Annotated in this window: 28 protein-coding genes; 13 read left to right on the top strand and 15 right to left on the bottom strand. The window is 37.4% G+C overall.

Annotation, left to right across the window (positions count from 1 at the left end; all coding sequences use genetic code 11):
* The first annotated feature begins 239 nt into the window (after window positions 1–239).
* Both Q0Q99_RS00740 and bioB read left to right on the top strand, forming a co-directional pair.
* Complete coding sequence (locus Q0Q99_RS00740; protein WP_293889938.1) at window positions 240–680, top strand: hypothetical protein; 441 nt, start codon at window positions 240–242, stop codon at window positions 678–680.
* A gap of 81 nt (window positions 681–761) precedes the next feature.
* A complete protein-coding gene (gene bioB, locus Q0Q99_RS00735; RefSeq protein ID WP_293889936.1) occupies window positions 762–1847 on the top strand; it encodes a biotin synthase BioB in 1086 nt (361 codons plus the stop codon).
* An 89-nt stretch (window positions 1848–1936) separates the two neighbouring features.
* Here bioB and Q0Q99_RS00730 read toward each other — a convergent pair whose 3' ends face one another.
* The 3 genes from Q0Q99_RS00730 to Q0Q99_RS00720 form a co-directional block, all read right to left on the bottom strand.
* Window positions 1937–7612, bottom strand: coding sequence for a T9SS sorting signal type C domain-containing protein (locus Q0Q99_RS00730; RefSeq protein WP_293889934.1), 5676 nt, complete (start codon window positions 7610–7612; stop codon window positions 1937–1939).
* Between the two features lie 212 nt (window positions 7613–7824).
* Complete coding sequence (locus tag Q0Q99_RS00725) at window positions 7825–14550, bottom strand: T9SS sorting signal type C domain-containing protein (RefSeq protein ID WP_293889932.1); 6726 nt, start codon at window positions 14548–14550, stop codon at window positions 7825–7827.
* A 243-nt stretch (window positions 14551–14793) separates the two neighbouring features.
* Window positions 14794–17964 (bottom strand): lamin tail domain-containing protein, encoded by a 3171-nt coding sequence (locus Q0Q99_RS00720; RefSeq protein WP_293889930.1) that lies wholly within the window; start codon window positions 17962–17964, stop codon window positions 14794–14796.
* Window positions 17965–18281: 317 nt separating this feature from the next.
* Here Q0Q99_RS00720 and Q0Q99_RS00715 point away from each other — a divergent pair, with 317 nt between their 5' ends.
* Window positions 18282–18749, top strand: a complete 468-nt coding sequence (locus Q0Q99_RS00715; RefSeq protein WP_293889928.1) for a regulatory protein RecX — start codon at window positions 18282–18284, stop codon at window positions 18747–18749.
* Between the two features lie 198 nt (window positions 18750–18947).
* Here Q0Q99_RS00715 and Q0Q99_RS00710 read toward each other — a convergent pair whose 3' ends face one another.
* The 5 genes from Q0Q99_RS00710 to Q0Q99_RS00690 all read right to left on the bottom strand — a co-directional run bounded on the left by Q0Q99_RS00710 (window position 18948) and on the right by Q0Q99_RS00690 (window position 23734).
* Window positions 18948–20138: a beta-ketoacyl synthase N-terminal-like domain-containing protein gene (locus Q0Q99_RS00710; protein WP_293889926.1), complete on the bottom strand. Its 1191-nt coding sequence runs from the start codon at window positions 20136–20138 to the stop codon at window positions 18948–18950.
* Between the two features lie 33 nt (window positions 20139–20171).
* On the bottom strand, window positions 20172–21443 hold the full coding sequence (gene bioA, locus Q0Q99_RS00705; RefSeq protein WP_293889924.1) for an adenosylmethionine--8-amino-7-oxononanoate transaminase: 1272 nt from the start codon (window positions 21441–21443) through the stop codon (window positions 20172–20174).
* A 108-nt stretch (window positions 21444–21551) separates the two neighbouring features.
* Window positions 21552–22169 (bottom strand): dethiobiotin synthase, encoded by a 618-nt coding sequence (gene bioD / locus Q0Q99_RS00700; RefSeq protein ID WP_293889922.1) that lies wholly within the window; start codon window positions 22167–22169, stop codon window positions 21552–21554.
* Window positions 22169–22573, bottom strand: coding sequence for a DUF2007 domain-containing protein (locus tag Q0Q99_RS00695; protein ID WP_293889920.1), 405 nt, complete (start codon window positions 22571–22573; stop codon window positions 22169–22171). The genes bioD and Q0Q99_RS00695 overlap by 1 nt, the downstream gene beginning before the upstream one ends.
* 3 nt (window positions 22574–22576) lie before the next feature.
* A complete protein-coding gene (locus Q0Q99_RS00690; protein WP_293889919.1) occupies window positions 22577–23734 on the bottom strand; it encodes a pyridoxal phosphate-dependent aminotransferase family protein in 1158 nt (385 codons plus the stop codon).
* A 119-nt stretch (window positions 23735–23853) separates the two neighbouring features.
* Between Q0Q99_RS00690 and Q0Q99_RS00685 the strand changes: the two genes are divergently transcribed.
* Genes Q0Q99_RS00685 through Q0Q99_RS00675 form a run of 3 tightly spaced genes read left to right on the top strand, consistent with a single transcriptional unit; the run spans window position 23854 to window position 24763 of the window.
* Complete coding sequence (locus tag Q0Q99_RS00685) at window positions 23854–24366, top strand: DUF2975 domain-containing protein (protein ID WP_293889917.1); 513 nt, start codon at window positions 23854–23856, stop codon at window positions 24364–24366.
* A gap of 2 nt (window positions 24367–24368) precedes the next feature.
* A complete protein-coding gene (locus tag Q0Q99_RS00680) occupies window positions 24369–24584 on the top strand; it encodes a helix-turn-helix transcriptional regulator (RefSeq protein ID WP_293889915.1) in 216 nt (71 codons plus the stop codon).
* Between the two features lie 8 nt (window positions 24585–24592).
* Window positions 24593–24763 (top strand): hypothetical protein, encoded by a 171-nt coding sequence (locus Q0Q99_RS00675; RefSeq protein WP_293889913.1) that lies wholly within the window; start codon window positions 24593–24595, stop codon window positions 24761–24763.
* Between the two features lie 127 nt (window positions 24764–24890).
* On the opposite strand, the gene Q0Q99_RS00670 is transcribed toward Q0Q99_RS00675, so the two are convergent.
* The 7 genes from Q0Q99_RS00670 to Q0Q99_RS00640 all read right to left on the bottom strand — a co-directional run bounded on the left by Q0Q99_RS00670 (window position 24891) and on the right by Q0Q99_RS00640 (window position 36183).
* Window positions 24891–25172, bottom strand: a complete 282-nt coding sequence (locus Q0Q99_RS00670; protein ID WP_293889911.1) for a F0F1 ATP synthase subunit epsilon — start codon at window positions 25170–25172, stop codon at window positions 24891–24893.
* A gap of 75 nt (window positions 25173–25247) precedes the next feature.
* Window positions 25248–26759, bottom strand: a complete 1512-nt coding sequence (gene atpD, locus Q0Q99_RS00665; RefSeq protein ID WP_293889909.1) for a F0F1 ATP synthase subunit beta — start codon at window positions 26757–26759, stop codon at window positions 25248–25250.
* Window positions 26760–26945: 186 nt separating this feature from the next.
* On the bottom strand, window positions 26946–28502 hold the full coding sequence (locus tag Q0Q99_RS00660; RefSeq protein WP_293889907.1) for a G-D-S-L family lipolytic protein: 1557 nt from the start codon (window positions 28500–28502) through the stop codon (window positions 26946–26948).
* A 28-nt stretch (window positions 28503–28530) separates the two neighbouring features.
* Window positions 28531–31359: a TonB-dependent receptor gene (locus tag Q0Q99_RS00655; protein ID WP_293889905.1), complete on the bottom strand. Its 2829-nt coding sequence runs from the start codon at window positions 31357–31359 to the stop codon at window positions 28531–28533.
* Between the two features lie 276 nt (window positions 31360–31635).
* Window positions 31636–33486 (bottom strand): glutamine--fructose-6-phosphate transaminase (isomerizing), encoded by a 1851-nt coding sequence (gene glmS / locus Q0Q99_RS00650; RefSeq protein WP_293889903.1) that lies wholly within the window; start codon window positions 33484–33486, stop codon window positions 31636–31638.
* 12 nt (window positions 33487–33498) lie between these two features.
* Window positions 33499–35361, bottom strand: coding sequence for a DUF4270 domain-containing protein (locus Q0Q99_RS00645; protein ID WP_293889901.1), 1863 nt, complete (start codon window positions 35359–35361; stop codon window positions 33499–33501).
* Window positions 35362–35376: 15 nt separating this feature from the next.
* Entirely contained in the window at window positions 35377–36183 is an 807-nt protein-coding gene (locus Q0Q99_RS00640; protein WP_293889899.1) for a glycogen/starch synthase, read from the bottom strand.
* A gap of 106 nt (window positions 36184–36289) precedes the next feature.
* Here Q0Q99_RS00640 and panC point away from each other — a divergent pair, with 106 nt between their 5' ends.
* From panC to Q0Q99_RS00605, 7 genes are all read left to right on the top strand, one after another.
* Window positions 36290–37138 (top strand): pantoate--beta-alanine ligase, encoded by an 849-nt coding sequence (gene panC, locus Q0Q99_RS00635; protein ID WP_293889897.1) that lies wholly within the window; start codon window positions 36290–36292, stop codon window positions 37136–37138.
* 14 nt (window positions 37139–37152) lie between these two features.
* On the top strand, window positions 37153–37503 hold the full coding sequence (panD, locus tag Q0Q99_RS00630) for an aspartate 1-decarboxylase (protein WP_293889895.1): 351 nt from the start codon (window positions 37153–37155) through the stop codon (window positions 37501–37503).
* 6 nt (window positions 37504–37509) lie between these two features.
* Window positions 37510–38475, top strand: a complete 966-nt coding sequence (locus Q0Q99_RS00625) for a lysylphosphatidylglycerol synthase transmembrane domain-containing protein (RefSeq protein WP_293889893.1) — start codon at window positions 37510–37512, stop codon at window positions 38473–38475.
* 55 nt (window positions 38476–38530) lie between these two features.
* Window positions 38531–39790: an alpha/beta hydrolase-fold protein gene (locus tag Q0Q99_RS00620; protein ID WP_293889891.1), complete on the top strand. Its 1260-nt coding sequence runs from the start codon at window positions 38531–38533 to the stop codon at window positions 39788–39790.
* Window positions 39790–41151, top strand: coding sequence for a DNA repair protein RadA (radA, locus tag Q0Q99_RS00615; protein WP_293889889.1), 1362 nt, complete (start codon window positions 39790–39792; stop codon window positions 41149–41151). The genes Q0Q99_RS00620 and radA overlap by 1 nt, the downstream gene beginning before the upstream one ends.
* A 58-nt stretch (window positions 41152–41209) precedes the next feature.
* Window positions 41210–41701, top strand: coding sequence for a hypothetical protein (locus Q0Q99_RS00610; RefSeq protein WP_293889887.1), 492 nt, complete (start codon window positions 41210–41212; stop codon window positions 41699–41701).
* A partial coding sequence (locus tag Q0Q99_RS00605; RefSeq protein WP_293889885.1) for a transglycosylase domain-containing protein occupies window positions 41698–43641 on the top strand: 1944 nt, incomplete at its 3' end. The genes Q0Q99_RS00610 and Q0Q99_RS00605, both read left to right, overlap by 4 nt.

Below are 43641 nucleotides of genomic sequence, written 5' to 3'. Positions count from 1 at the left end.
GATAAGTCTGAAATAAAACAACTGTCATTTTTTTGATGCCTTGTTTTGAGAAACGAGAGATTTTAAAAATTAAATAACTGAATAACAATTAGATAAAAAATAAAAATAGTCTTTTTTATTTTTTATCGGACATTAATGATTGAAGAATTGTTTTCATCCTTTTAGTTAAATAATTGACTTTTCCAAGATATTTTCTTAAATTTGATAATGTGCATATTATTCACTTAAACCTTATCGATATGAAACTGCCAAAAGAAATTATTAATGCCATCATAATATTTGTCGGCATCTCAGCCTACTTTTTAATCATCGATCTTTTTAATTTATCAGATATCTTATGGCTAAGAATGTTTAATGTTCTTTTTGTTTGGTATGGAGTTACGCGAACCCTTAGCTACAACGTAGAGCATGGAAAAAAAGACTATGCCTATAATTTATTTTCAGCAGGAACAACCGCTTTTCTCGGTGTTTTTCTGTCCATAATTGGTTTGGTATCCTATATTCATTTAAGAGGCGGCGATGAATATGTTAATAATCTTTCACAAGATTTGTTATTTGGTGGAAAACCAACCGCCAATCAGTATTGTATCGGTATTTTGTTCGAAGGTGTAGCTTCAGCACTAATCGTGGTTTTTGTTTCGGTGCAATATTGGAGAAGCAAAATGGCAGCCCAAGACTAAAAGACCAACTTCTTATTTATATTTCACAAAATTGTAACTTCCATACAATTTAACTACTTTTGGTGCACGAAAAATTCATTTATGAGCGTTACCAAACACAATTGGACTAAGGAAGAGATCATTGCTATTTATAACAAACCCATGATGGATTTGCTTTACGAAGCAGCGACAATCCACAGAGAACAACACGACCCAAACGTTGTTCAGGTTTCCACATTATTATCTATAAAAACAGGAGGTTGCCCCGAAGATTGCGGTTATTGTCCACAAGCTGCCCGATATCATACCGATATTAAAGGTAATGATTTAATGACAGTAAGTCAGGTAAAAGCCCAAGCTTTGCGTGCTAAATCAAATGGTTCCTCGAGAGTTTGTATGGGTGCGGCATGGCGAAATGTAAAAGACGGTGCAGAATTTGACCAGGTTTTGGAAATGGTGCGAACTATCAATAAACTTGATATGGAAGTGTGCTGTACTTTGGGCATGATTACCGAAAATCAGGCACAACGTCTGGCAGAAGCGGGTTTATACGCTTACAATCACAACTTAGACACATCAGAAGATTATTATAAAGAAATAATTTCTACCCGAGGCTTTGAAGACCGGTTGGAAACCATCGAAAATGTCCGTAAAACCAATGTAACTGTGTGTAGCGGTGGAATTATCGGAATGGGAGAAAGTATACAAGACAGAGCCGGAATGCTGGTCGCACTTTCTACTTTAAATCCCCAACCTGAATCGGTGCCAATTAATGCGTTAGTGGCTGTTGAGGGAACTCCGATGGAAAATGAGAAACCAGTAGCCATTTGGGAAATGATCCGAATGGTAGCTACTACCCGCATTGTAATGCCCGAAACCCAGGTTCGCCTTTCGGCCGGAAGAATGGAAATGTCCCGCGAAGGACAAGCTATGTGTTTCTTTGCCGGCGCAAACTCTATTTTTGCAGGTGATAAATTATTAACTACACCAAATCCTGATGTGAACGAAGACATGAAAATGTTTGAAACGTTGGGTTTGACAGCTCAAAAGCCTTTCATTAAAGTAATGCAGCGTACAACAGTGGAAGCTGAAGATTCTCAATATAAAACTATGGGAGAAAAGCCAAAGTGGTCGCGACCTGGTCATTCTATTGAAAGAAATTTAGAAGCCTCAACAAAAGGGAAGTAATAAGTCGTTCAGAAAATAAAATACACTAAAAAAAGCGGTCTTGTTATTAATAACAAGACCGCTTTTTCTATTTTCTTTTCTCTTCTTACTTAAAGAATAACTTTTTTAGAAATCGTTACGCCGTTTTCCAACTTAATCTTAACAATTAATGTTTGTTGGCTCAACGAAATATTAGAACCCAAAAAGTTGTTATTATTTATGTTCTTAGTTTTGAACAACTCTCTACCAAGCATATCATAAACGGTAACTTCTTGAATGTTTTCAATAGAAGATTTTATAGCTAATTCGCTATGATTGGTGGCAACAAAAACACTATTCTCAATACTAAAATCTGGGTTCCCTAGGGCGGCGTTAGTATATCGCAATACCAATCTATCGTCAAAACGTCCAGCACTAGCGTTAAAGCTATATGGTGCCGTTCTCAAATCGTGAATGATATTTAATTCTTTGTCTTCTAAAAATATAGGTTGACCTTCTGCAAATAATCCATCAACATGGTCAATATTTATGATGTAATCGCCAGTTGTCGTCGTTCTAAAACCCAACGGCACCATATCAGTATTTAAAAATGGCAATGCACGAGCTTGTACAGAAAAATTTTGGTTGTCTACGATTGAATATAAATCAATTTGATTGTTTGTAAAGCTATATCCGTCATAAACATTGTCAAAGCTATTTGTAGCGCCATCAGCATAACCAATTAGCATCTGTCTAAAAGCCGGACTAATGTTGCTTATTGCGCTAGAGTAATTTAACCAAATACGATGTTTTTCTACAGTGGCTATTGCATCGGTTGTCGAATTTGCGTTTCTGAAGAAATTTGTATTGTTGCCCGCTACACGCATACTGTTGTTAAAAGTTATTTGTCCGCTTGCAAAAATCTGTGCAAAGAAACCTTGACCTGCAGCAATTTTACCACTTGCATTCAAACCACCCACTGCGGTACCTGGAACACCATTGGCAGTTCCAAGTTTTGTATACGTACAGTAATCGGCAAAGTTGTAGCTTCCTGTGCCTGAATATGCAGTACCGGAGGTCCAAAAATACAATGCTCCGCCTATCGTTTGGTTGATTGTTCCAGTTATGGTCGCGGGACCGGGAGAACCCGGTTTTATGTTAGCGGCAATAAAAGCATCGGCATCAATAGCCGATGGATACGGATTGCCAAGTAAAATCGTATTTCCGCTAACTAAGGAAGAAGTGTCATAATTTGTTGCGGTTATATTTACTACACCATTGTTGGGCGTACCAACAAACGAATAATTTATAGCCGAAGGCGTCGGTGTATAAAGCGGGTCGTTTTTTACACGTGTAATATAACCCTGACCAGCTATATTATCTGTAGTCAAAGGTGTATAAGTTCCATTCATACCGCCCGTTGTAACAAACTTATAATAACGGTCAAAGGCACTTGGAATTTGATAAAACGATCCTGTTTTAGTTATGGGAGAGCCCCAATAAACATAATCATAAGTTCTCATAGCCCTCGTAGTACGTATGTATGTTATGTCGCCAGAGTTGGAATTTGTAGTTGCATTATCCACATCTGTGACTTGAACAAGACCAGAGTTATTATTAATTAATAAAGAGCCTGCTGGTAGAGTATTAGCAACTATTACTGAATCTGTAACAGTGAGTGTATTACCTAAACCAACAGTATTACCAGAATTTACAGTTAAAGAAGCTCCATTTTCAACAGTAAGGTTTAGTGCTAATGCACTGTAATTATCTCCTGAAATCACAGCCGCATTAAGTGTTCCTGCTGAAATGAAAACACAATCCGTAGCGGATGGCACTCCTTTTGGTGTCCAGTTTTTAATTGTATTCCAGTTCGCGTCAATTGTTCCGTTCCATCGCTTACCGTGACTGTCAAACTCCCATGCCCCTATATCTGGTGTGGTGGCATCACGGATTGCGCTATTATAATCATCTGTAATACTTCCTATAGAAGCTCCGGCATTATTTGCCGATGAAACATTACACAGGGATTTTGGTTTTAGATAAAGAGAATTCGAACCGATGATGGACTCGAAATAAGTGGTAGCATCAAAAAAAGACTCTGTTAACGAGTCCGCATCTCTTGTTGCTCCAACTCTTGTTTGAAAATCAGTTAGTGTTTGGTCTGAGTTTGTTCCATCATAGAAAATTAATTTAGTCGCTCCTGGAGTTCCCGCATAAAACAAATTATTATTTGAAGTACTTGAATAATAGGTTGGATCGTATACTAGCGAAGTTTGGAAAGCAGCAGCACGACCTAAACCTTTTGGAGTAGATGTGTTAATTAAAATATTATTTCTTACATCAAATACCGTATTGGTATTTTCAGCATATAAAGCAGTCGTTCCAAAATCAGTCCCTGAACTAGTTCCTGATAAATAGACTGTATTATTATATATATTACATGTTATTCCTTTAAACACAAAAATGCCCGCTACTGCAGGAGGTCCCGGATAAATAGCGCTTGAAGCACTAGCTGATAAATCTCCTATAATGTTATTATAAATTGTTTCTTTTGAACCGGCTCCATCTGCATATATACCAGCGATGATAGTAGCAGATCCTATTCCCGATAAACCATTAATGTTGTTTTTATATATCCTAACATTGTCTGCGCCTGCAGAAAAAACCCCTATAATATAGTTACCAGTTGTAGAAGTTAATCCTTTGAGTTGACTAATCGAATTATTAAAAACATCTACATAATTTGCTGCTGAACCTATGTAAACACCATAAACAAAAGCCGGTCCTTGTGTAGATATATTATTCAAAATATTATTTGAAACTATATTGGGCGTTCCAGCAGTTCCTGCGAATCCGTCACCAATAATTGCGTAAACACCACCACTCCCATTAGTCCAATTGCTCATCGTGTTACCTGTAATATTTAAAACGGGATTACTTGACAAAAAATCTTCAGTGTCAATTCCTTCTAATACTCCACTACTTAATGGATCTATTGTTATATTTGAAAAATTGTTATTAGTTATTGTATGCGTAACAGAACTTGGTGAACTTCCACGATCATAATATCCATAAAAACCATTTGTTCCACCTGATGTTCTAGCAAAACTGCCAACTATTGCATTACCCGAAATAGTCTTACTTCCATTTGCCGGAGCTGTATAAGTATTATAAATCAAATGTATTTTACCAGTAGTTTTAATAGCTAAATTATTAAAATTGTTGTTGCTGATTGTACATGATAGAGGGGTTCCACCATGAAATATTACAGTAGTATCACCACTTCCTCCAGTAGTTCCTGTATAGGTTAAACCATTAAAATTATTATTTGAAATACTTGTTGCACATGTTGATAATCCACCAAAACAATGAATTCCTCTCAATGTAGCAATCGTGCTATTAGCCGAAAGAATAGCCGTTAAAGTATTATTATTTATGTTTAAAGTATTGCTTATTGTTCCTGCTCCTGAAATGGCTATAATATAATTAAGTCCAGACGTTGCTGCAGAGTTTAGAGAAATAGTATTATTGTTTATATTTAAGTTCGCCATTGATGTAGCATTATTATATAAAGCATACGTAGGACCACTACTAGCTGTAGAATAGTTGGTAACAATTGTATTGTAATTAATGGAAACTGTATTAGAAAGTGGTGTTGCACCGATACTATTTTCTATTCCGCTTAATTGACTTGTGGTTGCCCCTGAACTAACAGTAATGATATTGTAATTGATGGTTGCATTGGCACTAGTACCTGCTTGAGCAAAAATTCCCCTTAAAGTAGTTGTATGATTTATTCCGGAGCCGTTGTTATTGTTTACTGTATTGTTGGATATATTAACACCCCATTGATTATTGACGCGGACACCGGCGGTAGAATTAGTACTGCTGCCTCCATAATTTAAAATCGAATTACCCATGGTAGCGCCTGCAGCCGGAGTGCCTCCAATATCATTATTTAAATCCCCAAGAAAGGTTGCTGCGGTTGGAGCTGGTCCAACCCCTACTGTGGCTAAAAATCCACTTAATCCGATGCCTCCATACCCTCCATTGGTGGTATTACTATAAAACTTATTACCCGAATTGGTACCATTAGTTGCTAATGTTCCACCATTGGTCGGAGTTAGATTAGTGGTAGCAGCCGCAGGTGTTGAATTCAAAACCTCAATCGCCCAAGATCCAGCAAACATTGGTCCGGAGCCAGATACACCATTAACCCGTTGCATATTAAACGTGCAGTTTTTAACGGTATTGTTATTACAGCCGTCTCCTGCATTTAATTTAAAAAAGGCAACGCCAAATTCCATAGTGGCAGGATTTGTCGTATTCCCGTCTGTAAAAGTCAATCCATCTAGTGTAACATTATCAGCGCCGTTTAAATATAAGATTCCGTCTGGCGAAGCACTGGCGGGCGTACCCGTTCCAACACCTGCGTTTAGGGTTACTGTCCCACCGACTTTTTGAAAAGTAATTGTGTTTGATGAACTTAACGTAGGGTTTAGCGTCGCGCTGCCAAGACCAATTCCTTTACTAGGTGCCGTCTCACTATGCCCCGCAGCTATGTTAAAAACTACAGGACCGGCAATACCATTTGTGTTAAGATAGGATGCGGCGCTTGCCACAGTAAGGAAGCATGAAGAGGGTATAGCGTAAGTACCTGCTGCTAAAATGCCAGTTAAGGCACACACATAAAGTGTAGCAGAAGCAGAGGTTACAGGATTACAAGGAGAAGTACCGCTTACAACAACACGATATAGATTACCGTTATCACTTATAACTGTGGCTGGCGTAGTATAACTCGCCGAATTGGCTCCTACAGAAATCCAACTGCTACCTCCGTTAGTAGAAAATTGCCATTGATAGGACAGCGCTGTTCCTGTAGCGGCAACTGTAAAGGTAACCGAACCACCTATTGTAGCGGATTGATTACTGGGTTGCGTTGTAATGGTTACCGGTGCGTTTATAGTAACCGGATAAGAAGTTGTATTTGAATTTGTAGACCAACAAGAGGTAGAAGAGTTATAAGTTCTAATCCAATAGGTGTTAGTAGATGCCACCAGTAAAGGAGTGGCGGCATCATTAGCCGTGTTAGTTCCTGTGGCGCTCGTTTGCCAGTAGTAAAAAAGTGGAGATGAAACGGTTGCCGAGCTACTCAAAGTGGTGTTAGTGCAAGCTGGTGTTGTTCCTGATATAATAGCGCCAGTGGGCGGATCTGCGGGTGGCGTGCAACCTGTTGGAGCGGTTGCTAATGTTATCGAAGAGTTATTTTCAACTCGACTAGTCGTTGTTGAAGCACTTAACGTATTAGGTATTATAAAAATATTTAAAACTTGACTAGCTCCAACTGAAATGGCAGTTGCCGGAGTAAATGTATAAGTCGTTGCTGACGTAGTTGGTGTAAAAGAGCCGATAACTGTCATTGGCCCTGCACCAATACTATATTGAACCGATACATTTGGGCTACCTGTAGCGGTACTTATACGAGAAATTATAACGAGACTTGATACAGAAAACGTTACTGTTGCATCACTTGTTACACTATATGTATACCATTTACTTGCACCAATATTTGTTGCTAAATTTCCATTGAAACCAGTACCTGTAATTGCTCCTGCCACGGAAGCACAAGTAACACCAAATCCTCTTGTTATGTTAGAAAGTGTTAATCCAGTCGGAGGCGTTGTCCATGTTGATGTTGGTGTGAATGGACAAGTTCCAGTACTTAATCCACTTACCGTTACCGTAGTCTGCCCCCAGGAAAATGCACTTATTAAAAGCGCAATAAAAAGTATCTTAATTTTCATTAAAAATGAGTTATATATCTCATTGATTCCACAACCAACAGCCAATTCTTGGCGCACAAAGAATGTCAAGCAGAAATTCGTAGAAAAGGGGATAACAAATCTACACCTTATTTATCGGAAATTTAACACCGTTATCTTAAGAGCTTATTAAGTTAACTATCATTCATTTTAACTTTTTAAAAACTCCTGCTTTTATATTTTTTAAACCGAATCTATAAAATAATTTTTCTTGAAACCATTACGCCATTTTCCAATTTGATTTTCACAATCAATGTTTGTTGGCTGGCTGAAATATTAGAAGTCACAAAGTTAGTACTACTTATTCCTTTTGCAAAGAACAATTGTCGGCCTAGTACATCATATACAGTTACTTCCTCTATATTCTCAACAAACGATTTAATAGTTAGTTCACTATGATTGGTGGTCAACACTACATTTCCTAAAGTTTCGAAATCAGGATTACCTAACGCAGAATTGGTGTATCGCAATACAAATCTATCATTAAATGTCCCGGCAACAGCCGAAAAATTGTATGGGTTTTGTCTTAAATCATAAATTATATGCAATTCCTTATCTTCTAAAAAAATTGGTTGGTCATGTTCAAACAATCCATCAACAGCAGCAATCGCAATTTTATAGTTCCCGGCTGCCGTAATATGAACTCCGATTGGAACTTGATCATTCTGATCAAAAGGCGTTGGTCTTCCCTGGATTATCAGTGTTTCATTTTCTGCAAGGGAATAAATATTTCTACCATTGGCAGTATTTTTATACGCATCGTATAATCTGTCTAGACCAGTCGTGGCTTCGGGAACATAGCCAATTACTGTTCTAACTGGCTCGTTATTGGAGTCAATTAAATCTAGCCAAATCCTATGTTTATCTTCATTTCCAATTTGTGTTGTTTTGTAAAACTGACTATTATCATAAGTTTTACTTCTCATGCTATTTTTAAAATTGACAACTTGCGTTCCTGTTGCACCATCATTCATTAACACAAAAAACCCTTGCCCGCTGGCTATATATCCATTAAATCCAGATGGGCCGCTTGTTGTTGCTGTACCATTATATGTGATATAATCGTTAGATGTGTAATTGTAAGCAAAAGAGTTATAGAATGAATTAGTTGTAGATACTGGTGCTGTTCCGTGTGTCCACAAATAAACAAAACCTAAAATATTGTTGTTATAAGTTAAAAAGTCTAATGCCTTAATAGCAGATGGATACGGGTTTCCTATTAAATTCCAATTATCATCAAATTTAGTAACGGTTACAGAATTTGCGCCAGAATAATTTACTCCTTGATAAGAACCTCGGGTAATTGAAGATGGGACAACCCCGCTGCTAACAGCCCCGGTAAAAATACTTGGAATACTTGACGCTGCCATTCCATAAGAGCTGGAACCTCTCACAATATAGCCACTAGCGGGAAGCATAATGCCAGATGTGAGTTGCCAATTTCCGGTACTCGTAGGACTATTAATATTGGTTGCTAAAGGATTCCATTTGTATTTAAATCCTGGCGACGGACTTGAGTACAAATTGTCTATTGACTGCCCGATAACTGGTGAAGACCAATAAACATAATCGAACCCTCGTACTCCTGAAGCTGTCCTATAGACTTGAGTATTTCCATTATTTGTAACAACTCCACTATCATTAACCATGACCAATGAACCATTATTTTGAACCAATAAATTCCCTCCGGCATTAACAGTCAAATCATTAATTATTGAAACATAAGTATTACTCTTAATATCTAACGTAAAGCCATTGTTAACGGTAACACTACATACTTCAAAACTTCCACTAACTGAAGTGTCATAATTATTATTTATGATAGCTACTTTACTAGTAGTTGGCAAGCCATTAGACCATGTGTTTCCAGCTTGCCATGTTGTACTTGACACCGCGGTAATCATTACCGCATTTGAGCCCGAATAACATGTGGCGGTATTTTCTCTTATTTGACAATAATATTGATAGCCGATTAAACTAGAAACATCTGAAATGTTTAATGTAGCACTTGTTGATCCGGTATAAACGCCTGTATCTGTTAATGCCGTCCAAGAAGTTGTGTTTGGCGCAACAACATACCACTGATAGGTAAGTGCGTTACCGCCTGCATAACCTTCAGTACCCGCAACAGACATTGAAGTAGCTATGCAAGTTGGTGTATAACTTGGATTAACAGTTACAGTTGGTGGGGTTCCTGATAAGAAACTATAAACCCCTATATCAGAATAGTCATTTGTTGAACAAGAGGATGAACCCGTTCCCAGCCAGTCCGTTACATTCCAATCCGCGTTTGTGTAGGCATACTTAGGCACAGTAGCCGTATTTTTTCTTTTAAAATCGGCTCCTCTATCACCTATTCCTAGACTACTTGCCCATGTTGCATTATTGTAAACACCAAAAGAGTCAATCATGGAAGAAATACTGATCTTATATAATCCTATATAATCATGTCCTCCAGAAGTGAAATTTATACCCGAAATACTTGTCTGCAAATTAGCAAATGTACCATCGCCACCAGAAACTGAGCAAGAAGAACCGCTTAAAGAAGTGCTAACAGTATAAGTTGATAAATTTGCCACAGTCCCTGAAAGTGTCTGTGTGCTATATGATGTAGCGCTTCCATTTGCAAAAAACTGTAAGCTATAATTGGATAAATTAACTGGTGCGCCTGTTCCATTATAAATTTCAATGTAGCTTAACCCTCCATAGGTAGCATCCGTAACCTCGCTTATAAATAAATCCGAAACTGTTAGTGTTCCTTGACATGAAGTAGCAACGTTATTAATAACTGTAAATGCATTTGATGCCTGACAACCTGACGCATTAGTTGTAACTAAAGTTCCTGATACAGCACCAGTAGGAACAACAGCGCTTATTTGAGACGAAGATATTGAAGTAACAGTCGCAGCGACTCCATTAAAAGCTGCTGTAGCCCCAGTTAGATTATAAGGGGAAACGGCCTTAATTGTTACTACGGTGCCAACCGGTCCCGAGGTTGGAGTTATTGTATTTGAGGTAGGTGCACAAGTCCCATTACCTTGAATTGAAAATGTATATGGATTTTCTCCGCCAGTATAATCATTGCTAACAATAGAAACCGTAGACGTTAATGTCCCAAGCATAGTTGGGTTAAATGAAATTGTAAAATCAACAAAACTAGCACCGCTTATAGTGTAAGGAGTACTTGCTGTAACTGTAAAATCTGTGCTATTAGATAATGTTATGCTTGAAATACTAAGAGATAATACTCCTAAATTTTCAATTCTAAATGTTTTGGTTTGTATATTCCCCACATTAGTAGCAGCAAACAATGTATTGTCTAAACCTGAAGGTGTAATAGTTCCCGATGCAATACTTGGATTAGTCCCTATAACTCCTTTTATATTTATTTCCGGATAAGCGGAACCTGCTGAGAAATCATTAGTTGCAGAAGGAAAAGTTGTTCCTGTTACTGTACAAGTAGTTGAGCCAATAGCGGATCCTCCTACATCAACCCAATTTGTACCATCATGACGCGCAGGAAAACAACTTGCTTCAGTTCCTGTAACATCACTTACTCCCGAGATATAAGTGCCAGCAAAAGTATAACTGGCAGGTGCAACGCCCGATGCGGAAACTTGCCAAAATCTTGATAAATAACTTGTTGCTCCAGTGTTGCTAGGATGAATAGCATCAACCACTCTAACGCCTACCGTTCCTGCATAAGTTCCTCCCGAAAAAGTTAAGGTAGCTGGCGAATAGTCTATGCCGGAAGTATTGTCTCCAATCGGATAAGTGAACGCTCCGGCAGCACTAAATGTTTTAATTAATTGTCCTCCGGTAGTTGAATAAGCTAAAACATAACTATTTGAACCACCACCACTAATACCGGCACTTGCCCCTAATGTTAAATTATAATTGTTTGGACTTAAGCCTAAATCTATCAGACCATTTGTTAATACTAAACTATTATTAACCGTTAAAGCTGATCCCATCACGCAACCTATAGTTGCCGCCTGACGGTTCATCGTAAACGTTCCGAGATTAAAATCGGAGGCGAAAGTTACAGTACCTATACTTCCTGTACCCAATAGCGTCAGGGTTGAATCTGTTATCGTAGTTGGAATGATACTTCCTTTAAAAGTTCCCGTTCCCGTTATAGTTCCGCCATTACCGGTCGATCCTATCGTTAAGTTTTTCCCGTTAATATCAATCACACTGCCTGCACCAAACGTAATAACATTCACTCCTCCTGTTGACGAGGACGATATTACAACATCACACAATAACTGAACAACCGTACCTGCTGAAGTTACCACAAAAGGAATGGTTAAAGCCGTTACAGAATTAACAGTTTGGCTTGTACCTGTAAACCAGATAGCCCTGCTGTTACCATTAAAAACTCCGGCGCCTGTATTGGTATAATTTCCTCCTACTTTTAAATCATCTCCTATTACAGCTCCCAAAGTTATGGTTCCGGCATTCGTAACATTCCCCGGTACCGTCAACGCGCCGCCTGTTGTTGTAGCTCCAAAATTCAAAGCTGAACCGGCGTTGATATCCAATTTACCATTTATGGCTTTTGCCCCTGTATAAGTAAGATTATAATAATTCAATGTTGTCGCAATTAATGTTGTCGGACTATTAGTAATCAAAACATTATTAGGTAACCCTGGTGTTCCTATAGGTCCGCTTGTTGCACTAAATTCAATCGCCCTGGTGTAGGAACCCCCTGTAGCATACGATAAGGTAGAAGCACTTCCATAAATAGGTGCGTTAGTTAATACAAAACCGTTAGCTTCAATTTGTAGTGTACCAAAAACCGTTAATAAAGAAGCTCCCGGTATAATGGCACCTTGCTGTAATCTTATAGTCGTGTTAGCATCTGTAACCAAAGTTCCCGAACCTGCTGCTGAAATGGTAATGGCACTTGTTGTAGTTTTTAGAACTCCACCTGCCACCAAACTCGTAATGTTTTTTACACCACTGCCGCCGCATCCTAAAGTACCTCCTCCTGAAACTGTTAGCGTTTGTCCGTTCAAGTCTATAACAGAGGTAGCATTTGTAGAGTTTAAAGTCAAACCGGCTGACCCGGAAACGGTGATATTAGTTCCTGTAGCAATTTTTAAAGTACCGGTAAATTGAATTTCTATTGTATTAAATGTTTCTGTTCCTCCTCCTGAAACAGTAACAATGTGTATTGTATTAGCAATACCGGAACTAAAAAAAACTTTACCTGTACTTGGTGTAAAGACTGCTGTTGAAACTCTGTTCCAATTGCCTGCTATATACAAATTGTTACTGGCGTTTATAGTAAAATTACCGCTATTAATATTTAAATCACCTGCCATGCTTCGGGCAGTTGCCGGAGTGGTAAGCGCAGTTGTATTTTGTATTGTAACGTTTTGAGGTGTCCCAAGCCCTGCCGCGGGCGTTGGACTATTTCCAGTCCACTCATTAGTCACGCTACCCGAACCTCCTTGGTTGTATACCAAAGTCGAACTACTTCCATAAGTAGGCGCAGATGTAGCAAAAGAACCTCCTGAATTAATCTGACAAGTACCATTCAATGTCAAAGTAGTAGTAGTCAATGTTACCGAAGCGGATGTTTGAAAAACGCCATTTACCGTCCTGTTAGCGGAATTCATTGTTAAACCACCCGATAAAACGGTGACATTATACGGACCACTAGTTGGCCAATATTGATCTGTGTTTACAACCGTTACCGCAGTGTTTAACGCCAAAGTACTAGGTGAACCACCATAAACAAAGTCGTTACCCGTGACTGAACCTCCGGTATCTAATTGGAATGTCCCGTTAACGGTTGTAGTGCCGTTATTATTATAAGCAAAAGCGCCTGAGACTAACGTACCGCCTGAATTTACAGTAGTACTTGTCCCTGCATTTCTAGTGTTATAAGAAGCACTATCCATTGTTACCACATGTCCCGATGCTATAATAACATCGGCATTGGATGCAGGCACCACGCCACCTAGCCAAGTTGTGGTGGCAGACCAATTTCCGGTTTGTGCTGAAGTTATTAAGGATGGACAAGTTAGTGAACCCATTAAAGCAGCCGAATAATTATAAGCCAAATCCCTATGAATAACAGCATATTTATAGGTGGTACCTGCCGCAACGGTGGTATCAGTATAAGAAGTAGCTGCTGAACTTACTGACGTGGAAATAACATTCCAAGTGGATACTGTATTTGGTCCCGATGCTCCGCCGCCAACCGAATAAACCCCTTGGTCATTCATGACCGGTGAAGCCGCTGCCAAATTTGTAGTCCGTAAAATAATAGTATTTTGTATTCCTGTAGCTCCTGCGGCAGCTCCATCCGAACCATTAGTCCAGGAAAAAGTAGCCGAACTTGTCAATGTAGCACCCGCTGTAAACGACGTTGCCGCAGTAGGTTGTGTTAAATCTATTGTTGCTGAATTAAAATTATACATTATGAAATCATCCGACGATGCTGTCCCTGGTGTGCCATTCGTACTAGCCCTGAAAAGGATTCTAGCTTTGAATCCTGCAGACCCACTTGCATTTATAAGAGAATAGGTATATCGGGTATATGTAGTGGTTAAAACTGGTAAACTCGCACTGTTACTATATGAAACACCATTAAAAAGACTAAATTGAATTTTTATTGTAGTTGTTGTTGCTGCTTTTGCCCATCCAATTAAATGAGCATATTCGCCATTCGCGACCGTTGTTGTTGAAACATTATCATTTGCTTGTCCAGGAGTAGTTGAGCTAGTTGTGTAATCTAATGCTTTAACTCCTGTTCTTGAATTAGTATTAACTGTACCACCTGATCCCAATGTCCAGTCCGTTCCAGCATTGAGAGCCGCCTCAAAACCACCATTAGTAGGGGTTTGAGCAAATAAACCAGCAGAAAAAAGCAGCACAAGAATAACTAGTAATTTTCTATTTTTCATATAATTAAATATCTTTTTAAGCCATAGCAAAAGGCCTTTTTTGGCGCACAAAAAAAGGTCAAGACGTAATTAGTAGAAAAGGGGAAACAAATCTACATCTAAATTACTAAATTACAATGGTTTTAAGTTATTAAAACATTATGATTTACACTATTTTATAACAATTGATGGCAATTTCTGCAACGAAAACGTTATAGTTCGGGTTTTATGTTCAAACCAATAGATAAATTTATAAACTAAATCTTAAAATAGTAGCTTCTTTGAAATAATTTCGTCATTCTCCAGAGTAATTTTCAGGATTACCGGTTGATGGTTCATATCAGGCAGATTCATAATAACTTCCTGGCTATTTAAACCTGGTATTTCCTCAATTGATCTTCCTAACAAATCGTATACCTTGATACTGACTATTTTTTCAGAAAATGAATAAGCCGTAATTGTATTTTGATTGCAGTAAACCAATACTTTTTCAGCAGTAGCGGTATAATGAGGATTATGGCTTTCTGCTCCGGTTCGGTTTTGGTAACGCAATTTGAATCGATTGGTGAACTTCCCGGCTTCGGAAGTAAAAGTGTAAGCCGTTGTTCTCAGGTTGTGTATGACACCTGTCATGGTATCTTCTATGTAAATTTCCCTATTGGCATTTTCAAATAATCCATCAATAGCCCCCAAGGCAATAGTGTGACTTCCGGCAGTGCTGATTTTAACTCCTATTGGCACCACATCAGAATTTATAAATGGAGCGGGTCTTCCTTGAATATTCATCGCCTCATCATCTATCAATGAATAAATACTCATGCTGTTTCCCACCACAAAAAAAGCGTCATACAATCTATCTTTAGCTAAAGTTGCTCCCGATAAATATCCTATCAAAGCACGACTTGATTTACTTGAACTATTATTGATAAGGTCTAGCCAGATTCTTCCTTTTTGACCACCTGATGAATTGTTTGTAGGAGAATTTGCTTTATAAAAATAGGAGTTGTCATAATAAGTGTTTGGACTTCCTACGGTTTCTCTCAATGAATTATTGAAAGTTACTTTTTGAGTAGCATCGGCGGGGCCATCATTCATAATTACAAAAAATCCCTGACCGGAAGCAATATACCCGTTGAAGGCACTAGGTCCGCTACTCGAGCCCGTAACATTATAAGTAATGTAATCACTTGGATCGTAATTGTAAACGAAGTTTCCATAAAAAGGATCTAAAACGGCTGCATTAGGTAAAGTACCATGTGTCCATAATCGGATGTTACCATCAATATTGGCATTAAGTGTTAAAAACTTAATGGCGCTAATAGAACAAGGGTATGGATTTCCTAATAAATTCCAATTATCGTCTTTTATACTTCTCATAATTCCATTGGGTCCGGTCGAACCGGCATTAGTATCATTCCCTCTGAAAATACTAGGTTGGCATACGCCGGTAAAAGGAGTTCCGGTAAATGTAGCGGTAAAATCAGCCGCTGCAGCATTGTTGTAACTATCAGGTCCTCTCACAATGTAGCCTTTAGATTCCTGCATTATTTCACTGGTGTTTTGCCAAGTTCCTTCACCACCATTAGCATTGGCCAGTGTAGTGTTCCATTTCCAAATAAGGGAAGTAGGAGAACCTGGTGATATACTTTGCACTCCAAAACCGGAAACCGGTGAAGACCAATACACATAATCTGTTTTCTTAATTGTTGCCACTCTCTTCACATCAATACTTCCTGAATTAACACCGGTGTCATCTATTTGAATTAATGAGCCGTTGTCATTAACAATAATATTCCCTGTTGGTTTTACCGTTAAATTATATTGAATAGCAACATATTGATTAGCAGCAATGGTGAGCGTTTTCGAGCCCTTAACAATAAGGCTACACGCTTCAAAACTTCCGTTCAAAGCTGTATTATAAGTGCCGTTAATGATAGTTAACAGAGACAACGTTGGTGCTCCATTAGACCAAGAGGTGCCATTCCAAGTCGTTGACAAAGTCGGGGTATAATTGTAAGTGCCGATATCTGTGTAATCATTTGTCGGACAAGCTCCTGAACCCGTACCTGCCCAGTCTATTACTGTCCAGTCAGCATTAATATAAGTGGTACTTGGTAAAGTTGCAGCTGTGGGATTTCTTCTAAAATCAGCGCCTGATGTACCAATGCCTAAAGAGGAAGACCAGTTACCGGTAGCATCTCCCCAACTGTCTATTTTTGTAATGCCTTTATAAAGAACTATCTGGTCATCAGCAGCGACGCCAAAATTGACACCATTCACCGTCGTAATTAAGTTAGCCAAAGAACCATTCCCTCCGGTTATTCCGCACTGAGAAGCGCTTGGAGAGGTGCTTACCGTATAGGTTTGATCATTACCAAGCATACCGGAAAAAGCGGGTACTCCACTAACCCCTGTTGTTGCATATGGTGAAGCGGCTCCATTAGCGTAAAATTGTAAATTATAGGCAGAAAGATCAACAGAAACACCTGTTCCGTTATAAATTTCTATATAACTGAGTCCACCATAATTGGTATCAGTAACCTCACTTATGATTAAATCCGAAAGAACGGCACACGCTGATGCAGCTGTTAAAACAGTAAAAGTTGTAGTAGCCGAACAAGGCTGCGTATCAGTAATGACTAAATTCCCGGTAGTCGCTCCCGTAGGAACCGTTACGACCAATTGCGTAGCAGAACTTGAAACAGTGGTTGCAGTTATCCCGTTAAAAACGGCTGTGGCTCCACTAAGGCTGCCTGAACTTGCAGTAATAGTGACCTGACTGCCTACAATTCCCGCTGCCGGCGAAAGAGAAGAAATAGTTGGAGGCGTGCATGCCGCCGTAGTTGTTCCGTTTAAGGTAACATTGACCACATTTGTACTAATATCTAAACCACCGGAACCAGCAGTGCTGGTAGCTCCATAGCCATAAATCCTAAAAGTAATAGCTGATGCACTATTTGTAATTCCCGATATGGCAATAGTATTAGCCGTTCCAATAGCTGCAACCGGAGCGATGGCACCAAGATTAGCAGCATAGCCATCAACTGACGACCGCAAGGCCACATTTTTTGGCCCTGTTCCTGATGAATCCCAATTAAATACAAAAGATGTTGGTGTAAAAGTAGCGCCGGAAAGAGGTGTGACCACAAATTGTATATAATTATTTCCCGCTATAGCCTCGCTTAAAGTACTCCCTGCCGCCGTATTACCGGCATCAAACCAATTGGTTCCTCCCAACCTGTTAGCATTGCCCGCTGCGGTTATAGAACCTGTCGTCAAAGTAGAAGCATTAATATTAACATTATTAAAAATACTAGCTTCCGTAGTTTCTAAGCCTGTATTGCCAAAAGTATTCCACTGTAATAACTGGGCATTTGCTCCCATAGAACCAAACACACAAATTATAAGCGTTATAAAAAATATTTTTTGTTTCATTGTAAAATGAATTATGTTATCTTATTCGTTTTCAAAGTAATAGACGCTACCTTGCAGAACAAGGTCAGGATTTTATTAGCAACAAGGGGATAATAAAATTAACAAAATTAAAAGCAGTACATGCTTAAGAAAATATTAATAAACAGTATGTTTATGAACATTACGTCTAAATTCATTGAAAACGATGTTTTTAGTTACGTTTTTTAACGCAATTGGGTTTTATAGCTTTGTTATTACATCAGTATAATCTTAAATAAAACAGCATTGCTGCTTATTTTCAATTTTCTAACTTTGCCAGAATTGGTATTTGCACATAAATGAACGACGCACTAACACTAAAAGAAGCACAACTCAAACTGGAATATTATTGTTCCTATCAGGAACGTTGTCATCAGGAAGTGGTGCAGAAAACCAGGGATTTAGGCATGAAAAACCAAGAAATAGATGCCATTGTTGTTCATTTAATCCAACATAATTTCTTAAACGAAGAGCGTTTTGCCCGAAGCTTTGCCCGGGGAAAACACCGTATCAAAATTTGGGGCAAAATTCGTATCGTCAACGAACTTAGGCAACGGCATATTTCAGCACCCAATATAAAATGTGCACTATCCGAAATCTCCGATTCAGAATACGAAGCGGCGTTTAATAAACTGGCAGATCGGCATTGGGAAACCATCACAGAAAGAAATACCCAGAAGAAGAAAAAAAAGTTCTGCGATTACCTCTTACGCAAAGGCTGGGAAAGCAATTTGGTGTATGAGAAACTCAAAGAATTGTTGCCCTAATCCGCTGGAAAATTCAATTTCCTCAGGACACACCGTTACAAGCTTCAGGCTCATCTTAAAAAACAACCGCGGTTGTTTAGTAAAGTTACCGTGGTTGTTTTATAAAGTTACCGGGGACGTTTTTTGAAACTACCGTGGTTGTTTTTATTTATCATCAGGAGGAATAAATATATTGGACAGGATAAATGAATGCTTTCATTATAATGAAAGCAAAATACTCACCGCATTACCGCCAAAACCAACGGCGTTTACCAGTACGTTTTTAATAATCCTTTCGGGGTTTGAAACCCTGAAAAGGTTGCTGTATGGAACGCCTATAAACTGTTGGTGTTGCATCATGAGGAGCGCCATTTCAATATTCAACATTCCGGAAGCACCAAAGGTGTGGCCCACTTTCCATTTGTTGGTCGTCAACATCGGAAGCTTTTTGCCACCCGAAGCCAAAGGTCGAACTGACGAAGTAAAGACTTTTTGTATTGCTTTGTATTCCGACTTATCGCCTTTTATGGTTCCCGGCGCATGCATCACAACCACATCAACCTCTTCCGGGGAAAGATTTTGCAATGCCATTTTCATCGATTTCTGGAAACATTCTGCTTCATCTGTGATGGAAATACTGTGTTGCAAATCGTCTGTAGCATAACCAAACCCGGTAACGTATCCTAAGGCATTTTTTTGTTCTCCAATTTCCAAACACGCCATTGCAGCGCCTTCGCCTAACACCATCGAGTTTTTGGTTTTATCCAAATCTAAAGCTCTGCAGGGAAAGTCTTCATTCGTTTTAGCATAAATCTTCAACGCCTGCATTTGGGCAATCGTAAATGGGGTTAAGGGCGCTTCGCTTCCGCCTACCAGAAACTTATCAGCCATACCTGCTTGCAGCCAGGCAATTCCGTTAAGCAAAGCGTGCAAAGCGGTAGAACAGGTTATAGAGTGTGATAACTCCGGACCTTTTGATTTCAAATCATGGGCAACCCAGGTAGAAATGTTTCCCAAAGTTGTACTTGGCGAAGTTAGCGTCGGTGTTTTTCCCGTTTCCAAAAACTCCTTATGATGCTTTTCAAATAATTGTGTAGCACCGCGGGAAGAACCAATGTTGACACCAAACTGAGCGTTATTCCAACCTGCCTTTTTCACAGCTTCCCTTGAAGCCAAAATAGCATAAAGCACCGAATTGTCAAGTGCCTTGTATTTCACGTCTGAATCCCGTAATGCCTGAGCGTCTTGTGCTAAGCTGTTTGATAATGGTGCCACCAAATGAGTGTTGTCGCCAATCATCCTCTCAACAATCAATGTTTGCGGAGTTAAATATTCATTCCAAACCTCAGAAGAAGTTTTTCCCAATGGAGAAAAGGAAGCAATTGAAGTTATGGCAATAGATCTTTTCAAAAGAATGTTTTAATGGAAATTAGTAGTGCAAAGCTACACTATTCCTAGCGCTTTTTCCACCGTCGCATATACTTTTTCCAGTTGGGAATTGGTAATAATATAAGGCGGCAAAATATAAACTATATTTCCAACCGGTCGCAGGATTACACCATTCTCCATAAAGAAATTATAGAGCGTGTTGCGCATTGTGCCGTAATAACTTTCCTGTTTTTCGGAATGGATTTCTAAAGCGAAGATGACGCCAAGAACCCGAGTGGTTTTTACTTTTGAATGTGATTTAATTCTTTGTTCAAAGGCCAAGTGCTGCTTATTTACCCGCGTAATATTACCTTGCATTTCCTCTGTTTGCAGCAGATTAATACTCGCCAAAGCAGCGGAACAACCTGTTGGATTTGCGGTGAAGGTATGGCCATGAAACAACGCTTTATTGGTGTCATCATCATAAAACCCATCAAAGATTTCCTGTGTGAAACTAGTTATAGCCATTGGGATTGTTCCACCGGTTAACGCTTTTGACAAACACATCATATCTGGTTTGTTAACCAAATAATCTGTAGCGAATATCTTTCCGGTTTTCCCAAAACCCGTCATTACTTCATCGGCAATGGTAAACACCTGATTTTTGCTGCAGATAAGAATCATTGTATCTAAAACTTCCGGACGGTACATCACCATTCCCGCGGCGCCCTGAACCAAAGGCTCAAAAATAAAGGCAGCATATTCATTTGTAGACACTAAATTATGTAATGCCTGTAAACTCTGTTCTTCATTGCCAATTGTCGGAACCGGAATTCGAACAACTTCCAATAACGAACCTTTGAATGCTTCAGTAAAAAATGAAATACCGCTACTGGCCATGGCCCCAAAAGTATCGCCATGAAAGGCATCTTCAAAAGCAATGATTTTTGTTTTCTTTATCCCTTTGTTATAATTGTATTGCAATGCACATTTTAAAGCGACTTCTACCGCCGTAGAACCGTTATCGGAATAAAAGAGTTTCTTTTGGTTTCTCGGCAGAATGGTCATCAGCTTTTCGGCCAATAAAACGGCTTTATCATGTGTAAAACCACCAAACAGCACGTGCTCCAAAGTTGTCAGCTGTTCATAGATCGCATCTGCAATAATTTTATTGGAATGACCATAAGGATTCACCCACCAGGAAGCAATGGCGTCAATATATTCCTTGCCATTCTCATCCCAAAGCAACGCGCCTTCTCCTTTGACAATAGCCGGAAAATCAGCCGCTGTTTTGTGCTGCGTATAGGGATGCCAGTTGTATAGTTTGTCTCTTTCGGAAAGGTTCATTTTTAAGAAGAAAGAAGAAAGAAGCAAGAGAAAAGACTTGCCCTTTCTAATTAGAAATGCAAAGATAACTAAGAAACATTCTTGCTTCTTGTTTCTTTGCCCTTGTTTCTATAGAGTTAAAAATTCATCACGGAATTTATCAGCATAATAACTAATCACATTCGCATCAAAATAAGGTTCATTGTCAATTCTGCCGATAAATTTTACGCCGGTTTTCTTAAGGATAATGGTTTCTGTTGCTTCATTTTCATCTCCCGAAAAGATAATTCCGGCAATGGTTATCTTCCTACTTTTGAGTACTTCAATCGTTAGTAAAGTATGATTAATGCTTCCCAGATAATGGCGCGACACCACGATAACCTTATAGTCATTTCGGATTAAATCGACAACACATTCAGTATCATTAAGTGGAACTAGAATTCCGCCTGCTCCTTCAATTACCAAATGATTTTTAGTAAGTGGTTCTATGATGTTTTTTAAATCGATTTTAATTCCGTCAAGCTGTGCAGCCAAATGTGGACTTGCCGGCGTGTTGAGTTGATAACTGCTTTCGTGGATTACAGTTTTGTCATTAGAAATATAACGTTCAATTTTATGACTATCCGAATTATCTAAATCTCCGGCCTGAATAGGTTTCCAATAATCGGCTTCCAACGCTTCGACCACGATAGCGGAAGCAATGGTTTTACCCACATCAGTACCGATTCCTGTTATGAATATCTTCATTAATTGAATTCGAATTTACAGTTTTGACATTTGTATTTGTACTTTGAAAAGAACTGAGCGAACGCACCGAGAATTGCAACCTGAAAAAAGGATTTCACGCCATCAATCGAAGTCTCCATTTCGACTTGTTCTGCGCCACATTCCGGACATTTTAAAGGTTGGTGATCGTCATCAACAGAATAAAGGCTTACTTCACCCAGGACTTCATTTGCTTTATCAAAATCTTCTGTTTTGACAAACATTTTCACCCCACCAACCGCATTGCTGTACAACGGATTCGAATCAACAATGTTATTGTCTCTAAGGTAAACTTCAATTCCCTGGCTTTCTAATTTACCTTGGTAAATAATAGCTTCACTTGAATATTGAAATCGGCGCAGTAGTGTAAATTTTTCTTCTTCCATAACTTAAAAAACAAAGGTAGCTAACAATTGCAACACATTGGAGATTTCATTTTCCGAATTGAAGCTGTGCAGGCAAAAACGCAAACGCTCCTGTCCTTCGGGAACTGTTGGCGATAAGATTGGCCTGACATCAAAACCTTTTTGCTGGAGTTGTACAGCTATTTTTTTTACTTTCTCATTTCCGGGAAGGATAGCACATTGAATGGCTGATTTGCTATAGACAAACATTGGTTTTAAACCCAATCGCATTTTCTCCTGATTGAAGAAAATGATGTTAAACTTCAGTTTTTGTATTGTGGTTTTTTCCTTTGTCAGCTGTTTGTAAGATTGCAAAATTGTCACAACAGAATGAGGCGGAAGTGCAGTTGTATAAACAAAACTTCGGGCAAAGTTGACTAAATAATTTTTCAATTCCTGACTGCCTAAAACTGCCGCGCCATGACAGCCTAATCCTTTTCCGAAAGTCATAATACGGGCAAATACTTTGTCCTGTAAACCCAAGCTTTGCACCAATCCTTCTCCGGAATCGCCAAAAACTCCAAGTGCGTGTGCTTCGTCAACGACTAAGTAGGCATTGTATTTTTCACATAGAGCAGTTAGTTCTTCCATGTTTGGGCAATCGCCATCCATAGAGAAAACACTTTCGGTTGCAATGTAAGTTGTTGTAGGTTGACGGTTGTCGTTTATCGGTTGAAGTTTTGTCAATAGCTTTTCTAAATCTTCTAAGTCGTTATGCGGAAATTTGTAACTCCTGGCATTGCTCATCCGGATTCCGTCGCGAATCGAAGCGTGGCATAATTCGTCGTATAAAATCACATCATTTCGCTGTGGCACTGAACTAAAAAAACCAACATTGGCATCATAACCCGAATTGAAAATTAGTGCGGCTTCAACGTTATGGAATTTGGCGATAGAGTTTTCGGTTTCATTATATAAAGCATGATTTCCGGAAAGCAAACGCGATCCTGTGGCGCCATTTGTTTTTATATTTTTATCCAAAAGAAATTGGTGTGTTGCTTCAAAAATTGTTTCGTTTTGGGCAAAGCCGATATAGTCATTTGAGACAAAATCGATTAAATCATTAACAATTGGCAACTGGCGTAAAGCACTGTTGACTTTTCGTTGTTGGAGTTTTTGTTGGAGTGATTTTGGAAGTTTCATCGGCACAAATATAAGGAACGCTTTTTTATATAAATTCAAATTAATTATTGTTTTTTTTACATTTATTATTGTTATTCGATAATTTATATATATTTGTAACAACTTTAAAACCATTTATCATGAAAAAATTACAATTCTTAAAATCTTTAGTTGATTTATTTTGGTTCTTTTCTATCATTGCAATTATAGCGATGACTTTGTTCGTTCCTTATATGTTTTTTTCAAAAGAGGTAATTGATATTCCAATAGAGATAAATGGACAAAAAATTTTAGTTACTGATTTATCTACAAAATTTCTTTTGTTAGTTGCTGTTATTGCTTATTTCCTGTTTGCATATGGTATCTTTTTATTTAGAAAGGTATTGATGTCATTTCAAAAAAGAACTATTTTTAGTGATGAAGTGGTCGTTTTATTGGACAAAGTAGGGAAAAGTTTTTTACTCTCCTCAACATTAACAGCTTGTATTCTTTTGGTTTATAATTTCTCTCGCACGTCAGTTGTATCTATAGAATTTGGGGGCGGATTTAGCTCGTTTCTATTTACCGCTAGTTTGGGTCTGTTTTTCATGGTTTTGAGTGAAGTTTTTAAAATCTCTAAAACAATGAAAGACGAAAGCGATTTAACAGTTTAGCTATGCCAATAGTAATTAATCTTGATGTAATGCTGGCCAAAAGAAAGATGCGTTCTAATGAATTAGCAGAGAGAATTGGAATTACAACAGCAAATTTATCAATTCTAAAAACTGGAAAAGTTAAGGCGATTCGGCTTTCTACTTTGGAATTGATTTGCGAAATATTGGACTGTCAGCCTGGTGATATTATGGAATATGTAAACGAAATAAAAAAATAAAAACACTTATGAAGAAAGAGCTTATCTTATTGGTAGTGGGAATGGTGCTGTTAATTATAGGAACTTTGTTAAAAATTTATCATTTTGAATTTTCAAAATATGTGCTGATTTCAGGGTTGATGATTGAAGCTTATGTATTAGCTTCGTTAGTAATTAAATCTCTTAAAAAAGTGAAATGATTTTTAGCCCAGATTGGAACGGCATCCTTTTTCTTTTTTAAGAAAAAGATAAAGTGGAAAGCTGGATTAGCTCCTAATAAAAAAGCCCAACATTACTGTCGGGCTTTTTCTTTTATTTTGAATGGTATTAGTCAGCTAATACAATTACTTTATTGTCTTTCATTTCAATAGTTCCTGAATTGATTTCCAAAAGGTAGTTTTGCTCGTTTACTTTGGTAAACCTGGCTGCTACTTCTTTATGGATTGCAAAACTTGGTGCTTCAATCTTGATAACCCCGTGCTTTAAAATAGAAACTATTGGGGCGTGGTTGTTCAGAATTTGGAACGAACCTGTTACACCCGGTAAAGAAACCGAAGTAACTTCTCCTTTGAATAATGTAGCTTCCGGCGATACTATTTCTAAAATCATAATTTAATTAATTACGAATTTGAAATTACGAATTACGAAAAATTGATAATTCGTAATTTGTAATTTGTAATTCTATTATGCTTCCGCTAACATTTTTTGTCCTGCTTCGATGGCTTCTTCGATTGTTCCTTTAAGGTTGAAGGCAGCTTCCGGCAAGTGATCTAATTCACCATCAATAATCATGTTGAATCCTTTTATAGTTTCCTTAATGTCAACCAATACTCCGGGAATACCTGTAAATTGTTCCGCTACGTGGAAAGGTTGTGATAAGAAACGTTGTACTCTACGTGCTCTTGATACGGCTAACTTATCATCTTCTGATAATTCTTCCAAACCAAGGATTGCAATGATATCCTGAAGTTGCTTGTATTTTTGAAGTATCTCTTTTACTCTTTGAGCGCAGTTGTAGTGATCGTCACCTAAGATTTGAGCGGTAAGGATTCTTGACGTTGAATCCAATGGATCTACCGCAGGATAAATACCAAGCTCCGCAATTTTACGAGACAATACTGTTGTTGCATCTAAGTGGGCAAACGTAGTTGCCGGCGCCGGATCCGTTAAGTCATCCGCAGGAACGTAAACCGCTTGCACTGATGTAATTGAACCTTTGTTTGTAGATGTAATTCTTTCCTGCATCGCGCCCATTTCTGTAGCCAATGTTGGTTGGTAACCTACCGCAGATGGCATACGACCTAAAAGAGCCGAAACCTCAGAACCTGCTTGTGTAAAACGGAATATGTTATCAACGAAGAAAAGTACGTCCTTACCTTGATCTGTACCAGCTCCATCACGGAAATACTCAGCGATAGAAAGTCCTGACAAAGCGACACGAGCTCTCGCTCCAGGTGGCTCATTCATTTGTCCGAAAACAAAAGTAGCTTTAGACTCTCTCATTCCCGGTTTATCAACTTTGGATAAATCCCATCCTCCATTTTCCATGGAGTGCATGAAATCATCACCATATTTTATAATTCCTGATTCCAACATCTCACGAAGTAAATCATTTCCTTCACGCGTTCTTTCACCAACTCCTGCGAATACAGAAAGTCCACCGTGACCTTTAGCGATATTGTTAATCAATTCCTGAATCAAAACTGTTTTACCAACTCCGGCTCCACCGAACAAACCAATTTTACCACCTTTTGAGTAAGGCTCAATCAAATCGATTACTTTAATTCCGGTGAATAAAACTTCTGTAGAAGTTGATAAATCTTCGAATTTTGGTGCTTGTTTATGGATTGACATTCCATTAGCTCCATCTTTTGGCAAATTCCCTAAACCATCAATGGCATCACCAATTACGTTGAACAAGCGTCCGTAAATATCAGCTCCGATTGGCATTTGTATTGGAGCACCCGTAGCATTTACAGCGGTTCCTCTACTCAAACCATCTGTTGAGTCCATTGAGATAGTACGAACCGTGTTTTCACCAATATGGGATTGCACTTCAAGTACTAATATTGAACCATTTTTGTTGATGATTTCTAGTGAATCATAAATTTTTGGTAATTCAACATCTTTAGTATCAAATACTACGTCTACTACTGGGCCAATGATTTGCGAAACTTTTCCTATTGCTTGTGACATTCTTTATGTATTTATTAAATAGCTATTTAGGTTTATTAAAATACCTCTTTTTATCAGAGCGCAAAGATAATTTTTATAAATCGAAAAATCAATAAATTTTTTAGAAAAAAAGAAGATTTTTTGAATCATTGTAATAACAAAAAACCATCCGGCAAAATGCGGGATGGTTTTTATAAATCTATTTGTTTAATTTCTATAAAACCGGAGGAAACATAATTCTGAAATCTGAAAAATCATACCTTTAAAATTAGAACCATATCGGAGGTTTATTGCTTTTAGAAATTCATTTGCAATTAAAGAATAACCTCTTGGACTTGGATGAACTCCATCTAGAGAAAAAGCGCCACCCGTTACATAGGTTGAATTTACTGTGTAACCGCCATTAAATACTCCGACAGTTGCCACTTGATTTAATACTGCATTTGCGTCTACAAAAGCTACGTTTTTAGCTGTTGCTAATGCCCGAATTGTGGTATTATAAGCATCAGTTGCGGTTTTTACCTGTAACGTTTCATCTGCTGTTAGTGTCGTTCCGTCTTGCATAGGGTTAGAAACACCGATAACATTAAATGGAGAAGGTGCTCCTGTTTGTGTGGTTCCAATTACGCTTCTAGCCGTTAATAAAATATAATCTCTATCACCAACGGTATTTCTTGCATGTCTTGCTCTTCCGTATAAATTTCCTAAATATCCAGCCGTTGGAGCTCCCAAAACCGGGGTAAGTGCACCTGTAATATATGTTGCTAAATTAGGTAATGATTCATCTATTATTAATAACGGATTTTTTTCAGTTGTAGCAGGATTTCCATCGTCTGACACCAAAACTGAAAATCTACTAGGCTGTCCTAACGCAGTAGTTATTTGGTTTATTGCGCCAAATAATTGATTTAATTGAGCAGCACTTGCCGGTGGTAATCCTGGTATTGGATTAGTAGGAACTGTAGTAAAGAAAGGAACTGATGTTACATCGGGAATATTAGCCACAACACCTCCGGCGCCGTTAGCGGTTAAGCCGTCTAACAATGTGCTATAAACACTTGCAAATACGTTGGGATCGGTAATATCATTCCCACCATAAGTTGCTGGATTAAGATTTCCTAATTGATTAACACCTGTTCCACCAGAAGTTGCATAAGATAAAACGTCATTGTTTCCAATCCATAAAGAGAAGAAAGTTGGATTTTGTGCTACCGCATCACCTAAGACAGATGCAGTTGGAGAAGATGCAAATCGAACGAAATAAGGATTTGCTTGTCCGGATAGAACACCTGCAACATTACCATATCCTGCTGCTAATAAGTGAAAACTTTTTGCTCCAGGAACTCCCATATTGTTGAATGGTCCGGTTAAAACATTCGTGATTTCGGTAGTAATTGTTCCGGTAACGGGCGCTGGTCCACTTCCATTAAAATAAAGTCTTGGCCCTTGTATTTGGAATCCTCCTAATAACAATCCTCCCACATTATCATTTGTGTAAGGGATTTTGAATTCCCCACCACCAACTAAAGCAAATTGTTGGGATAATAAATTAGGATAGGACCCTTTTTGCCCTTCCATAAAAAGTGCGCTATCAGAATAACCCGCCGTTAAAGAATTTCCTACTGAAACATATTTAGTAAAATCGGCGCTGCCGGCTGTCAATGGCAATCCATCTGATGAATTTTGATCAACAACTTCTTCATCACTTGAGCATGCTACAAAGGTTAACGAAACCAATAATAGCCATTTGAAATTTTTTATCATAATATTTTAATTTATTAATTGTTGAATTTTAAGGCGTGATAGTTAAGGAAAGGAAATATTGTTGTCCAATTAGCCCTGCTCCTATTACTTGTCCGTATTCTTTTCCGCCGATATTTGTTGCACCAACTTTAAGTATTGATTTCAATGACTTAATATTATAGTTCGCTTGTACATCAATCACTGTTGCTTCGTCAATCATACCATCGGCAAAAGAAGATTCCCATAAATATTCTGAATTCCATCTTGCACTAACAGAGAGTCCTAAATTTCCAAACAATTTATCGTTACTTAAGCTACCTTTTACCCTATGTTTTGGAGTGTTGAAACTTGCTTCAAAATTTGGATCCTTAGCTTTATCAAAATCAAATGCTGAATAATTATAGTTTCCGCTAAATTCAAAATCCTTGTAGATTTTTTTGGTTAGACCTACACCAAAGCCATATGATTTTACTTCAACGTCGGTATTGGTATAAAGTTGATATTCTCTTGAATCTCTATTGGCTAGTGCAGCTGAAGCAGATGTAGGTGTAACATCGGTTGGACTGGTTTCGGCGGTTCCATAATATGGCGTTATTACATTAACATTTCCAATAAAGTCATTGTAAATATTATAGTATCCATTAAGGTCTAAAGAGAATCCTTTAACATTTGCTCTATATCCTAAATCAAATGCTTTCACTTGTTCTGGTTTTACTAAATTTACATCTGCTTTTACCAGCAAGGCAGCTGCAGCTGCTGTATTGATTGTAGAAACAGAATGAGATCTGTAGTAATTATCGAATGCATTATAAGAATCCTTTGTAAATGAATTGTGATAAGCTTGGTCACCATCTAAAGTTGCTGTACCACCACCACCAGCGGCCGAAATCGGTAAATCTTCCGTAAACCTGGTTAAATTATCAGGTGCGGAACCAATCAACACTCTGCTTCCGATATCAAATCCAATATATTGATCCTGAGTTGTTGGATTTCTGAAACCTGTTTGGAATGAACCTCGAATGTTATGATTTTTCTCTTTATCTAAAGCATAAACGAATGAAAGTCGAGGGGAAAAATTACCATCAAAATTTTTAGCTTTATCATATCGAACCGACCCTGTTAATTTCAATCTGTCATCCATAAGCTTTTTTTGAACTTGAGTGTAAACTCCATATTCATTATAATTTATAGTGCTATTGGCATCGGTATAAATTCTGCCGTGTGAATTCAATTGATAAGTTCTGTAAGAACCTCCAACCTGAATTTCTGCGGGTTTAAATAAATCCTTAAAGTTGTAATTAACATCTGAGTGATAGATTCTTGAGTTGTCGACTAATTTTGATCCTGTTAGTACACTTGGGTCAGCAATTACCTGATTGAATGCGTCTTTAAATGCTTGTGTTCCAGGAATTAATCTTCCGGTATCTGCCCTGCTTCTAGCGTAAGCGTGTGCTTCAGCGGGAGTTGTTCCTACACCAGGAACCAAACCTAAAGTCGCAGCTCCATAAGCTCCACCGTAATCAGCAAACCATTGTTGGTCTGATTTCCATAATCTATTAATATTAATTGCAGTAAATGTCATATCGTAAGACTTCCCGCCATCTTCTGAGGTTGTATAACCTCTAAGGAAAAAGTTTTTACCTTTTAACTCAATTTTATGCTGCTGCATGAAAAAACCATTGAGGTTATATCTACTGGCTCCTTGATAAACTGAATTACCAAAACCAAATTTAGATTGCCAAATAATTTCAAAATCATTTGCCCATGGTTTAAAGTGAAGTGAGAAATCGATTTTTGCATTTTTAACCTTACTTTCTGTTAATTCTGTTTCGCTATATCCTGTTCTAGAAATGTTTATGTTTGGCAAAAGATTATAACCTGCAGAGCCAAAAGCATTTCGGCTTTTTAGGTTAATTGCAACTTCATCACCATATACATTTACACCATTATAACTAGGGTCATTTCTATTTACTCCTTCGACTTCATTGCCATTTGTATCAATGCCATTATAATTAGTTGCATGCCAATCGGTTCCTTTCATAAAAGTGAAGTTAGCTTTCCCGGCAAAATGCTTGTCAAATGCATGGGCTACCCTAATTCCATAATCGTAAAAATTATTTGTTCCTGCTGCTTTTTGGCTTGTTTGACCATATTTGACATAAGCAGTAATTCCCTGATGTGTCCAAGGATCTTGACTATTCATCAATAAAATTCCGTTAAATGCATTTGCTCCATAAAGAGCTGAAGATGCGCCCGGAAGTAACTCGACACTTTGAATATCAATTTCTGAAATTCCTATGAGGTTTCCTAAAACAAAATTCAATAAAGGAGAAGCGTTGTCCATTCCATCAACCAATTGCAAGAATCGTGTGTTTGCCACAGTTGCAAATCCACGGGTATTAATCGATTTAAAAGATAAACTACTAGTATTCATTTGAACTTCCTTTAAATTTTCCAATCCGTCATAAAAAGATGGCGCCGCTGTTTTTTTAACATCTTTTATACCAAATCTTTCAATGGTAACTGGGGATTCTCTAATTCTTTCAGGTGTTCTCGATGCCGAAACGACAATTTCATCAAGTTGATTTTCTTCATCGTTTAAGCTTATGCCCAGATTTTGATTGTTTGTGGTAACGCTAACCGTTTTCGTGCCGTAGCCTACACTGGAAACTTCAATGTTAAAGGGAGGCTTTTTTGTGGTTGTTAAACTAAAATTTCCGTCACTGCCCGTTACTGTCCCCGAATTTTCGCCAGTTATTTTAACATTTGCTCCGGAAACTGGTTGGTTCTTACTGTCTTTTACCGAACCCGATATTGTAGTTTGCGCAAAGGTAATGCCGCAAAAAAACAATGAAACGATAAATAAATAAATCTTCATTTGGTTATAATTTTGTTGGTTATGAAGCCAAAGTACAAATATTTTTTTTATATTATCAAAAACAACGGGTGTTTTTATCAATAATTAATTTTTTAACTATAGCATCCACATAACTATTTATTAGTGTCTTTTAAGATTTTATTAACGATTTGCCATTATTAATAAAAAAAATATTATGCACACATACAAAATGAAACTTTAATTAAAGAAATCACAAGTTTTAAGCAAAAAAAAGCGGGACAATGTCTCGCTTTTTTTAGTGTTTTATGTTGAAAACTATTCTACCGTAACAGATTTTGCCAAGTTTCTTGGCTGATCCACATTGCAATTCCTCATCACAGCAATATGATAAGATAATAATTGTAATGGAATTGTAGTTATTAAAGGTGATAACGCATCCGAAGTTTCAGGGATTTCAATAACATGATCCGCTAAACCTTTTACTTGTGTATCGCCTTTGGTGACAATCGCAATAATTTTTCCGCTTCTTGATTTAATTTCCTGAATATTACTTACCACTTTGTCATAATGACCTTGTTTCGGAGCAATGACAATTACCGGCATTTGTTCATCAATTAAGGCAATTGGTCCATGTTTCATTTCGGCTGCAGGATAACCTTCGGCGTGAATGTATGATATCTCTTTAAGTTTTAAAGCGCCTTCTAATGCAACCGGGAAGTTATAACCTCTTCCAAGGTATAAACAGTTTGTTGCATCTTTAAATTTAGCGGCAATTTCTTTTGCCATTTCATTAGTTGATGCCAAAGCTTCAGCTACTTTTTCCGGAATAACTTCTAATTCCTGTAAATAACGCTGCAAATCCGAGTTTAATAAAGTGCCTTTTGCTTTTGCTAGACGCAACGCTATCATCGTTAACACTGTGATTTGTGTTGTAAAAGCTTTGGTTGATGCTACACCAATTTCCGGACCGGCATGAGTGTAGGCACCAGCATTGGTTTCTCTTGAAATTGACGAACCTACAACGTTGCAAACTCCAAACACAAAGGCGCCTTTTTCTTTGGCTAACTTAATTGCGGCTAAAGTATCGGCGGTTTCTCCCGATTGTGATATTGCAATTACAACATCATTTTTATTGATGATCGGATTTCTATACCTAAACTCTGAAGCATACTCAACCTCAACTGGTATTCTTGCAAACTCTTCAATTACATATTCAGCCACTAATCCGGCGTGCCAAGATGTTCCGCAAGCTACAATCAGTATTCTTTCGGCATGGAGAAATTTTTCTAAATTATCTTCTACACCGGCCATTTGAATAATGCCTTGATTGGCCAAAAGCCTTCCTCTATAAGTGTCCTTAATCACATTAGGTTGCTCATAGATTTCTTTTAACATAAAATGATCATAACCGCCTTTTTCGATTTGCTCCAAATTCATTTGCAGTTCCTGAATGTATGGATCGACTAAAGAATCATCTTTTATTTTTCTGATTTTTAATGGTTTGTGTAATCTAACGATAGCCATTTCCTCATCTTCTAAATAAATGGCATTTGATGTATATTCAATAAAAGGAGAAGCATCGGATGCAATAAAAAATTCATCTTCTCCTACTCCAATTGCTATTGGACTTCCTAACCTTGCAACGACGATTTCATCTGGATTTTCTTTGTCAAAAACACAAATGGCATAGGCTCCGACAACTTGGTTTAAGGCAATCTGAACTGCTTTTCCCAGTTTGATGTTTTCTTTCTTTTTTACATCTTCAATCAAGTTTACCAAAACCTCTGTATCTGTATCTGATGTAAAAGTGTATCCCCTTTTTAGTAATTCCTTTTTTAGAGGCTCATAATTTTCTATGATTCCGTTGTGGATAATTACGATGTTCCCTGAATTAGAAACATGGGGATGTGAATTGATGTCATTTGGGACGCCGTGGGTTGCCCAACGGGTATGCCCCATTCCAATAGTGGCTTTAGAAGAAGCTATAGTCTCCGCTTTTTCTTCAAGATCGGAAACTTTTCCCTTAGTTTTTGAAATTTTAAGGTCTTTGTCATCACACAACATGATTCCGGCACTATCATAACCTCTATATTCTAATCTTTTTAACCCTTTTATTATAATTGGGTATGCTTCTCTAAATCCGATATAGCCAACAATTCCACACATAACATTTAGATATTAATTAGGTTTGGTATAATAAATTTCAAGTTTTAATCTTTTCTTATATTCCGGAGTTTGAGCCACAGGAATATTGGTTCCATACAAAATAGTTCCCAGCTGACTTAATACAGACATAGCTGGTGCGCTACTAAAGTTGCTGTTTGGCGTTCTTAGTTTAGAAAGACCAATGTCATTTATACTTTCGGTAACTGATAATCCAAGACGAACATTAATAGAATCATTTTTAACTAAATTCCTAACGTAGTTTGTAATTCTGATTTTGTATTTACTTCCTTTATTTGATATAAAGCCATCGGACCCTCTTATCTGTTTTACAAAAATTCCTTTGGAGTCCGCAAGAGATCCTCCAAAAATAGCTTTGTTAAATTTTGGATAAAGACCGTTAGAATTAAAGTCATACAAATAATCAATAATTGGTTTTTTATTGGTTAAATCATAAAGATAAATACGGCCAGGTTCAAAGATTTTTTTATCTAAATCCGGATTTGAATTCCTCATTTTACTGTTGTCAATATGAAATGTAAGGTTGGCCTCATTGATTAACCATCCATTGATTTTAATATTATCAATCTCATCTGAGATTCCGTTTGGAGTGGTATTGACAATGTATTTAAGATTGGTTGCACTAACGGGACGATTTTCATTAAAAGCAGGATTCAGTGTATATCCATTTGTATCAACTGAGCCAAACAAATCTATAATGGCCATTGCGCCTTCGCCTCCTTTTAAATAAATTCGGGATGCTTCCTGTGAACTATTGGCAGCATTCAAATAATCAATATTTTCATTAGAATTTTGCAGCAAACTTATAGTGTTTCCCCTAAGATTTAACGCGAATGTTTTGCTGGGTCTTTCTTTTTTGTATTCATTTACTGTAGTTGTAGTCGGATTGTCAGGGGTGATTTTATCTTCTTTGTAATATATTGTTATTTTTCCCGCTTTAAAATTAATCATCGCCATATTGCCGGGATTTCCATTTTCAGTTTTAAAATAAATTCCACGGAAATAATTTTTAAATAGCCCATCATTATCCAATTGGCCGCTTGGGGCATTTAAAATTTTATCATAAAAAACATCGGTTCTTAAATGCAATCGCATTGAAGGCGCGGATCTTGGATATTGCTTAGTAACACCATCCGATTTGTAGGTTGTTAATTTATGTTCTCTTTTATCGAAATAAAATTGCTCATTTTCACGTCCATCAGCATTGTGTGTTCCTTCTATACCTGAAAGAGGATCTGTAAGAGGGGCATTATTTAACAAAACTGACTTATTAATATCTATAAGATTATTTTCATCCGTATAAAACAATTGTTGTTCAACTAAAGATTGGTTAGGGTCCAAATCCCTTAAATAATAATTAGATTGATAAACGCTCAACTTAAACTTTGAATTAATTGTGAGAGGAGTTTGATCATATGGAGTTTCTCCATAAATAGAATCCAACCTGAAAGTACTCACTTCCGTGGTCGCGTTTTTATTCAAAAACTTCTTAAAATAAGGAATATCCAAAATTACGCTGTCTATAACCGGTAGGTCAACGTAATCAGCAGGAACGGTGTTATTAAAAACCGGATGAAGGCTCGAAAGTTCTAACTGTGTTACAAAGTTAGCATGTGTATCTCCAAAAGCAGGGTTTGAATAAAAACCAAGCGGATTTATAGGCAAATTATTTGAAGCTATTGGTCCTATTTTTTGATTGTATACTTTTACTGTTGATAGTGAATCAAGCTTAAAATCGTAATGGTCATCGCCTACAATATCTGTTCCTAATTCATTAAAATCTTTATCGCAGGATGCGAAAATTAAAGTTATAAATCCAACAATTAAAATTGGGCGTAAAAATGATTTTTTGTACATAAAATTATCTGTTTTTTAAGAAAGCATAGCTTTGTAAAAGGTCGTATATGCCTCGGTAATCTTGTCTTTCGCGGCGAAAGGTAAAAAAGGTTTTCCTGAAGATTCTATAAATTTTGTTAAACTTGCCGATACATTTTCAGAGGCAATAACAACAGCATCCGAATGATTTACAGCTGCCTTGATAAGGTTTTCATAATTAGGCAATTCTAATTCCTGAATGGCATCGTGAGGAATGCCGTCAAATATTATTTTGTTAATCATTTCGGTGTCCAAAGTACCATCAAAAGATTGGCTATAGACGGACGTAACAATTTTTGTTTCAGAAAACAAAGCTTCATCTTTATAATAATGCTTCATATAAATAGGCAATAAACTTGCCAGCCAGCCATGAACATGGATAATATCCGGAACCCAGTTTAATTTCTTAACAGTTTCAACAACACCTTTCGCGAAGAAAATAGCTCTTTCATCGTTATCAGGATATAACACACCATCTTCATCGGTGAAAGTGGCTTTTCTTTTGAAATATTCATCGTTATCTATAAAATATACCTGAATTCTTTCTTTTGGAATTGAGGCTACCTTAATAATCAGAGGCATATCCAAATCATTAACCACTAAATTCATTCCCGACAAACGGATTACTTCATGTAATTGATGTCTTCTTTCATTAATATTACCATATCTTGGCATAAAAATTCTAATCTGTCCGCCTTGGTCATTTATCATTTTGGGGACATCATACGACAGTAAAGAAACCTCATTTTCAGCCAAATACGGCACCACTTCAGATGATACATACAATATCCTCTTATCTTCCATAATCTAATCTACTTTATTTATTGGCAATAAAAAACAGGCAAAAGTACAAAATTTTATGCAGTTATTTATGAAAATGGTAAGTTTGCAACTCATTTACTGAAAGCCAATGCTTCTTTTTAACACTCAAAACGAGTTAGTTTCCCATCTCAATTCTGTTTCAAACAAAGAAACTTCTATTGGTTTTGTGCCAACGATGGGTGCACTTCACGAAGGGCATCTTTCTTTACTCAAAGAATCTTTAAAAAATAATAGCGTCACCGTCATCAGTATTTTTGTCAATCCAACGCAATTCAACAATGTTGAAGATTTAACTAAATATCCAAAAACGTTAGAAAAAGATATCGAAAAAATAAAGAGCATTTCTAATGAGATTCTCGTGTTTGCACCTAGCGTTGATGATATTTATGAAGGCAAAACGGTTTCTACACCTTTCAATTTTGACGGTTTGGAAAATCAAATGGAAGGCAAATTTCGTCCCGGGCATTTTGACGGAGTTGGGACTATCGTAAAACGACTCTTCGAGATAATAAAACCAAGCAATGCCTACTTTGGCGAAAAAGATTTTCAGCAATTACAAATTGTAAAAAAAATGGTTGAAAAAACAAAAATGCCTGTTACTGTTGTCGGTTGCCCAATTTACAGAGAAAAAAATGGCCTGGCTATGAGTTCGCGTAACGAAAGATTGTCAGATGCCGAGCGGAAAGAGGCGGCAATCATCTATCAAACGATTTTCCAGACTAAAAATCTGTTCGCTTCAAAATCAGTTAAGGAAATCACCGAATTTGTAATCAAGGAATTCCAAAAACATCCCAACTTTGAACTTGAATATTTTCAGATTGCCGACGAAGCAACCTTGCTGCCTTGCATAAGAAAAAATAGAGCAAAAAAATATCGCGCCTTCATCGCCGTTTTTGTTAACAAAATCAGATTGATTGATACGGTTTCATTAAATTAATTTACTTTTGCGCCATGCAGATAGAAGTAATAAAATCGAAGATTCACCGAGTAAAAATTACCGGCGCCGATTTAAATTATATTGGCAGCATCACCATTGACGAAACCTTAATGGACGCGGCAAACCTTATTGAAGGTGAAAAAGTCTCCGTTGTTAATGTTAATAATGGTGAACGTTTCGACACCTATGTTATCAAAGGCATCAAAAATTCAGGTGTAATTAACCTAAATGGCCCTGCCGCCAGAAAAGTCCTCAAAGACGATATTGTCATCATTATGTCTTATGCCCTAATGGATTTTGAAGTAGCAAAAAACTTCAAACCCTGGTTGATTTTCCCAAACGAAACAAATAATTCCCTGACCTAGTATCTCTTGAAAAAACAAATCGGTAAATTGCTAACCATTCTCATCCCTCTTTTAATAGGAATCGGAATCATATACTATCAATTCACCACTCTGACTTCCGATGAAATTCGGAAGATAAAAATCAGTTTTGAAAAGGCAAATTACTATTATATTTTATTGTCCTTAATGATTGCCTGCGTTGGCTATTGGTCAAGGGCTTATCGCTGGAAGTTTGCATTAAACCATTTGGGTTATCAAACTAAGTTTTTTAATAATTTTTTTACGGTTTGTGTCGCATATTTAGTCAATCTGACGGTTCCGCGTTCGGGCGAAATTTCGCGTGCTGCTTTATTAAAAAAATATGAAGATGTTCCTTTTGATAAGGCATTTGGAACTATAGTTGCCGAAAGGATTGTGGATTTACTTATATTCTTCCTCTTTGTTTTTATTGGTTTTGTTTCTCAGTTTGACCAAATTTATCAATTCCTTTTGAGCCAGCACGTATCGTTACAATCAATAATTATTACCGGCTGCGTTGGCGTAGTTTTGCTCTTGGTTTTTATCCTGATTTGGATTTATGCCGAATGGGAAATAATCTTAAAATTAAAACAGAAATTATCCGGATTGGTAGAAGGGATTACTACCGTTTATAAAATGAAAGACAAATGGAAATACCTTTTTCATTCGTTTTTTATCTGGTTTTCTTATTTAATGATGTTTTATGTCGCCGTTTTTGCACTGCCGGAAACTTCAAAAATCAGTTTTGACATCGTAATTATGGGATTCATTTTTGGCAGCCTGGCTGTAGGTTTTTCTAATGGTGGATTGGGCGCCTATCCCTTTTCCATCGCGTTAATCTTTTCCCTTTACGGAATAACAAAAGATATCGGTGCCGCTTTTGGATGGCTAGTTTGGACATCACAAACAATTTTGGCAATTCTTCTCGGATTGATTTCCTATGTTTTGCTTCCGGTTTTAAATAGAAACAAATAATTTTGTTATATTGCTAGTCAATATAAAACTGCTGTTTAAAACTAATCCTACTGTCATGAAAAAGACCATTCTGTTATTACTTTTCATTTGTTCCAATGCTGTTTTTTCCCAAAAAATAACCGATACCATAGCATCTAAAAGGCTAAATGAAGACCGGGAAATCACTATTGGTTTACCGCCATCATACGAAAAACATCCGAACCAAAAATATCCTGTTTTAGTATTATTGGATGGCGATTTTTTGTTTGATGCTTTTCAGGGTGCGTTAAGTTATGGTAACTATTGGGATGATTTGCCCGAAGTTATTATTGTTGGAATTACCCAAAATAAAAATAACGAACGCGAGACCGATTGTGCTGTTGACGAAAGTACTGGTTTACCAACCGAAAAAGGGGCAGATTTCTTTGAATTTATTGGCATGGAGTTGTTACCATACATAGAAAAAAAATACAGAACAGCGCCGTTTAAAATGATTGCCGGATTAGACACAACCGCAGGTTTTTTAAATTGTTATCTCTACAAAGACATTCCCGTTTTTGACGCCTATATTTCAATGAGTCCGGAACTTCCAAAAGGAATGGAAGAGCAAATTCCGGACAGATTAGCCACTATTCAAAAACCCATTTTTTACTATCATTCTTCAGGCGATGGGGATTTAAAAAAAATGCGTAACCGAATTATTGCATTGGACGAAGTGGCCAAAAAAATCAATAAACCAACACTCAATTATAGATTTGATGATTTTAAAGGCGCTTCGCATTACTCCTTGGTTTTGAATTCTATTCCAAGTGCTTTGTACCAAATATTTGCCGTTTACCAACCAATTTCAACCACAGAATTTAATGAAAAAATCGCTGTGCTGCCTTCAGGATACGTAGATTATTTGGCTCAAAAATATGAGGTCATTGAAAAGTCTTTTGCTTTAAAACTGCCTATTCGTTTAAACGATTTCAAAGCAATAGAAGCAGCAATCCTGAAAAACAAAGCCTACAATGAATTTGATAAATTGGCACAGTTAGCAAAAAAGAACTATCCAAAATCAATGCTTGCCGATTATGAAATGGGTCAGATGTATGAAAAAACAGGTGAAAATGCAAAAGCGGTTAAATCCTACATGAGCGCTTTTCAACGCGAAGAAATAGGGGATTTAACCAAGGATATGATGGTTGAAAGAGCTGACGAAATAAAAAAGTTGTTGCCTAAAAAGGGGAAAAACGGAAAAACCGAACCTGCTGTGGAGGAAACACCGCCAACAGATACTCCAACCGATGCGCCACCAACTGACGCACCAACAGAAGAGAAAAAAAAGGAATAATGTCTAAAGTAAAAACGACTTTTTTTTGTCAAAATTGCGGAGCACAATATGCCAAATGGCAAGGCCAATGCAATTCGTGCAAAGAATGGAACACCATTGCCGAAGAAATTATTCAAAAGGAAGAAAAAACCAGCTGGAAACCTTCAAGCACCGACTCTAAAAGAGTTTCAAAACCACTGCGGATAAAAGAAATTGATTCCACTCAGGAAGTGCGCATGGACAGTACTGACAGCGAATTTAATCGCGTTCTTGGTGGTGGAATAGTTCCTGGTTCCTTGATACTTTTGGGCGGAGAGCCAGGTATTGGAAAAAGCACATTGCTGTTGCAGATTTCCTTAAAGTTACCCTATAAAACCTTATATGTTTCGGGTGAGGAAAGTCAGAAACAAATCAAGATGCGAGCAGAACGTATCAATCCAAATAGTGATAATTGCTACATTCTAACCGAAACCAAAACACAAAATATCTTCCGCCACATTGTGGAAACTGAACCTGATATTGTCATTATTGACTCGATACAAACATTACATACCGACTATATTGAATCCACAGCCGGAAGCATTTCCCAAATCAGGGAAACCACGGCAGAATTGATAAAATTTGCCAAAGAAACCAATATTCCTGTTATCCTTATTGGCCACATTACTAAAGACGGAAACATTGCCGGGCCAAAAATTCTGGAGCACATGGTTGATACAGTGCTACAGTTTGAAGGCGACAGAAATCATGTGTACCGAATACTCCGTTCACTCAAAAATCGCTTTGGTTCCACTGCCGAATTGGGAATTTATGAAATGCAGGGCTCGGGTTTGCGCGAAGTTTCCAATCCTTCCGAAATATTAATTTCACACAGAGAAGAAGAACTTTCGGGAACAGCCATTGCCTCAACATTGGAAGGAATGCGGCCGTTGATGATAGAAATTCAGGCTTTGGTTTCCACAGCAGTTTACGGAACACCGCAAAGAAGCACAACAGGTTATAATGCCAAACGATTGAATATGATATTGGCCGTATTGGAAAAAAGGGCTGGCTTCCGTTTGGGAACCAAAGATGTTTTCCTAAACGTAACCGGCGGAATTTCTGTTGATGATCCCGCGATTGATTTGGCTGTCGTGGCGGCAATTTTGTCTTCCAATGAAGATATTGCGGTGGGCAAAGATGTTTGTTTTGCGGGCGAAGTTGGTCTTTCGGGTGAAATTCGCCCCATAAATCGTGTAGAACAACGCATTCAGGAATCGGAAAAATTAGGGTTTTCGACTATCTTTGTATCTAAGTATAATAAAATTTCGGCCAAATTCCCGGGAATAAAAATCGTTTTGGTTTCCAAAATTGAAGAAGTTGTGGAGCATTTGTTTGGCTAACCTTTTGGACATAATAAAAGTGAACAAAAGCGTTTTAAAATAAATAAATGAACTATTTATGAAAACAAAACTATTCCTATTGCTTTATTTATTTACGGTTTTAATTTGCTTCGCCAGTTCGCTAACGCTAGTGTCCTGTTCCAACCAAAATAATCACAGCCAATTTGTGGATTTCGGACAAAATAATCGTTGGCAAAAAGCCGATGCCAGAACATTTGATTTTGATATAACTGACGATGCACAATTATATAATTTAATCTTCAAATTCAGTCATGTTTACGATTACCAATTCACTACTGTTCCGATAATTTTCACCATCGAAAATCCCGCAGGTGAAAAGGAAAAAATCACTATTGACTTAGCCATTAAAGACAGTGCCGGCAAAGAATTGGCCGAATGTGCTGGTGATGTTTGCGACCTTAACTATAAAATTAAAGAAAAAACCAAACTCCAAAAAGGAAAATATAAAGTTACCATTTCGCATAGCTTTGAAGGACCATATCTTCCAAACGTACTCGGAATTGGATTAAATGTTGAAAGTGTAAAATGAACAAAGCAAAACGGAAAATAATTATCCTCCTAAAAATTTTTGGCACTATGGTGTTGATAGGTTTAGTGTTGCTTTTTTCTTTTCGAAATAGAATCCTTAACAAGGTTATTCATCAGGTTGACAAACAACTCGAACAAAATTATCAGTGTAGTTTGACCATAGGAAAAGCAGAATTTCACGGCTTGACCAATGTGGAATTTCAACACATTGCTTTGGTTCCAAGACAAGCTGATACATTGGTTCATATAAACGAATTAAAAACCAGCGTTAGCTTCTGGAAGCTGTTAGTCGGCAATATTCAATTGGGGAAACTGGAAATTAACAAAGGATTTATTCAATTGGTGAAAACCAAAAACGGCAGTAATTATGATGCTTTCCTGCATTCCAAAAAGCAGAAAGATGAAAATGCCGAAGTAAATTATGCAAAGCTTCTTAACCGGATTACATCAAGATTATTAGATTTGGTTCCGACCGATATGCAAGTAAAGGGATTTGCCTTCAAAATTAATGACAACGGCAATAAAGTGATTTTTGGTTTCAATCAATTGGTTTTGAATCAAAAGAAACTCAACGCCATAATTCAGGTTACTTCGGATAATTTTTCACAGCAGTGGAGCATCAGCGGGTTTGCTGATCCAAGAGACAGAAAAGCGGATTTGACCTTTTACAATGCCAAAAATGATACTATCAAAATTCCGTATCTGGATAAAAAATTCAACCTGAAAACAGGCTTCAAATCCATTCATTTCAATCTGGATAATTTGGCTATGGATAACGGAAACCTCCATATTGATGGCTATTCCTCTATCGAAAATTTGTTAGTGAATCACCAAAAAATTTCCACTAAGGATGTTGTCGTGAAGAATGCCCGTTTTGATTATCACTGGATTATTGGTCCGCGTTTTATAGCTATAGACAGCACATCAACCATGCAGTTGAATAACATTAAATGCAACCCTTATATTTCCTATACAAACGAGAAAGACAAAGTTTATGCGCTCAAACTGAAGATTCCAAAAATGAGGGCACAGGATTTTATTTCGTCCTTGCCAACCGGATTATACCGCCATTTTGAAGGCATGCAGGCACAGGGAAATTTTAGCTATTCACTAAACTTTGAGTACAATAATCACAAACCAAATAAAGTGATTTTTGATAGTAAGCTAAAACCTGAAGGATTAAAAATTACCAAATATGGCGAGGCCAATCTGAACAAATTAAATGGTCCATTTGTTTATCGCGCTATCGATAAAGGCACCTTACAACGTCCAATTTTAGTTGGTCCGGGAAATGGCAACTATACTCCTTTAAGCCAGATTTCTCATCATCTGCGAAGTTGTGTACTTACCAGCGAAGACCCTTCTTTTTTTACGCATCGCGGATTTATAAACGAAGCATTCAAGGAATCGATTTCAAAAAATATTAAAACCAAGAAATTTACACGTGGCGCAAGTACTATCAGTATGCAGTTGATAAAAAATGTTTTTTTAACACGTGAAAAAACACTGTCGCGAAAACTGGAAGAAGTACTGCTGGTTTATATCTTGGAAAATAATCATATCAGTTCCAAGGAACGCATGCTTGAAGTCTACTTCAATATCATAGAATGGGGTCCAAACATCTACGGTATTGGAGAAGCATCGCAGTTTTATTTCCAAAAAAGAGCTGTTGATTTAAACATAAATGAATGTTTGTTTCTGGCAACAATTATCCCTAATCCAAAAGGATTTATGTACCGGTTGGAAAACGATCACCAACTCAAACCGTTTGCCAAACAGCAACAGCGATTCATGACTAAGGTAATGTTCTGGCGCAATCTTTTGGTGCAGAATGATACTATTGGTAACTTTCCTTTTTCGATTGCCGGACCTGCAAAATATTTTCTCAAACAAAAACCAACCGCGGTTGAAATCGAGACCAATTCGATACAAGACTTCGAA

It is taken from the genome of Flavobacterium sp. (assembly GCF_025352425.1).
GTDB lineage: Bacteria > Bacteroidota > Bacteroidia > Flavobacteriales > Flavobacteriaceae > Flavobacterium.
This window is presented reverse-complemented; position numbering and strand designations above follow the sequence as displayed.

Bases quoted from the DNA above. Each gene is read 5' to 3' on its own strand.
- Q0Q99_RS00740 (WP_293889938.1), top strand. From the start codon at position 240: ATGAAACTGCCAAAAGAAATTATTAATGCCATCATAATATTTGTCGGC.
- bioB (WP_293889936.1), top strand. From the start codon at position 762: ATGAGCGTTACCAAACACAATTGGACTAAGGAAGAGATCATTGCTATT.
- Q0Q99_RS00730 (WP_293889934.1), bottom strand. From the start codon at position 7,612: ATGAAAATTAAGATACTTTTTATTGCGCTTTTAATAAGTGCATTTTCC.
- Q0Q99_RS00725 (WP_293889932.1), bottom strand. From the start codon at position 14,550: ATGAAAAATAGAAAATTACTAGTTATTCTTGTGCTGCTTTTTTCTGCT.
- Q0Q99_RS00720 (WP_293889930.1), bottom strand. From the start codon at position 17,964: ATGAAACAAAAAATATTTTTTATAACGCTTATAATTTGTGTGTTTGGT.
- Q0Q99_RS00715 (WP_293889928.1), top strand. From the start codon at position 18,282: ATGAACGACGCACTAACACTAAAAGAAGCACAACTCAAACTGGAATAT.
- bioA (WP_293889924.1), bottom strand. From the start codon at position 21,443: ATGAACCTTTCCGAAAGAGACAAACTATACAACTGGCATCCCTATACG.
- bioD (WP_293889922.1), bottom strand. From the start codon at position 22,169: ATGAAGATATTCATAACAGGAATCGGTACTGATGTGGGTAAAACCATT.
- Q0Q99_RS00695 (WP_293889920.1), bottom strand. From the start codon at position 22,573: ATGGAAGAAGAAAAATTTACACTACTGCGCCGATTTCAATATTCAAGT.
- Q0Q99_RS00690 (WP_293889919.1), bottom strand. From the start codon at position 23,734: ATGAAACTTCCAAAATCACTCCAACAAAAACTCCAACAACGAAAAGTC.
- Q0Q99_RS00685 (WP_293889917.1), top strand. From the start codon at position 23,854: ATGAAAAAATTACAATTCTTAAAATCTTTAGTTGATTTATTTTGGTTC.
- Q0Q99_RS00680 (WP_293889915.1), top strand. From the start codon at position 24,369: ATGCCAATAGTAATTAATCTTGATGTAATGCTGGCCAAAAGAAAGATG.
- Q0Q99_RS00675 (WP_293889913.1), top strand. From the start codon at position 24,593: ATGAAGAAAGAGCTTATCTTATTGGTAGTGGGAATGGTGCTGTTAATT.
- Q0Q99_RS00670 (WP_293889911.1), bottom strand. From the start codon at position 25,172: ATGATTTTAGAAATAGTATCGCCGGAAGCTACATTATTCAAAGGAGAA.
- atpD (WP_293889909.1), bottom strand. From the start codon at position 26,759: ATGTCACAAGCAATAGGAAAAGTTTCGCAAATCATTGGCCCAGTAGTA.
- Q0Q99_RS00660 (WP_293889907.1), bottom strand. From the start codon at position 28,502: ATGATAAAAAATTTCAAATGGCTATTATTGGTTTCGTTAACCTTTGTA.
- Q0Q99_RS00655 (WP_293889905.1), bottom strand. From the start codon at position 31,359: ATGAAGATTTATTTATTTATCGTTTCATTGTTTTTTTGCGGCATTACC.
- glmS (WP_293889903.1), bottom strand. From the start codon at position 33,486: ATGTGTGGAATTGTTGGCTATATCGGATTTAGAGAAGCATACCCAATT.
- Q0Q99_RS00645 (WP_293889901.1), bottom strand. From the start codon at position 35,361: ATGTACAAAAAATCATTTTTACGCCCAATTTTAATTGTTGGATTTATA.
- Q0Q99_RS00640 (WP_293889899.1), bottom strand. From the start codon at position 36,183: ATGGAAGATAAGAGGATATTGTATGTATCATCTGAAGTGGTGCCGTAT.
- panC (WP_293889897.1), top strand. From the start codon at position 36,290: ATGCTTCTTTTTAACACTCAAAACGAGTTAGTTTCCCATCTCAATTCT.
- panD (WP_293889895.1), top strand. From the start codon at position 37,153: ATGCAGATAGAAGTAATAAAATCGAAGATTCACCGAGTAAAAATTACC.
- Q0Q99_RS00620 (WP_293889891.1), top strand. From the start codon at position 38,531: ATGAAAAAGACCATTCTGTTATTACTTTTCATTTGTTCCAATGCTGTT.
- radA (WP_293889889.1), top strand. From the start codon at position 39,790: ATGTCTAAAGTAAAAACGACTTTTTTTTGTCAAAATTGCGGAGCACAA.
- Q0Q99_RS00610 (WP_293889887.1), top strand. From the start codon at position 41,210: ATGAAAACAAAACTATTCCTATTGCTTTATTTATTTACGGTTTTAATT.